Genomic DNA, 56,879 nt, shown 5'->3' on the forward strand with positions numbered 1-56,879 from the left:
CATCAGGGACAAGATCATCGGACACTCCGCAGACCCTGCCGATGAAGATCATTGACTGCCAGCCGACACGCCGATCTCATTCTGAAACGATCAGTAAGGAGGCCCCGGAGAACGATCCCTTCCTGATGGCGAAGATCAACTGGTAAGGGCCCCGGAGGCACCCTTCGCCTGCCACAGGTCGCGGAGCAGGGCGATCTCGGCCATGTGGTGGATGAGTTCCAGGTTGCCGCCCGCGAGCACGGCGACGAACGGCTCGTCGGGGTCGGAGCCGTACGGGTACTGCGAGAAACCGATCGTGTCGAGTTGCTCGTCGGTGACGGTGGCGACACTCTCGCGCCAGCGGTCGATCACCGCCCAGAACCGCTGGAGCGCCACGGCTGCGGAGGGCGTGAAGTCGACGAGCAGCTTGGGCTCGTGCCGCCGTTCGCCGAAGGTCCACTCCCATCCGCCCGCGAAACAGAAGTGCAGGTGCCCCAGGCGCCACGCGATGGTCGTGAACGGTACTCGGTCGGGCTCCGGCGGGCCGGTGTGGGCCAGGACCTGCGCGACCCGTTCGACGCTCACGCTCCAGTCCTCGGCGATCTTGTCGACGGTCATGCCGCCCGCGGCCTGCCGGGCCACCTCCGCGTACTCGCTCGCCGGGATGTCCGGGGCACCCAGGTCGAGCACCCACTCCCCCGGACCGAACGCCCTGGGCGTCGTCGCCTCACACCGCCGACGGACCGACCAGCAACCGGGCACCGGTTCCCACAGGTACTCCTCGTCACCGAGCCCCTCGAGCCGTACCTGGGCCATCTCCCGGGCGTGGTCGAACTGGTCGAGCAGCAAGCCCAGTCGGCCGGTCCGCGCGCCCTCTGTCGCCATGTGTCCGGCTCCCTCCGCGGTCGCGTTCCCTCGCTGCTCACAGGCGAAGCTAACGGCTCACCTCACGGGACGCGACCGATTTCCCGGCCCGCGTCCTCAGCGCTCGGCGCACGGCGCACGGCGCACGGCGCTCAGATGCGGACACCGAACTGGAACGGCATGTTGTTGATGGACTCGTAGCGCACGAGCGTGCCGGTGCGCGGCGCGTGCAGGACCATGCCGTTGCCCGCGTAGAGGCCGACGTGGTGCAGGTCGCCGTAGAACAGGACGAGGTCGCCGGGCGCGAGCTGGCTCATCGACAGGCGCGTGCCCGCGTTGGCCTGCAACTGGGAAGGCCGCGGTATGTGTGCGCCGGCCTGGGCGTAGGCCCAGGAGGTGAGGCCGGAACAGTCGAAGGCATTGGGACCGGACGCGCCGTAGACGTACGGCAGGTTGAGCCTGGTCTTGGCCGCGGCGAGGGCGGCGGCGGCGAGCGAGGAGGCCGGCGGGACGTTGCCCAGGTCGACGCGGTCGTTGGAGCGGTTGGCCCGGTTCTCCGCGGCGGTGAGGGACGCACGCTGGGCGGAGGTCAGCGAGTTGAGGAGCTTCTGCGCCTCGGCCAGCTTCGCCTGGACTTCCTTCTTCTTCTTGCCCAGTTCGGTGCGGGTCTCGTCGAGCTCGTTGAGCTTGCTCGCGGCCTCCGCCTTCTGCTGGTTGAGGGTGCGCTTCTTCTCCGCGATCTGCTGGAGCGCCTCGGCCTGCTTGGTGCTCAGCTGGTCGAGGGTGGACGCCTTGTCGAGGTAGGTGTCCGGGTCGGCGGAGAGGAAGAGCTGCAGCGTCGGGTCGATGCCGCCGCTGCGGTACTGGGCGCTGGCGAGGGTGCCGAGGTCGTCCTGGAGGTCGTTGAGCTCCGACTGCTCGCGGGCCACCTCGTCCTGCAGGTCCTCGACCTGCTTCTGCAGCTTCTGCTGCTTCTCCTTGGCGCCGTTGAACTTCTCGGTCGCCTGCTCGGCCTGCTCGTAGAGACCGTCGACCTTGGCCTTGACGCTCTTGACGGACGGCTTGGCCGGCTCGGCCTGGGCTGCCTGGGCGGACAGGGCGACGGCTGCGGCGGCGGTCGCGGTGAGCACGGTGACACGTGTGCGACCGGCCTGCTTGGGACGACGGTGGGACGCCACTGGCGCGAGCTCCTTCTTCCTCCGGCCGCCTGCCGCACGCGTACGGCACTGGAGAATCGGCGAGGACCTCCGCCGCCATCCCGAATGGATGACCGACCGGGCAGAGGTTCGAGTCACGACACTAATCATTGACTCGAGCCCGAATCAAACCCCTGGAGGGAAAAAGCCGTCCAGCCACTATTTCTTTACCCGCACCATCCTTCGCCACCGATGTGGCACAGGTCACACCCCGAAAAGTTGCCTCAATACCGGGCGCATTTCAGCCACATCCGCATCGACCCTGGATACGCGCCATCAATACCCCTGACGGGATTTCCCACATTCGGGCCGCCGCGAAGTACCGCCTTTCCGGCGGCCGCCGTCGGGCCGTGCAGTTGGGGGCGGTCGCCTCATCCCTGTCCGCGAAGGAGGGGGGATCCACCAAGTGAAGCCCTTGGGAAGCCTGTTGCTGTCAGCAGCGACATCTGCCGCCGTGTTCGTCACCGGGCCTACGGGACGTTCTCCGGCGGCATGGACGTACGGGAGACCTGCGAACTCGTGGCGGGCGAGCATGATGATCCCGACTACAGGGCAGCACACTTCAAGGAGTTCGCCCAGGTCTTTCCCCTGCACAACAAATGCAACGCCTCATACGACCTGGTTCCAGGATGGGTCAACGCGGCCATCCTCGTCCTGGCTCTGGCGACCGTGGTGCTTCTGGGCAAGGCCGTCGCGGGGACCGTCCACCATTTCAGGTACCGTCGACGCGCAACGGCACCCTCTGTCCCTGCCGGCAGCTGACCCTCGCCTTTGCGCACGGGGCTGTGTCAGTGCCCCGCCGCATACTGACGCCCATGCAGATGACGGAACACGCACTCGCTCAGGCATGGCAGCGGACGGTCGCGGGTTCCGACCTGCTCGACGACGCCATGCTCCCGCCGATCGGCACGTCCCCCGACCAGTACGCACGGCGCGCGGGCCATCGCGGCGGCCTCCTCCTCGTCCTGGACGAGGACGGCACGGTGCACGGCTACAACGGCCCCTACCAGGAGGTCTTCGCCACGCGGGACGTGGACCAAGTGCTGTACCACGTCGCCGAGCAAGCGGTCCGTCACCTCGCCGAGCACATCGTGGCCCACTCCCCCGGCCAGGGCGCCGTCGCCAACCTCGTCGCCGGGCAGGCGAAAATGCTGGAGGAGATCAACCCCGCCTGGGCAAGCCGATTCCGCAGCGGCGGCGTGGACGGAACGCAGGCGGCGCGCCCGTGCGGACGCGACCCGCTGGAAGGCCTCGCCTGGATCGCCCGCACCTGGCGGGATCAGGACCCGTACACCAACCTCGTCTTTTTCCGCGGTGACGGCGTCAGCGCCGAGGAGATCGCGCTGCTGTACGGAGCCGACCCGGAACATGTAGCCGCCGGGGCACGTCTGTCAGACCTGCACCGCATCGATGGCCACGACCGCGGCCACTGGGACACCGCCTGGACGTCCTGCTGCTTCGGGCAGGCGGGCGACTGGGCGTTCCTGATGTACCACGAGACGCCGCCCGGCATCCGGGCAGGCGCAGCGGAGCTCTCCCGGCTCGGCGTCACCGAGACGGTGTGCCTGAGCGCCTGCTCCGCGAAGGCCATCTACACCTTCGACTACACGCGCGACGGCGCCCGTGTCGACGACGACTGGGGCGTGCTGGAACTGATCGGGTACCACCGGGGCCAGGCCCCCTACTACCGGGGCGGCCGGCTCGACTTCCTCAACCAGGCCATACGCCGTGCCGAGCTGGACCACCCCGAGCTGACCGACGCGTTCGAACTGTACTTCCACGCCCTGGACGACGCGCTGGGTCTGCGACTTCCCCAACGGGACATCGAGGAGGGAACGGTCCGGGCCGCGCTGTGGGCACCGCGGGCCCCGGGCCGGGGTTGACGGTCCGGCGGGTCCGGCTCCCGGGACACCGGCTCCGCCCGCTCGCCCGCTCGCCCGCCCGCCCGGCGCGTCCGCGCGTGCACCCGGGCGGCGGCGACGCCACCCGGGTGCGGCCGGGTCATTCGCGCGAGAACAGCCCGATGCCTTCGGGAATCGCGCGCTCGGCGCCGCCCGTGGGGTGGTTCCGGACGACCGGCGTGCCCGACAGGGGATCACGGGTCACGAGGGTGGAGGAGCCCCCGCCGTCCAGGTTCACGCCGTCGTCGGCGCCCACGGCCTGGAAGACTCCGGCCAGTTCGGCGACCGTCAGTCCGGCGCCCGCCTCCGCGCTGCCGTCCAGCACCAGGAGGTGGAGCAACCGGCCGTCGTCGCCGATGGCGGCTCCGGTCCTGGTCGCCACGGCCTTGTCGTCCAGGCCGGGCAGCGGCGCGCCGTCGCGCAGGACGGGATAGCCGCCGACCGCGAACTTCAACCGCTTGCCGCTGGTGCTCCGCAGCTTGTCGGAGACGCGGACGCGCTCGCCCGACCGGAGCGTACGGAGCGCCGCCGCCCCGCCTTCGCGGCCGACCAGGACCACCGTGCCGGGCTCGATGGCGCCGGCGCCGATCGTGTCGGACCCCGAGACCACCCGGCCGTCCCGCACCGTCACCTCATAGGCGTCCGTGGTGCAGTCGGCGGCGCGCAGGGTGTCGGTGCCGCACACGGCGCGCCGGCGCGACACGTCTCCCCACCGCGAGTCGAAGGCACCGATCCCGCCTTCGGGGATCGCGTACTGGTTCAGCCCCTCGAGGTCGAACCGCTTGCCCTTCTGGGCACGGACCGTGCCGTCGAGGGTGAGTTCGTCCAGCCGTGCCTTGTGGTTGTAGCCGACGCCGATGACGTCGCGGGTCGACGTCCCGGGCGGCAGACCCGGTCCGAAGCGCTGACCGTTCGGTACGGCCGCCTTGAGCGCCACGCCGTCGGAGACCGCCGGTCCGACCGCGGAGCCGGTCGCCTGGACGCCAGGGTGCTGGGTCTCGTCGATGTTGAAGAAGTCGGCGTTGACACCGGCCACCGCCCCCTGTGCCGCCGCCAGTTGGGACAGCTTGGCGCGGGAGGCGACCTTCCCCGGTGAGAGCAGGCCCACCGAGACATGGTGGTCGCGCAGATCGGCGGTGACCACATGGCCGGTGACCGTGCCGTGCGACGCGGTCACCGAGAAGGACCGGTAGGTGATGCCCGGCGCGATCGTCACGCCGTCCGCCATCCGGACCCGCTCGACGGCGTTCGCCTGGCCGGCCCCTGAGCCGAGCAGCATCGTCGTCGTGATCACCGCCGCCGCGGAAACGGCTGCCCCGCGGACCCGGCCGTTCGTTCTCGTCATCTGATGTCCCGTCGTATGTGCGTGCATGACGCACGAGTACTGGCCGGAGCCATCAGAAGGGGCTTGGGAGACGTGCCGGTGGCAATCTCCTGACGGGTCGACGAATCCTGGCGGGCCGTGGGCACACAAATGCCCTTGAGCTCACGGCCGGTGGCCACGGAGAGTGGGTCCATGGGTTCTCGGCGCTTCGTCTTCCTCGATCCCGACGGCATCAGCGCCGGCGGCTGGCTGTACGCGGTGGTCGAGGCGAGGACCGGGGTCTTCTACCAGCAGCAGTACGGGGGAACGGCCTGTCGGCAGGGGCAGGTCGAGGGCTTCCTTGTGCCGCTGCACGGCCCCGATGAGCTGGCCGCGCTACGTGAGCTGTTCGAGAAGGATTTCCGCGGAACCGGAACCTGGAACCACACCTGGCCGGATGACGAGCGGGGCCGGCTCCGTGGTGCCATCGGCGCCCTCCGCTACTGGGCGTCCGACGGCACCACGGAGGAGCCGCATCCGCTGCGGCTGGACGAGAGCCGGATCCGTGAGGCCGATGAGGCCTGGGTGCCGGTGATCACACCGGACGGCCCCGCGGTGCTGATGTGGTGCAACTCGGACTGAACGCCGCGATCACCTGTGTGCCCTGTGCCGGCTGAACCAGGCCGCAGGGGCGCGGTGTTCTCCGGTCGAGCGAAGCGCCTCTCGGCGACCGTCACGGGTGTCTCCATCCGGTCCGCCCGCCGGCGCTTGGGGTCGCTAATCGGAGTTCTCCCACACGAGGACCCCGGGACCATCCGGTGTCACCACCGGAACCCACGCCTCGTCCACCTCGGAGAGCCGGGATTCGTCGAGCATGAGCGGCGCAGGGAAGACGTCGTCCCGGTTCGCGGAGCCGAAGACGTGGAAGGCGACCGCTGCCCTCAGCCGATCGAGCAGGTCCGCCGGCCAGTCCAGCCCTCTGGCCCCGGTCCCCTGCAGCTCCCCGACGAAGATCTCCTTCAGCTCGTCGTCCAGCCCCCGCCCGAAGACCGGGATCAGGAAACCCTCTTGCTCGTACCGGATGCAGCCGTAGCCCCCACCCTGGTTCTGGTAGACCACGCCGGTGGGTGCCGCCACGATGACGAAGACCCAGCCGTGACCGGAACCTGTGTCAAGAGGGTCAAGGAAGATGTGCCGCTTGCCACCGTCTGCGTCAGTCATGATCAGGAGGATCGCACGGAAGTGCGAGTCGGCTCACGACCGCCCGGGCTCCGGGTGCGTCGCCGGAGACGGACTGGACGCGCCGGACCATCGACGGCCGGCCCGGCAGGCACGCCTACGCGAGGGCCGAGCCGGCCTTCCACTGCTCCCAGGGCATGTTCCAGCCGTTGAGGCCGTTGTCGGGGGCGATCGTGTGGTCGTGGGAGTGCTTGACGACGACCACGTCGCCGATGAGGGAGTTGTTGTAGAACCACGCCGCGTCCTGCCCGGAGTCGCCGCCGCCTTGGACGTCGTTCAGGCCCACGCAGCCGTGGCTCACGTTGGACTTCCCGAAGACGGAGTCGTTCGCCCAGTAGTTGCCGTGGATGAAGGTGCCGGAGGTGGACAGGCGCATCGCGTGCGGGACGTCGGGGATGTCGTACTCCCCCGCGTATCCCACGGTGGCGCCGTCCATGCGGGTGGAGATGAGCTTCTGGGAGATCACCATCTGCCCGTTGTACGTGGTGCTGCCCGGTGCGCCGGAGGTGATCGCGATCGTGCGGACGGTGCTGCCGTCGCGCTCGACGCGCATGGTGTGGGCGGCGGCGTCGACGGTGGAGACCTGACGGCGGCCGACGGTGAAGCGGACCGTCTTGTCCTGGGTCCCGTAGGCGTTCGCGGCGCCCTTCACGCCGTCCAGGCGCAGGCTCAGGGTGACCTCGGTGTGCGCCTTCCAGTACGTCTGGGGGCGCAGGTCCAGGCGCTGGTCGCCGAACCAGTGGCCGACGACCTCCTGGTCGCCGTCGCTGGTGACGCGTATGCCGCGTTCGACGGCCGCCTTGTCGGTGACCGGCTTGTTGAAGGTCAGGGACACGGGCATGCCGACGCCGACGGTCGAGCCGTCCTCGGGGGTGAAGGTGCCGATGAGGCGCTCGTCCTTCGTGAGCGTGGTGAACGACAGGCGCCGGGTCTGCGTCCGTCCGGCTTCGTCCGAGGCGTGGACGACGAGCCGGTACGAGGTGCCGTGGGCCAGGGTGCCGTCCGGGGACCAGCGGCGGTGGTCGGCGGCGACGGTGCCGCGTACCGGATCTCCGCCCGCGGTGGTGAGGGTGACGGACGAGATCTTCCCGCCGGAGACCTCGACGTCGCCCGCGCTGCGGATGGATGCGTGCCGTTCGCCGTCGGTGGCGCCCGTGGTGAGGCGGAAGGCGGCCGACGCGGCCCGCAGCTCGGGCGAGGTGGCCGTGGACGGCGCCGTCCCTTGCGCGGCGGGCGCGGTGGCGGGCTGCTGGCCCGCGCAGGCGGTGAGCACCGACGCCCCGGCGACGGCAAGGGCGATCACGGTGCGGTGGGGAAGGGACGACACGCTTACTCCTGTGGACCGCGGAACTGTCATCGGGCGAGAGAGGCCGCGTCGCCCATGACGACGACGGGGTGGTCGGCGGGGTCGAGGGCCTGCAGCAACTGCTTCATGTGCGTCTTGGAGACGCTGACGCACGCGTGCGTGGGGCCGCCGTGGTCGACGTGGATCCATATGCCGCCGCCACGGTTCGCGCCCATCGGCTGGGCGCCGTTCATCGGCGACGTACCTGGCTGGCGGTTGTAGTTGATGGCGATCACGTAGTCGAAGGAACCGGCGAGCGGTTCGCCCAAGAAGCCGGTATCACTGATGGAGAAGGCTCCGGAACGGTGGTAGGGCAGCTTGGTGCCGGGGTCGGCGAGCCGTCCGCCGGCGTCGGTGAGACCGAACACCCCTATGGGGCTGTGCAGATCGCCGGCGTAGTGCTCGTCGGTCCAGCCCTTGTAGCCGTTGTGCGCGGCCCATTCCGCGCCCGGACGCCAGCCGCCGTCGACACGCTCCCAGAGCACGACCTTCGAGGACGACGACTTCTTGCCGGCTCCCGTGACGAGGACGACCTGCCGGGTGCGGGCCGGGATCTGCGACAGGGTCTTGGGGCCGAGCCCCGGCAGTTGGGCGGGGTACTGCGGCTTCGGAGGCTTCGGCGATCCCGTCGTCCGCGGTGTGGCGGGGGCGCCCGCCGGCTGACCCGTCGCCGGGTCGGGGGCGTCCTGGACGACGGAGGCCGTCTCGGGGGAAGGCGTGGGGTTGGCCTCGGGCAGGTGCTGGTAGGCGGCGATGCCGAGCGAGGAGACGATGACCGCCGCGGTCGCCGATATGTAGGGCCTGTGGAGGCGCATGGGTGCTGGCTTTCTCACGAGGGCGGGAAGTCGGGGGCGGCCCCGTGGCGGGGCGCGCGGTTCCGGCCGGGGACCGGACGGTGTCGGTGGGTGATGCGGCACGCCGGGCGTCAGCGTCCGTGTCATGGGGGCGGCCCTGGGCCGCGAAGGGGGTCTCACACCCGTTCAACCGGGCGGACTCCAGTTCGGGTTGCCCGGATGTCGGGGACCCGGGCCGGGACGCCCGGGAAACGGGACATGCCGGTCATGCCGGCCGTCGCCCGGGGATCCGCCGCGGCGCGTCAGCGGCGGATCCCCGGGTCCGTCAGTCGGTGCTCGCCGGGGGCGGGGCACCTTTGTGCGTACTCCTGGTGGGCCGGGCAGAGCGCGGCCACGGGCTCAGCTGCGGGCTCAGCTGCGGGCGTTCTCCGGCACGGTGATCTGGTGCTCGCCCCAGCTCATCCTGGTCGTCGCGTTGTAGTTCACCGTCGTACCGGCGACGAGCCCGGCTTCCTCGGCCCGGGCGGACGGTTCGGCCAGGACGAGCACGTCACTGAGCATGGCGCCGGTGGACGGGTCCACGATCAGCCGCTCCCGGGTCGTGCCCAGCGGTCCCGGGTAGCTGATGGGGAAGTCGACCCCGACACCCTCGCGTCCCAGGGGATCGGTGACGCGCCCGGTCACCCGGACTCCGGGCAGTTCCGCCATCACCCGGTACGCGGCCGCCCGGACGGCGGGCTTCACGGGCATCGTGATGAGGTTGCCGGCCTGGCGCAGGATCCAGGCGCTGCGCGCCGAGGCGCCGGTGTCGGCGCCGCCGTCCTGCGCGTACAGCCGCTCCAGGTAGCGGCGCAGTTCCGCGCTGGTGGAGGGCAGTGCGCGCAGGTCCTTGTAGGTGACGTTGTGCGGGCCGACGGCGTAGATCTTGTCGTCGACGTTCGTCCGCATGACCATGGGCCGCCGCCCGGTGCCCATCACGGTGACGAGTTTGCCGGTCCCGGTCTTCTTCCCGACCTGGAACTCCACCGTGCCGGGCGAGCCAGCGGCCTGCCAGCGGGCCTTGTCGGCCGCGGTCCGGGGCTCGGTCACGGAGTCCACGCCGGAGACCATCAGGCTCCCGGTTCCGGGCCGCACGCCCACCGACCACTCGTCGGTCGACGCGCTGCGCACGGCGAAGAGGTGACCCTCGTCACCGGCGACGTCCACGTTCTCCGAGCGCGTGGTCGTCTGCCAGTAGGTTCCCTCGGCGACCGAGGTCTCCGCCTGCCGGGCCGCACTGAGCAGTTCGATGTGGCCGTCGACACGGATGTCCGCGCCGGTGCCCGGGATCTCCGTCCCGGCGGAGGACCGCGGCTGGGCGGCCTGCCGGTCCGCCGGCTCCTGCCAGTCGAGCGCGCCCACGGCCACCACGGACGCCGCCACGGCTGCCAGGGCCACCGCTCCCAGCGGCCGGAACCCGCTCCTGCGGCGCGGCGCGAGGAAGCGCGCCGCGGGGCCGTCCGTCGCTCCGGCGACGATGCGTGCGAGGTCCTCCCGCTGCCGCGCGGGGTCCACGAGCCGGGACGGGTCCAGTTCGTCGGGCCGTGCGTCCGCGAGCACCTTCATGACGTCGGGCCGCCCGGACGGCTTGTGGGTGTTCTTCACGCGGGTGCTCCTTGGCGGTGAGTGGGGTACGAGGTCTCTGCGGAGGTCGCGGACGGCGGCTCTGCCACGGGCTCCGCCGGAGGCGCAGCGTCCAGGGCCTTCTCCAGCCGGCGGCGCGCCCGGAAGAGCCGGACGGTCAGCGTCGCGGTGGTGCAGTCCAGGACCTGGGCCGCTTCCTTGGCGCTCAGGCCGTGCCAGGCGATCAGCGTCAGCAGTTCCCGGTCGGCCTCGGGCAGGCTCGCGAGTGCCTGCAGCGCGTCGTGCCGGTCCGTGACCTGCGCCGCAACGTCACCGGTGCCGGTCCGGGCGCCGCTGCTGATGCGCCGTGCCTCCTCGGCGGCCAGGAGGTACTGGTGGGCGTCCCGGCGACGCAGTTCACGCACCAGGTTGCGGGCCACACCCAGGAGCCACGGCAGTGCCGGATGAGGGATGTCGCGCACCCGCCGCCAGGCGACGGTGAACGTCTCGCTGGTGATGTCCTCCCCTACCTGCCGTCCGACCAGGCTGGTGGCGTAGGCAAGGACACGCGGATGGCACTCCTCGTAGACGTCCCTGAAGTGCTGGGCATGTGTCACGCGCCGTCCCCTCATCTCTGCTCTCTCACCATGCAGTGAGCGCCGAGGCGCGTTTCTTACATCCCGGATCGAGAATTTCCGTGGATGTGGTCCACATCACGCCGGGGAGCCGGAGCCTGACACCGCCTGGCCCGGAAGGCGTCGGGACGGCGTGAAGGCGGGGATCCGCCGCCCCCCGATGGCTAGGGGGGCGGCGGATCCCCGCCTTCACGCACCGCCGGTCCCGGCGGTCGCGGCGGTCAGTAGCCCGCGGTCAGGGCGCCGTGAGGAAGCCATGACGAACCCGGTGGTCAGGCCGATGCGCAGCGATGCCGCGCGCAGCAGGAAACTGCTGGTGAGCGCGGCGTCCGAGGCATTCGCCGAGCACGGCACCGAGGTGTCCGTGGCCCAGATCGCGGAGCGGGCGGGGATCGGCAAGGGAACCGTGTTCCGGCACTTCCCCACGAAGGACGATCTTCTGGCGGCGATCGTCTGCGAGAAGATGCACGCCCTCGCCGCGACCGGTGAGCGCCTCGCACAGGCCGAGGACCCGGCGGAGGAGCTGCGCGAATTCATGAGCGCCGCCGTCGAGCTGCAGGTGCAGGACCGCGCCTTCTGCCAGGTCGTCCACGGGGGGGCCGATGATCACGCCGAGGTGCGCGAGAGCCAGGAACGGGTGAGCGCCGTCACCGAGGCCCTGACCGACCGGGCCCGCCGGCACGGTGCCGTCCGCCAGGACGTGACCGGGCAGGACGTCATGCTGCTGATGAGCGGGATCCCCCTGACCGTCTCACGTGTGCACACGACGCAACCGCACCTGTGGCGGCGCTACCTGCGCCTGGTCTTCGACGGCATGCAGGCCGCCGACGGCCCGGCCCTGCCGGGCCCCCCGCCCCACGCCGGGACCCCGGACTGACGCCGCCGGCACACGGACGACGGCCGCCGCCCCGTCGTGGGGCGGCGGCCGTCGGGGCGGGGCAGGTCAGTGGGGTGCGGCCGCCGGTTCCAGGACGAATAGCGGGATCTCCCGGTCGGTGTTCTTCTGGTACTCCGCGTAGTCGGGCCACGCCTCCACCGCGCGCTCCCACCACGCGGCGCGCTCGTCGCCCGTGACCTCACGGGCCGTCATGTCCTGGCGCACAGGGCCGTCCTGCAGTTCCACCCGGGGGTCAGCGACCAGGTTGTGGTACCAGACCGGGTGCTGGGGGGCGCCACCCTTCGAAGCCACGACGGCGTAGCTGCCGTCGTGCTCCACGCGCATGAGCGGTGTCTTGCGGATCCTGCCCGACTTGGCGCCCAGCGTCGTCAGCACGATCACGGGCTTGCCGCGCAGCGTGGTCCCCTCGGTCCCTCCGGAACCCTCGTACAGCTCGACCTGGTCCCGGACCCATTGCTCGGGGCTCGGCTGGTACTCACCGACCAAAGGCACGTCGTTCTCCCATCTCGGCATGCGACATCGACAACCTCAACATCCTCACCCACCCCGCGCCTTCCCGGCGGCAGCCCCGCTTCGCGCCGCCGGTCCCGCCGCCGATCACCCGGATGGCGGCCGCACGCCCGGCTGGAGCGCGAGCCGAGCGGCCGCGTCGGGCGGGCCGGCCGGTTGCGGGAGCACCTCGCCGCACGGGAGCGGATCGCGTGAAGCACCGCCCGCGCAGGCGGCCACTGCCATGTCCAGGCCGTCGAACCCGGTCTCCAGGGGGCCGAGTTCCACGAGGCTGGGGAGACCGATGGTCTTCTGACCGGGACACCGTTCGTCGAGCACGCGGGTGGGCAGCACGTAGAAGGTCCACTGGCCGAGGTCGAGCGGGTCAAGGGTCTGCTTCTCCTTGTGGCGCAGCAGGCAGAAGACGTACACGTCCGACTGACGCAGTGCATCCACCGAAGTGGTGTCCGTCGGAGCGTCCCAGCCGCATGCCGGTGCGATGGAGAACGAGATCCGGGAAAGCCGGGATTGCGCCCACGACTGCAGGTACGCCGCCGATTTGACCTCGACGCGCCATCCCGTGGGCGTGCGGATGTCGACGGAGTCCCATTCGGTGCGGGTACCGTCCGCAGCGCCCAGGGCCGTGGCGACGAGGTACTCGGCCAGGACGCCTCGCAGGGTGTTGTTGGCCAGGTCGGAACACGCCCAGCTCCAGAACTCGCCGAGGGTCGCGACGGATGCGCCGTCGGCCCTGATCGGCTCGCTGCCGCTGCGGCGCCGAATGACCTGCGCGCCGAGCCCGACACGGTCCATGCTCTTCCCGCCGTCCGCCCACTGCCGTAACGGCGACAGAACTACCACAGCCTGCGGTGCTCCACCGGGCGACAGCTCCGCGGACCTCTCTCGGCCGGGTGTTGCGTCCGTTCACACGCCCGCGGCAGGCGAAATCGCTCTGTCATGTTCCGGCCACATCATCCGTAACAGGCCGCCCTGAAGATCGGCGTGCACACCGGCAGATCGAGAGAGGGCGACTCATGACACAGGGGCAGCCGACAGGACTCGACCGCAGGGGATTTCTGCGCGCCGTCGGCATCACCGGCGGCGCCGGGGCGATGTTCGCCACCATGGGCGCGCTGGGGCTCGCGCCGACCGCCGAGGCGGCCGGACGCGGCGCCGACTTCCGCGCGCCGAGCGCGGCCGACTTCCACCTCACCGGACGCAGGGCGGGCAAGGTCGTCGTCTTGGGCGCGGGCCTGGCCGGGCTGACGGCCGCTTACGAACTGGGCAAGGCCGGATACGACTGTACGATCCTGGAGCCGCGCGACCGGCCCGGCGGCCGCAACTACACCGTGCGCGGCGGGGACACCCACACCGACCTCGATGGGCGTACCCAGACCGCCCGGTTCTCCCAGGGCCAGTACCTCAACGCCGGGCCGGCCCGGCTGGCCCAGTGGATGGTCACCCTCGACTACTGCCGGGAACTCGGCGTCCCCATCGAGGTCTTCACCAACGCCAACGCCGACGCGTACATCTACCACGAGTCGGCGGGCATGCCGCCCGGGCAGCCGGTGCGGTACCGCACCGCCAAGGCGGACACCTTCGGGTACGTCAGCGAACTCCTCGCCAAGGCCACCGACCAGGGCGCGCTGGACCAGGATCTGACCGCCCAGGACAAGGAGCGGCTGCTGTCGTTCCTGGAGGGCTTCGGCGAGATCGGCGGACGGTCCGAGGGCTGGGCGTACACCGGCGGCGCCAACCGGGGCTTCACCACCTGGCCCGGCGCCGCCGGCACCCCCGGGAGCCTGCTCGGTGACCTGCCCACGGCCTCCGAGGTCTTCGCCTCGGGTGTCGGGCGGCACTTCGCGTTCGAGTTCGAGTACGACCAGGCGATGCTGATGTTCCAGCCCGTCGGCGGCATGGACCGGATACCCAGGGCCTTCGCCCGCGCCATCGGCGATCGCCGGATCCACTACGGCTGCCAGGCCACGTCGCTGGTGCAGTCGGCCGGCGGCGTCACCGTCGGCTACACCGACCCCACCGGACGGCAGCGGCAGGTCGAGGCGGACTACTGCGTCGCCGCCATGCCGCCCCATCTGCTCGCCAAACTGCCGCACAACCTCGGTCCCGACGTGCAGACGGCGCTCACCACCATCCGCCCCTCGTCCGCCGGCAAGATCGGACTGGAGTACCGCAGCCGCTGGTGGGAGACCGACCACCGCATCTACGGCGGCATCACCGAGACCGACCTGGACCTGTCCCACATCTGGTACCCGTCCTACGGCCACCACGGCAAGCGCGGCGTCATCGTCGGCTACTACAACACCGGGGCCAACGCCGACGCCTATGCCGCGTTGACCCCCGCCGAACGCGAGGCGCGTGCCGTCATGCAGGGCGTGAAGATCCACGGCGAGAAGTACCGGAGCGAGCTGGCGAACTCCTTCTCCATCGCCTGGAAGCGCGTCCGCCACCTCGAAGGCGCCTGGCACAGCATCCCGGGTGGCACCGACGCCGCCGTCTACAGACCCCTGAACGAACCCACCGGACGTGTCCTGTACGCCGGCGACTGGCTGTCCTACATGGACGCCTGGCAGCACGGCGCCATCCTCTCCGCCCGCAAGGCCGTCACCGCGTTGCACAGCCGCGCCCTGAAGGCCTGACCGCCCGTCGCCACGGGCAGAGGCGCTCGGCCGGGGAGACCCGGCCGAGCGCCCGTCCATGCCGCTCGCGGCCCACTTCGTCAGGTAGGCGTCGACGATCGTCTCGGTGACGGTGTTGCCCACGCGGTCGGCCGCCTCCGCCGTGAACGAGACGGTGCCGCCCGCCTTGGGGTGGGCGACCTCCACCCGGCCGTCGCGGACGGCCGTCTTCTCCCAGTGGGCGCCCTCCACGGTGACCGGCACCCGCACCTCGGCCCGCGCCTTGCCCGTGTTGTCCAGGGACAGCGCGGGGGTGAAGCGCACGACCGAGGTGGGGATCTCGGTGATCCCCTCCGCGTACGCGGAGGAGAACCTCACCAGGGCCCGGCGCTCAGCCACCAGCTCCGGCTACCCCCACCGCATGCTCGGGCCCAGCGGGCCGGGGGTGCGTTCTTCGGTCGGCGTTGCGTACAGCACGAGGTTGCGTTCGTAGCGGCGTGCCGCGCGATCGTAGGGACCGGCGCAGGTGATCAAAGCCAGCCGGTGGGGGCCGGCGCGTGTGAAGAGGTCACGTGGCAGACGCTCCTGCTGGTACGTGCGCCGGGCGGTGACCCGGTACAGGCGTACCTTGGCGTCCGCTCCTGTCACGGTGATGGGGCCTCCCACCGGGATGTCGTACAGTGCGGCGAAGGTGCCCAGCCCGTCTTCGCGGCTGTCGACATGACCCGCTATCAAGACCGTGCCGGTCGCCGCGCCCAGCGGGGCCCCCAGTGCCCACCATCCGCCGGTGTGGAGGTCTTCCGGCAGGTCGAGAGCACCGTCGGCCCGGGCGGCGACGGGTACGACGACGGCGTCGAGACCGGCCGGGCCATGGATGCGGGTGGGTGGCGACGCCTCTTGGTCGTCGGAGGCGGGGCGGTGCACGCCGGCGGGCAGGGTGCCCGAGTCGGTGACGCCCAGTTGCGGCGTGGTCCATGTCAGCCAGCCGGCGGCCGCAGCGCCCAGACCGCAAAGTGTCATCACAGCGGCGGCCGACCGGTGGCGTTCCACGGGTTCTAGCTCTTCCCGGCCGTTCGGCGGCGGATGCGCAGGAGCCAGGCCGCTCCACCGGCGGTGAGCAACGCGCCTCCGGCCACGCCGACCATGCCCGCGGTGGTGGCCGAGCCTTGCGCAGCGGCGAACTGGCCCCCGGATCCGGCGTGGACCATGCCGGTGCCCGAAGGGGCGTGGCAGGTGCCGCCGCGGACCATCTCCAGGTGCATGGCCACCACCGGACGGGCGCTGCGGGCGGCTGCCACCACTTCGGCGTTGCTTCCCGCCTTGATCTCCCGGTCGATCAACGCGAGGGTCTCGCGGTGCCCGACGTCCTCGGTGCTGAGCCATGCCGCGTCGTACGCCGGGCTGCCCGCCTTCGCCTGCACCTCGGCCAGCCCCTTGTCCTGCGCGCTGGACGGCGACGCAGGCAGCGTCACCTTCAGCTTGCCCGCGAGCATCTTCACATCCGCGTCGAGCTTGCTGTGGTCTTGGACGAGCACCTCGCCGACCTGCTTCACGCACTCGCTCGTCGCATGGCTCTGTGCGTCGTTCCCAGCCGCGATCTCGGCGAGGTTCCCTTGGTGGACCTTCGCCAGGAACGTCGTGTCCTGGTCGGTCAGCCCCGCAGCGAACGCCTGGGGCGTTGCTATGCCGGACAATGCCGCCGCCGCCACGGCGGCAGCAAGCAGTCGTGTACGCATCGGTACTGCTCCCTTCGAGCCGGTGGGGCTGCCAAGGCGGCACCACACCGGTGGTCAGAACGGGGCGCATGGCACAGCGCCCCCGGACAGATGGCTGCCACCCCGGCGCCCCGCCGTACCGGTGAAGTCCGGTGGCTCACCCGTCGAGCCGATGTGCGCGTGCGCCGCCCGTGAAACGACCGCCCAGCCGCATCGCCGGTGCATCGCCAGGCGGTGATCCGGATGAGTCCGACGGCCGCGGCCGGTCTGCGGGACCACCCGGAGCCCCGGGCGACGGTGTGTCGCCCGGGGCCTCACACGCCCGCGCTACTCGGCGCGCCGCGGCGCCTGGCCCTCGGCCGCCGGCAGCGACCGGATGGCGCGGCCGCTCACCTCACGCGGCACGACGCGGATCCACAGCTCCCGCGTTCCCCCGGCCCAGGGCTCGGCTCCGGGACGCCGGGCGAGGGACTCCACGACGGCGGCGTCGGTGATCCGGTCAGCGATGCCCGCCACCAGGACGCTCCAGCCGACACGGCTGGTCTCGTCGACGTGGTCGGTCTCGAAGGCGAGCTTCGTGCCGGACGCGACCGCTGCCGCGCCGGCCGGATCCGTCCGGTAGACGACCGTTCGCCCGTCCACCAGGAAGTTGACCGGCACCAGCACGGGAGGCTCGTCCCCGGTGTCCGGCTCCGGCGCATGGGCCACCCGGCCGATGCCGTGCGTGCCCAGCCGTTCCCAGCACTCCTGCTCGGACAGCCGCTGCAGCACCGGACGGGCCGCCGGTCCGCCCCGTCCCGGCGGCGCCTCGCGCGAGCCGAGCGCCAGCTCCTCGTACGACACCCCCAGCACGGCGGCCAGCCGCATCAGCGAGGCGGGGTCGAAGCCGGTGCCCAGCTCCTCGACCTGCCGCAGGTACACGATCGACATCCCGGCCCTGGTGGCCAGCTCCTCGCGGGACATGCCCAGCTGCTCCCGCCGCACCGCGACGCGGCCGGCCACGCTCTCACCGTCGAAGGAGCCGCCGCCCGCCGAGCCGGGCCGGTCCGGACCACCCATCACTGCCGCTCACCACCTTCGTCCCGTCTCCTTTCAGCGCAACAGACCCATGGGCAGCCCGCCAGTCCAGGGAGCCGTCCCCCGGCCGGAAACGCCCCGGGGGTCGGTGTGCGGTCAGGCGAGGGCCGGTTCGCGTGTGACCGCGGTGAGCCCTCCGGCCCGCGACAGGAGCTGGACGCAACCGGCGCACAGCAGGCCGGTCGCGGTCAGCGTCAGCCAGACCAGCCACGGCCTGTCGCTGTGGTCGGCGAGGTCCCAGATGGCGCCGGTGGCGAGGTTGCCCAGGGTGATGCCCAGCCCGGAGACGGTGTTGTACCAGCCGTAGTGCGTGGCGACGAGGCGCTCTCCGGAGAGGGTGACGATGGTGTCCATCTCGAAGGGGTAGACCACCGCGCTGCCCACGGCCAGGACCGCGACGGCGGTCACGAGCAGGGCCACCGCGAGGACGGCCTCGAACGTCCCGCCGGACGGGTCGGGGCTCACGGCCAGGGGCGTGAAGGCCAGGCCCATGAGGAGGATCCCGCCGACGATGGCCTGCGGCCCGGACCAGCGGGCACGCACCCAGCGGGTGATGCGGAGCTGGCCGAGGACGGAAACGACCGCCGAGACGATGAACAGGCCGCTGGTGACGGCCTGTCCGCCGGTGCCCAGGAGTGCGTGGGCCTGTAGGGGCAGGGCCAGGTAGACCTGGAAGGACAGCACGTACGAGCCGATCATGGCCAGGGAGAACAGCATGAACGGCCGGTTGCCCAGCACCTGGCGCCAGGAGCCGAGGACACCCGCCGCCGCCCCGGGGCCGGTACCGGTGCCGCGTTCCGGCCGCCGGTCGGGCAGGGCCCGGCACTGCAGGACGGTCAGCACGGCGAAGACGGCCGCGGCCGTCAGGCACACGGCGCGGAAGTCCAGGGCGAGCAGGGCCAGGCCGACCAGGGGGCCGATCAGGACGCCCGCCTGGTAGAAGACATTGAACAGGGCGAAGCCCTCCACCCGCCGCTCCCCGGCCTCCACGGCCAGATAGGCGCGGACCGCCGGGTTGAACAGCGCGCCGGCGAACCCGGCTGCGGCCGAGGCCGCGACCAGCGCGGGCAGGGAGTCGACCAGCCCGAGCAGCGCGAAGCCGAAGGTGCGCAGGGTGCAGCCCATCACGATGGGCGTCTTGTAGCCGAAGCGGTCCGCGATGGTGCCGCCGAGCACGAACATGCCCTGCTGGGAGAAGTTCCGTACGCCCAGGACGAGGCCGACGGCCCAGGCGGCCAGGCCGAGACCGCCGGCCAGGTGGTCGGCGAGGTAGGGCATGAGCATGTAGAAGCCCAGGTTGATGGCGAATTGGTTGGCCATCAGCAGCCGGGCCGGGGTGTCGAAGGAGCGGGCCTGCCGCCACAGCCCCCTCACCGGGCGGCCTCGAAGGACAGGCCGCCGAGTTCGCCCGCCGGCGCGTCGGCCAGCGGGTCCACCACGGTGGTGCAGCGGGTCCAGCGGTCGACCACGGTCTCGCCCGGGTGGGCGATCTCCTGCGGGTCCTCGGCTGGTTCGTGGTGGAGCAGGCCGTGGCCCCGGCAGTAGGCGTCGTCGAAGACGGTGCCGACGTAGCGTTGCGGGCCGTCGGGGAAGATCGTCACGATCCGGGTCTCGGCCGGCAGCGTACGGGCCAGCCAGCGGGAGACCAGGGCGACCGCGCCGACGCTCCAGCCGCCGGTGGCGTAGTGGTCGCGGGCGAGGCGCCGGCAGGCCCACACCGCCTCGCCGGCGGCGACCCAGTGCACCTCGTCGAAGGCCGCGTGGTCGACGTTGCGGGGATGGATGCTGCTGCCCAGGCCGCGCATGAGCCGGGCGGCGGGCGGCTGGCCGAAGATCGTCGATCCCGTGGTGTCGACGCCGACCAGCCGCAGGTTGGGGAAGAACGCGCGCAGCCGGCCGCTGACCCCGGCCGAGTGTCCTCCGGTGCCGACACTGGCGACCAGGACGTCGATGCGGCCGAGCTGGGCGACGAGTTCGTGGGCGAGGGCCGCGTAGGCGGCGACGTTGTCAGGGTTGTGGTACTGGTCCGGGCACCAGGCGGCCGGATCGGCGGCGAGGAGTTCCCGCACCCTGTCGCGGCGGGCCTGCTGCCAGCCGCCGACGGCGTGCGGTTCGGCGACGATGTCGACGGTCGCTCCGTAGGCGGTGAGCAGGGAGACCATGGGCGGTTCCATGCCGGGGTCGGTGACCGCCGTGACCGCGTGTCCGTGGACGGCCCCCGCGAGGGCGAGCCCGAGGCCGAGCGTGCCGCTGGTGGACTCCACGATGCGGGCACCGGGGAGGAGTTCACCGCGGGCGCGGGCCGCCTCGATCATGTACAGCGCGGAGCGGTCCTTGATGCCGCCGGGGTTGAAGCCCTCGAGTTTGGCCCAGAAGCCGCGGCCGTCGGGGACGAAGGGCGATCCGACCCACAGCACGGGCGTGTTGCCGACCAGTCCGGCCGGAGTGCGGCGCGGGGGCGCGGTGGCGGCGAGGAGTGCGGCCGGGGACGCGGGCGTGCCGGGGTGAGGGAGGGTGCTCATACGGGTTTCTCCTGCGGCCGTCGCCGTGGCACGGCCGTTGCTCGTACGGATCCGGGGGCGCGTGCAGCCGTGCCCGCTGCGCGGTGCGCGGTGCGGCGGGCGGGGCTGGGGCCCTGTCAGGTCCGCGATACGCAGAGCAGACTCAGTGTTCCGGGGCCGGAACGGGGGGGTGCGCAGGGCCGTCCGGCGCCTGCGGCCTCGGCCTTCGGGGGGTGGATGGCCGGCGCCGGTACGGCAGGAGCCGCCCCGATGCCGGAAACCGTGGGGGTGTCGGCCAGTCGGGGGCGGGGATCGGGGAGCCGGTCGAGTGCGACTCCGCACAGGGCGTGGTGGTCGGCGGGCGGTCCGTCGCCGCGGGCGACGTCCTGGTCCGGGCGGGTCGCGGCGTCCTGCGGCTGGCACGGGGCCGCCGCGGCGGGACCGGCGGTGAGGGTGTCGCCACCCGTGCGGTCCGGCCCGTGCGCGCAGGCCACCAGGTGGATGCTGGTGAACACGAGCACGCCCAGCAGCAGGAGCACTCCGCGGAAGGAGATGCGCCGACCAGCTCGCCACGTCATGTCACGGATCGTAGTCGATCAGTCGCTCTACGCGGGGAAGGGCCTCGCGCCGCGGAGCCCTTTCATCGGGCCGGCAGGTCGAGCAGCCGGAAGCGGCCGGGCGGGACGGACCAGGTCCGGCCGCCGATGCGGATCCGGAGCGGTGCCCCCGCGGAGGCGGGGACGGCGACGCCGATGCGGCCTCCGTCGACGTGGATCCGCACGCCCCAGTGACCCCGGTAGCGGACCGTGAAGGCGAAGCGCGACAGCTCCGGCAGCGGCGCCGGATCGAGCCACAGGGCGTCCTCACGGGCTTCCAGACCGGTCAGGCCGCGCTGGACGAGGTCGAGGGTGCCGGCCATGGCACCCAGGTGTATGCCTTCCTCGGTGGTGCCGCCCTGGACGTCGGTGACGTCCCCGAGCAGTGCCTCCTGCGCGCAGGACCATGCGTCGGCCGGGTGGGCCCGGGTCAGCACCCAGGCGTGCACCACCCCGCTGAGGGTGGAGCCGTGGCTGGTGCGGCGCAGGTAGTAGTCGACCGTTGACTGCCACGTGCCGTCGTCCAGCCGGTACCCCAGGCGCCCGAACAGGCGGTGCAGTTCGGTGGGTGGGAACAGGTAGCCCAGCATGAGCACGTCGGCCTGCTTGGACGCCCGGTAGCGGTTGACCGAGTCCCCCTCCGCCTCCAGGATCCGGTCCAGCCGGCGGATGTCCCCGTACCGGGCCCGGTAGCCCGCCCAGTCGAGCTCCTCCAGCCCGTCGTAGCCCGTGAACTGGCTGATCACGCCGGCGTGCCAGGGGACGTACAGCTTGCGCGAGACGTCCTCCCAGCGGTCCGTCTCCTCCGGGCCGAGGCACGTCCGCTCGCGGAGTTCGTCGCGGCGCGGCGCGGGGAGGGTCCGCCACAGCTCCAGGGTCCGCTCCAGTACCCAGGCAGCGGTGACGTTGGTGTACGTGTTGTCGTCGACTCCGGGCGTCGCGGAGCCGGGGTAGGCGTCGTGGTACTCGTCGGGTCCGACGACGCCGCGGATGCGGTAGCGGCCGCCGGTGTCGCAGTCGGGGTCCCAGGTGGCGCGGCAGGCCCAGAAGCGGGCGATCTGCAACAGCATCTCGGCGCCCTTGGTGTACAGGAACTCCGTGTCGCCGGTGGCCTGGCCGTACCGCCAGATGTTGTAGGCCACGGCGGAGCCGACGTGGTGCTGGAGCCGGGTGTGGTCCGGCAGCCAGCGTCCCGAGCGCGGGTTGAGGTGGAGGGTCTGGGTCTCCTCGCGTCCGTCGCTGCCGCTCTGCCACGGGTACATCGCTCCCGTGCACCCCACCTGGTCCGCCGCCCGGCACGCCTCCTCCAGACGGCGGTGGCGGTACTCCAGCAGCGCCCGGGACACCTCGGGGAAGTGCAGGTCGAGGTAGGGCAGGACGAACAGCTCGTCCCAGAAGACGTGTCCTCGGTAGGCCTCTCCGTGCAGTCCCCTGGCGGGCACGCCCACGTCCAGCTCGGCGGTGTGCGGGGAGAGGGTCTGCAGGACGTGGAAGGCGTGCAGCCGCAGGATCCGTCCGGCTTCGCCGGGAACGTCCAGGCCGGCGCGGCGCCACAGCCGGGCCCAGGCGGCGGTGTGCGTGGCGAGGAGGCCGGCGAAGTCCGGGGCCCGTTCAACACGGTCGAGGGCGGCGTGCAGCGGGTCGCTGATCGCCGGGTCCCGGGAGGTGTGCAGGGCGACGGTCTTCTCGACGACCGCCGGCCGGTCCGGCGCGACCGGGACGGTCAGCCGGTGGACCACGGTGCGCTCCCCCGGCTCCAGTGTCCGTACGGCCGTCGGAGACGTCGTGGCGCGTGTCCGCGCGGCGAGCGCGATGCGGATGTCGGAGGCGGTGGTACGGCACCGCAGCCAGACCGTGTCCGGTTCGGAGGTTCCGGTGTGCATCCGGGTGAGGTGACGGCCGTTCAGGTCCTGGTAGCGGGCGACACCTGCGTTGCCGACGTCGCCGTCGAGCGCGGACGCGACCTCCAGGTCGGCGGACCAGTGGCCCTCCGCGCGGAAGACGGTGCGCAGTGCGGCGAGGTGCGGGTCGTGCATGTGCACCAGCCGGGTCTGCTCGACGGCGAGGACCCGCCCGCGCGGGTCACGCAGCCGGAACGTCCGCGTCAGGGTGCCGCGTCGGAGGTCGAGGTCCTGCCGGTGCTCCAGCAGTGAGCCGTCGTCGGGGGCGAACCACTCCCCGCCGTCGCCGATCCTGAACCGCAGGGGCAGCCAGTTGGGCAGGTTGACCAGGTCCTCGTTCTGCACCTTCCGCCCGGCGACGGTGGAGTGGAGCCGGTTGTAGCACCCTGCGGCGTAGGTGCCGGGGTAGTGGTGGGGGCCGGCCACGGTCTCCGGGGCGGCGCCGCGGGTGGCGAAGTAGCCGTTGCCCAGGGTGCACAGTGCCTCGCGCAGGCGCTCCTGGGCGGGGTCGTACCCCTCGTACGACCAGGTCCACTCCCCCATCGTCTCCCCTCTCCGGGATCCGGCGGCCGGGACGGTTCGGCAGGGCTTTCCCGTCCAGTCTCCCCTGGATGCACCGCGCCCGCCCGAGGGCGGGACGGCGTCACGCGCGGGTCACACGGGCTGAGGGACGATGGCGACCGGGCACGGGGCGTGGTGGAGCATCGCGTGGTTGACGGGACCCAACTGAAGCCCGAACGGACTGTCGCGGCGGCGGGCGCCGACAACCAGCAGGTCCGCGTCGTCCAGTGTCCCGAGGAGGATCTTGCGGGCATGTCCCTCGCCCGTGTGCCGGCGGTGGCGGACCCCGGGGTGGGCGGCCGCCGCGGCGCGCAGGGCCTGGTCGAGGTGCTCCTCGGCGCGTCGCCGGTGTGCCGTGACGGCCTCGTCCTCGTAGCCGATCCACTGCGCGCCCTCGCCCGGAACCATCCGCCAGGCATGGACCGCCCGCACCCCGCAGTCATGCAACTCGGCCTCGCGGAAGGCGAATTCCACGGCCGCGGCCGAATTCTCGTCCGGGCCCACGCCGAGCACGATCCAGCGCCCGCCGTCGCGGGTTCCGCTTCCGTCGCGGTCACCCCTCACCACGACCACCGGGCACCGCGCACGACCGGCGAGGGTCAGGCCGACGGAGCCCAGCAGCAGGCCCGCCATCTCGCCGCGGCCGCGGTGGCCCACCACGAGTGCGGTGGCACGGGTCCCCTCGCGCAGCAGTCCGTACGTGGTGTCCTCCGCGAGTACCTCTGCCGAGACCTCCAGGCCCGGACGGCGCAGGCGGGCCCGTTCCGCCGCGGACTCGGCGATCTGCCGGGTGAGCTCCTGCTCCTCGGCGGGCTTCCGGGTGGAGGCGAGTGCCCGGCCCTCGTACCGCTCCCACAAGGAGGCATGGACGATCCGCAGCGGCAGGCCGCGCACGGATGCCTCGTCCGCGGCCCAGTCGACCGCTTCCAGGGCGGAGTCCGAGCCGTCGGTTCCCACGACCAGGGGAAGCGCCATGACCTCCACCGCCTCTCGATGCCCGGGTCGTCACCGTGTTGCCGACGACACTGCCGGGCGCGGACCGCTACGCCCATGGGCCGCTCGGCCCGTCCGGAGGGACACCCGGCCGTGGCGGTGGCCCCACCGGCCCATGTCGGGCCCCGGTGGACGCGACCGACAGTGGGACCGGACCGTACGGGACCAACCGCGCAGGGAGGCGGGGACGATGTACCACCGCAACGTCGGCGATCTGATGACCAGGGCGGTCGTATCGGTACGGCCGGACACGTCGTTCAAGGAGATCGCGAGGCTGCTCGCGGAACACGACGTCACCGCCGTCCCCGTCGTGGACGAAGGGGACCGCCCGGTGGGCGTGGTGTCCGAGGCCGACCTGCTGCGCAAGGAGGCGGGGCTGCCGGACCCCACCGGCCTTCTGCCGGCCCGGCACCCGCGCCCGGGCGAGCGTTCCCGCGTCGCCGCCACCACCGCGCAGGGGCTGATGAGCAGTCCGCCGACCGTCGCGCGGCCGGAGTGGTCCGTGGTCGAGGCGGCCCGGGTGATGGAGCGTCGAGGGGTGAAGCGACTGCCCGTAGTCGACGGGACGGGACGGCTGGTCGGGGTGGTCAGCCGCGCCGACCTGCTGCGGGTCTTCCTCCGCAGGGACCGCGCCATCCGTGAGGAGATCACCGGTGACCTGCTGGTGAGGACCCTGGGACTTGCCCCCGCCGCCGTGACCGTCCAGGTGGCCGAGGGGAAGGTCACCCTCGAGGGCGTGGTGGACCGCCGCAGCCTCGTGCCGGTGGTCCTGGAGCTGTGCCGCGGTGTGGACGGCGTCGTCGACGTCGAGGCGAGACTGGGTTACAAGGCCGACGACACCGTCCGGCCGTCACCCGCGCACCGGTGAGCCGTGCCGGCGAAGGACGTGGACGGCCCGGAGTTGGAGGGGCCGACCGACGGACCTCCGACCGACGGACCTCCCTCCGCACGTGGGGATGGGCCTGCGTGAGGGGATGAGGGCCCATCGGCCCCCGGCCGGGACCCGGCAGACCCCTGGAGGTGTCCCGGCCGCCATCCGATCGTGGGGGGTGGGCGGACGAGAGGGGGGAAGGGCGACGGCCGGGACGGTGCAGCGCCGGCCACGGTGACTGCCGCACCGAGGAGGAGACGACGATGAAGCAGCCCAAGGCAGGGCACGTGATGACGGCGGACATCGTCGGCGTCCGTGAGGGCACGCCCTTCAAGGACGTCGTCGCGTTGTTCGCACGGCACCGGATCAGCGGCCTGCCCGTGGTCGACGACGACGACAAGGTCCTCGAGGTCGTCGCCGAAACCGACCTGATGCTGCGGCAGGTGTCCCGGCTGGACGGCACGGGGCGGCGGCTGCCGGCGCTGTCACCCACCGCCCGGAGAAACGCCGCCCGGGCGCGCGCACGGACCGCCGGGCAGCCGATGTCCACTCCGGCGATCACCGTGCGGGCGGGGGAAACCGTCGCGGTCCCCGCGCGTACCATGGCGGAACACCACGTCAACCGGCTGCCGGTGGTCGACGAGGAAGACCGTCTCGTCGGCATCGTGACCCGCGGCGACCTGCTCCAGGTCTTCCTCCGCCCGGACCCCGGCATCCGTGCCGAGATCGTCGACGAGGCCGTCGTCCGCGCGCTGTGGCCGGCGCCGCGCGCGATCGGGGTCAGCGTCCACAACGGAGTGGTCACCCTCGGGGGCCGCGTCGAACGGCGCAGTGAGGTCCCGCCGGCCGAAGCCCTGACCCGCCGCGTCGACGGGGTGGTCGCCGTGGTGAACCGGCTCACCTATCGGCTCGACGACACCTGCGGGCGCCCCGTCGACGCCACGGCCCACGGCGTTGCCGACGACCGGCTGCGCACCGTGTGAGGAGGACGCCATGTTCGTCTACGACCACATGAACGGCTGGGGCTGGGCCCTGATCTCGTTGAGCTGGCTGGTGCTGCTGGTCCTCGTCGGCCTGGCAGCGGCCGTGCTGGTGCGACGCACCGCCGACGGCGGTCGCGGCCGGGCTCCCGAGCGACGTGACCCGGGTCCGTGGGAACTCCTGGCCGAGCGGTACGCCCGCGGCGAGATCGACGACGCCGAGTACCGGCGACGGCTGGAGGTGCTGGAACGAACCGCCGGTCACCGGCAGGATTCGAGGTGACCGAGGGCAGCGTGACCGGACGGGGGAGAGATCCACGCGGTGGTCAGCCGGACCCGGCGGGGAGCGACACCCGGAACTCGGTGTGCCCGGGGCGGCTGGTGACCTCGACGGCGCCGTGGTGGGCGGTGACGATCGCGTGGACGATCGCAAGTCCGAGGCCGGTACTGCCCGTACTGCGCGAACGGGCCTGGTCGGCACGGACGAAGCGGGTGAAGACCTCGGGCTGGAGTTCCGCCGGGATCCCGGGCCCGTCGTCGCTGACGGTGAGCCGTGCGCCGTCCGCGTCCGAGGAGAGGGCGACCGTCACTTCCGTACCGGCCGGGGTGTGCGTGCGGGCGTTGGCCATGAGGTTCCCGAGGGCCTGCTGTAGACGATGGCCGTCTCCGGACACCACGACGGGCTCCTCGGGAAGGTCCAGGAACCAGCGGTGGCCCGGTCCCGCGGCGCGGGCGTCGTCGACGGCGTCGAGGACGAGCCGGGTCAGGTCGACCTCCTCGTGCTCGAGCGGGCGACCCGCATCGAGACGGGCCAGGAGCAGGAGGTCGTCGACGAGGTGCGTCATGCGCTGCGACTCGGACTGGATGCGATCGAGGGCGTGGCGGATCTCGGCGGGGACAGAGCCCCGATGGCGAAGGGCGAGTTCGGCGTGGCCCCTGATGTTCGCGACGGGGGTCCGCAGTTCGTGGCTGGCGTCGGCGGCGAAGTGCCGGAGTCGCTCCTCGCCGGCCTGACGCCGGACCAGGGCGTCCTCCACGTGCCCGAGCATGTGGTTGAGCGCGGCGGCGACCTGGCCGACCTCGGTGCGGGGGTCGGTGTCCGGCAGGGGCCGCGGCATGGCGACCTCGCCGGTGGCCAGGGGCAGGCGTGCGACACCGGACGCGTGCTCGGTGACCTGGTGCAGGGGTCGCAGGCTCACCCGTACCCACAACGTCCCCGCGACTCCGGTGGCGAGGAGGGCCGCGCCGAAGACCACGGCCTCCACGGCTTCGAGGCGGTGCAGCGTCGCTTCGACGGGGTGCAGTGGAAGTCCGGTGAGCAGGACGTCGCCGTCGTCGCCGCGGACCGCCGTGACGCGGTAGGCGCCGAGCGAGGCGATGCGGATGCTGTGCCCCCTCCCGTCGACCGGGACAGCTCCAAGGGCGCGTCGGTCTCCGGCGGAGAGCGCCAGGGGGCGGTCGGCCGCGTCGTCGACCACGGCGGCATGGGTGACGTCGCCGCCCAGCAGTCGGGCGCCGAAGGTCGCGTCGGCCTGCCCCCTGGTGTCGGGGCGGTTGTCCGCGTCGGGCGTCCTCTCGTGCTCCAGACTGGCCGCGAAGCGCCCCCCGGTCGCCGTCAACTGCTCGTCCAGTCGTCCCAGCAGGAATCCCTTGAGCGCGAGGACGGTGGTGACGCCCACGGCCGCGCAGGCCACCGCCAGCAGGACGAGGAGCCCGGCGGTGAGCTGACCCCGCAGGGTGCGGGGAGGGAGTCGTCTCATGGGGCCTCGGACCTCAGGACGTATCCGACGCCGCGGACCGTGTGGATCATCGGGGAACGTCCCGCGTCGATCTTCTTACGGAGATAACTGATGTAGAGCTCGACGACATGGGCCTGGCCGCCGAAGTCGTACGCCCAGACCCGGTCGAGGATCTGGCTCTTGGACAGCACCCGGCGCGGGTTGCGCATGAGGAACCGCAGCAGCTCGAACTCCGTCCGGGACAGCTCGATCAGGGTCCCGGCACGGCGGACCTCCCGGGCCTCCTCGTCCATCGTGAGGTCGCCGACGACCAGCCGGTCCACGTCGGTGGCGGCGGTCATCCCGGCCCTGCGGAGCAGACCGCGCAGCCGCGCGATGACCTCCTCCAGGCTGTACGGCTTGGTCACGTAGTCGTCGCCGCCCGCCGTGATGCCGGCGACGCGGTCCTCGACCGCGTCGCGAGCCGTCAGGAACAGCACGCACACGCGGTCGGCGTCGCGCCGCAGCTCGCGCAGGACGTGCAGGCCGTCGACGTCGGGCAGCATCCAGTCCAGGACGACCGCGTCGGGGCGGAAGTCGCGGGCGGTCGCGAGCGCGGACGCCCCGTCTGCGGCCGTCCGTACCCGGCAGCCCTCTCCGGCCAGGGCGGCGGAGAGCACGTCGGTGACATCGGGCTCGTCGTCGACGACCAGGATGCGCACCGGGCTCCCGTCGGGACGGTGCATGCCGGGGGATGGTGTGCGGCTCTCTTCCATGGTGAGTACAGCATCCCTCGCACACGTCCCCACGGCGGCCCCGGAAACCTCTGCGTTTCCTCTGAGTTCCCGCTGGGCTGCCCGGATCAGAGGAAACGCAGAGGTTCGATGCCGATGCTGGGGGCGCCCGACGACGATCACGCTCCTGGGAGCCTCATGGCCGCCACCTCCACCACCGCCCACGCCGGTCGCGGACTGCGCCACCGGCGGCCGCGCCGCAGCCTCGTCCCGGTGCTCGCGCCGCTCGCGATCTGGGCGGGCGCCGCGGGAGTGCTGGCGTTGTGGTGGTCCGACACCACCTCCGTCGTCGGTCCGGCGGGGTGGCTGACCGGTGCGGGCCGCATCACGGGCCTCCTCGCCGGATACGCCTGCGCGGTCCTGCTCGTGCTGATGGCTCGCGTGCCCCTCCTCGACCACAGTGTCGGAACCGACCGGCTCGCCCGCTGGCACGCCTGGGGCGGACGCTGCACCGTCTCCCTGGCCCTGGCCCACACGCTGCTGATCATCTGGGGTTACGCCGCCGCCTCGCACGCCTCCTTCGTGGGACAGACCACGACACTCGTCCTGGACTATCCGGACCTCCTCAAGGGCACCGCCGGATTCCTGCTGTTCGTCGCCACGGGTGCGGTCTCCGCGCGTGCGGCCCGCCGGAAGATGAGCTACGAGACCTGGCACTACCTGCACTTCGCCACCTACCTCGCGGTCTTCCTCGCCTTCGGGCACCAGCTGTCCAACGGAGCGGACTTCGTCGGGAACCGGGCAGCCCAGACCGCCTGGCACGCCCTCTACCTCGGCGCCGCCGTCCTGGTCGCCTGGTACCGATTCGCCGTCCCGCTCCGGCGCGGCCTCCGCCACGGGCTCACGGTCGTCGCCGTCCACCCGGAGGCACCCGGGATCGTGTCCGTCCACCTCACCGGTGAGCACCTGGACGAGCTGGCGGGTGCGCCGGGACAGTTCCTGCGCTGGCGCTTCCTCACCCGCGGGCTGTGGTGGACCGCCAACCCGTACTCCCTGTCCGCCCCGGCCCACCCTCGGCACCTGCGCATCACCGTGAAGTCCGCGGGCGGCCACAGCGGCGCCCTGGCCCGGCTGACCCCGGGCACCCGCGTGTGGGCGGAAGGCCCCTACGGCGCGTTCACCGCGGACCGTCGCACCGCGTCGAAGGTCCTCCTGCTGGCGGGCGGTGTCGGCATCACCCCGCTGCGGACTCTCTTCGAGACCCTGCCCGGCCCGGTGACCCTCGTCTACCGGGCACGCCGTCCGGAAGACCTCGCCCTGCGCGGCGAACTCGACGCGATAGCGCACAGGCGCGGCGCCACGGTCCACTACGTGGTGGACGACCCCGCTCGCCACCACTCCCCCCTGACCGCGCAGGCACTGTCCGCCCTCGTCCCCGGGCTGGCCGGTCACGACGTCTACCTCTGCGGCCCGCCGCCGATGACGGAAGCCGCGGTGCGGGCCTTGCGCGAGGCGGGAGTGCCCGCCCGCCGCATCCACCACGAGTCGTTCGCGTTCTGAGGAGAACCACCGCATGCGTCGCGCCGTGCTCACCACCACCGGGACCAGTGCCCTCATCGCCGGGATGCTCTTCCTCAAACCCCACCAGCCGTCCGTCGTGGCGGGCGGTCCGGATCCCTCGGCTGCCTCGCCCACGCCCCAACGGTCGGAGCAGGCGTCCCCAGGCGGCCACGGCGCCGCCAACGGCACCTTCACCGGTGCGCCCGTCGACACTCCCTACGGGACGGTGCAGGTGGCGGCCACGCTCGCCGACGGAAGGATCACCGCCGTCCGAGTCCTCCAGGCGCCGGACGAGAACGGCAGGGACCGGCAGATCGCCGCCTACGCCCTGCCCCGCCTGACGCAGGAGGCCCTCGGCGCCCAGAGCGCCCGCATCGACGCCGTGTCCGGGGCGAGCTACACCAGCCAGGGGTACGTCCGGTCCCTGCAGAGCGCTCTGGACCAGGCCCGTGCGTGACCCCGCCCGCGGGCTGCACCACGTCGAACACGTGATGGGCACCGTCTTCTCCTTCGACGTCCGGGACCGGGCCACCTGCGCCGTCCGCGATGCCCTCGACCGTGCCGTCCGCCATCTGCACACCGTGGACGCCGTGTTCTCCACGTACCGTCCCGACAGCGCCGTCAGCAGGCTCGGCCGCGGCGAGATCGGCCTCGCCGACTGTCCGGGCGAGGTGCGCGACGTGCTGGAGCTGTGCGCCCGGGCGAGCCACGAGACGGACGGCTGGTTCAGCATCACGGCCGGCGGCACCCTCGACCCCTCGGGTCTCGTCAAAGGGTGGGCCACCGAGAACGCCTCCCGGATGCTCCACGAGGCCGGGGCACACCACACCTGCGTGAACGGGGGCGGCGACGTCCGCCTCCGGGGCCAGGCGGCCCCGGGCACACCTTGGCGCATCGGCATCGCCGACCCGCTTCTCCCTGGAGCGCCGGCCGCCGTCGTGTCCGCGAGCGGCGACCTGGCCATCGCGACCTCGGGCACCGCGGAACGCGGCGCCCACATCCTCGACCCGCACGGCGGCACCCCCGCCGCCGCCCTGGCGTCCGTCACCGTCATCGGGCCGGCCCTGACGATGACCGACGCCTACGCCACCGCGGCCTTCGCACGTGGCAACGGATCCCGCGCCTGGCTGGAGGCGCTGGACGGGTACGAGGCGCTGGCCATCCTGCCCGACGGCCGCACGTGGCGAACGTCCGGATTCGGCAACCACGTCCCCTGAGCGGCGACCGCGCTGATCCACGCGCCAGATGGCCGGGAGGCGGGGGGCATTGGGCCCGTCCACGGGGCCGGGTGGCCCAATGGCGGCGGTTACCGGCGGGTCCCAGACTGGGTGCGGGAGGTTTTCCGTCCCTCGTCGAAGGAGGCGGCCATGAACGCCAACCTGCAACCGGCGACGGTGAGCGACGTGATGACACGCAAGGTCGTCGCGGTGGCCCTGGGCACGTCCTTCAAGGAGATCGTGCGGACCCTGGAACAGTGGAAGGTCAGCGCGCTGCCCGTGGTGGCCGACGGCACCCGGGTCGTCGGCGTGGTCTCCGAGGCGGATCTGCTGCGCAAGGAGGAACACCGCGAGGACGTCGCCCCGCCGATCGGCGCGGGCCCGGACAAGGCGGCCGCGGTCACCTCCGAGCAGCTGATGACGGCCCCGGCGGTCACCGTGCGCGAGGACGCCCCCCTGGCGCAGGCGGCACGGACGATGGCGCTGCACCACGTGAAACGGCTGCCCGTGGTCGACGCCGACGGAACGCTGCGCGGCGTGGTGAGCCGCGGCGACCTGCTCAAGGTGTTCCTCCGGACGGACGAGTACATCGCCCGTGACGTGCGGGACGTCCTCGCGGGCGAAGTCCTGCCGGGCGCGTGGCAGTTGGTGGACGTCGAAGTCACCGACGGAATCGTGACGGTGAGCGGCCTGCTCGCCGACCGGTCGCTGGTCCCGGTCGTGGCACGGATGGTGCGCTCCGTCGAGGGTGTCGTGGACGTGCGCTTCGACCTCACGCCGAGCCGCGTGTGAGGCCCCTAAGGCGACCGGTCGGCCCCTTCGACGGGCCCGGCCGGCCCAAGCGGACGCCTGGCGCCGCGCAACACCCTGACGGCAGGACACGACTCCGTCCGAAGGAGGGAAGGCCGTGAAGGCGTGGGTTTTCCAGGGGTCCGGGCAGGCCCGCTGGCAGGAGGTGCCGGATCCGCAGGTCAAGGACCCCGGCGACGCGATCGTGCGCGTCGGCGCGGTCACCGTCTGCGGAACCGATCCGCACATCCTCAAGGGTGACGTGCCCGACGTGCGCCCCGGCACCGTCTTGGGTCACGAACCGGTGGGCGAAGTCGTCGAAACCGGTTCCGCCGTCACGACGGTGCGTCCCGGCGACCGGGTGCTGATCTCCTGCATCTGCGGGTGCGGCCGGTGCCGCTTCTGCCGCGAGGGCGCCTACGGGCAGTGCGTCGGCGGCGGAGGCTGGGTACTGGGGCACCTGATCGACGGGACCCAGGCCGAGTACGTGCGCGTGCCGTTCGCCGACGTCTGCCTGCACCCGCTGCCCGCCTCGGTGAGCAGTCAGGACGCGGTGCTGCTCGCCGACATCTTCCCCACGGCCTACGAGGTGGGCGTCCTCAACGGCCGCGTCCGGCCCGGCGACACGGTCGCCGTCGTCGGCAGCGGGCCGATCGGACTGGCCGCGATCGCCACGGCGCGCCTGTACTCCCCCGACCGGATCATCGCTGTCGACCTGGCGGAGACCCGTCTGGACGCGGCCAAGCGCCTGGGCGCGGAGGCGGTCGCCAACGCCGGTGAGCAGCCCGAGCGGCTGGTCCTCGACCTGACCGAGGGACTCGGCGCCGACGTGGTGATCGAGGCGGTGGGTGTTCCCGAGAGCTTCGAACTGTGCGCGCACATCGTCCGGCCGGGCGGCCATCTGGCCAACGTCGGCGTCCACGGCGCGCCGGCCACCCTTCACCTGGAGGACCTGTGGAGGAGGAACGTGACCATCACCACGGGGCTGGTGGACACGTACTCGACCCCGGTGCTGTTGCGCATGATGGCTTCCGGACGCCTTCCGGCCGCTTCCCTCGTCACCCACACGTTCGAACTCGACGACATGGAGGAGGCCTACGGCGTGTTCGGCCGGGCGGCCGACACCGCGGCGCTCAAGGTCGTGCTCGGCGGCCCGCACCACTCGGCGGTGGCGCTCACCGACTGAGCTCTGAGGAAAGGACCGACGGTCATGACGAAGCACTCCCCAGCCACCGCGCCCGGGGACATCGGCCGGCGCATCACGATGCGCCGTGAGGAATTGGGCCTGTCGCGGGAGGAAGTGGGGGCCCGTACGGGCATCGCCCCTGGCTACCTGCGGTACGTGGAGGAGGATTCCACCGCAGCTCCCGGCATCGCGACATTGCGTGGCCTGGCCATGGCGCTGGACACCAGCGTCTCCGCGCTCAGCGGAGGCGAGGCCGATCTGCCGCCGGGCCGCGGGCAGGCCGCAGGCCGCGCCGAACTGGTGGAACTGGGCGGTGAGGAGTGCTGGAGACTGCTGTCCTCTCACGGCGTGGGCAGGCTCGCCCTGTCCATGCCCGAGGGACTCACCGTCGTACCGGTCAACTACAGCGTCGACCAGGGCACGATCGCCTTCCGCACCTCGCCGGCCGCCACCCCCGCGGAGGCCTCCGACACCAAGTGCGCCTTCGAGGTCGACGAGGTGGACGACGCCCTGAGCCAGGGCTGGAGCGTCCTCGTCCGTGGGATGGCGCACACCGTCACCGACCCCGCGGGCGTCCGGCGGCTCAACGAACAGGCGTACACCGGGCCGTGGGCCGGCGGGGACCGCGACCTGTGGGTACGCATCACACCGGCGAACGTGACGGGCCGCCGCATCGTGGTGGGCTGACATGACGACCAAGGGAGGCAGGGCATGACGGGCAGCGGATACGCAGCGGGGCCGCCCCGCGCACCGCACGGGGAGGTCGTCGTGGGGGTCGACGGATCGGACCCTGCCGTGCGCCCTGGACCGGGCGGCCGACGAGGCACACCGGCGGGACGCCGCCCTGCGGATCGTGCTCGGTCTGCCGTGGCCCGATCCGGGCGAGGTCGGATTCGGCCTGGAGGCCGATGGCGAGCGCCCGCCGGGCGAAGCGGCCCGTACGGTCCTGGACTTGGCCGCCAGACGCGTGGAGGACCGGCACCCGGGGCTGTCCGTCGCACTGGAGCAGGCCGCCGAGCCGGCGGCCTCGGCGCTGGTGCGCGTGGGCCGGACCGCGACCCTGACCGTGGTCGGCACCAGAGGCCGTGGCGGTTTCGCCGGCCTGCTCCTGGGCTCCGTCAGCCTGCGGGTGGCCGCCCACACCGCTGGTCCGCTGATGGTCGTCCGCGGCGAGGACGCGGCCGTCCGACGGGGGCTGCTGCACGACAAGGTGCTGCTCGGCCTGGAGGACGAAAGCGACGCCGAGGCCGCCCTGTTCGCGTTCGAGGAGGCCGAACGACGCGCCGCACGGCTGAGGGTCCTCCATGCCTGGACCCACCCGCACATCTCCATGGGAGAGTGGCCCACGTCCCACCGCCAGGACCTGGCCTCCCAGGCACGGCAGCACAGGGAACTGGCCCGGTTCGCCGTGTCAAAGCTGACCGAACGTTTTCCGGATGTCGCCGTGCGGGTGGACTCCGTTCCGGGACACGCCGCCGCCGCGCTTGTGGAGGCGAGCCGCGCGGCGGACGTGGTGGTGGTCGGCGCCCATCGCCGCGAGGACCGCCCGCTCGGCATGCGCCTGGGACCGGTCACCCACGCGGTGCTCCAGCACGCGCACTGCCCCGTCGTCCTGGTCCCCATCGGCTGAGCGCCGGACCCCCTGGTCAGCGGTAGCCCTGACGTGCACCCGCCTTCGGTACCGGGCGGGCCAGGACAAGGGGCCGGTAGGCCCCTGCGGGCGGAGGGTGCCGGGGTGCAGGCTGAGGACGAGGGCCGCCGCCAGGGCCGCCCGGTCGTCCCCCGTCACATCGTGTGGACGGTCCTCAGGACGGAGGTGCCGGTGATGACCACCGCCACGACGAACGGCCTGCTCGACGTACTGCCGGCCCAGGCGCGACAGCGCCTGACGGAACTCGGCCGCGAGGTGTCCTTCCCGGCCGGGACCCGGATCTTCGAGGAGGGGCAACGAGCCGACAGGTTCTGGATCATCCACACCGGATCTGTCGCACTCGACCTCCACGTCCCCGGGCGGCGCCCCGCCGTGCTGGAGGCTCTCGGACACGGCGACCTTCTCGGCTGGTCGTGGCTGTTCCCTCCGTACAGCTGGCATCTGGGCGCCCAGGCGCAGAGCCCGGTGCGGGCGACGGAGTACGACGCCACGATCGTGCGGGCGCTGTGCGAGGCCGACCCTGCCTTCGGCCGGGCCGTGTCCCGCCGGGTGGCGGAGATCGTCGCCCACCGCCTGCTGCAGACCCGCACCCGTCTGCTGGACCTCTACGGTCCCGCCGGCAGCGGAACCGCGCACTGACCGGCTTCCGCCCGCCAGGAGGAGAGGGACCGATGCACGGCAGCCCGCACATCGTCAGCGACGTGATGACCCGTTCCGTCGTCGCCGTCGGCCGGGACGCCTCGTTCAAGGAGATCGTCACGACCATGGAGCGGTGGAAGGTCAGTGCACTCCCCGTGCTGGAGGGCGAGGGTCGGGTAGTCGGCCTGGTGTCCGAGGCCGACCTGCTGCCCAAGGAGGAGTACCGCGACAGCGCTCCCTCCCGCAACGAGCAGATGCGGCGCCTGCCGGATCTGTGCAAGGCCGGCGCCACCACCGCCGACGAGCTGATGAGCGCCCCCGCCGTGTGCGTGCACGCCGACGCCACACTGGCCCAGGCGGCGCGCGCCATGGCGTTCCGGAACGTCAAGCGGCTGCCGGTCATCGACGCCGAGGGCATGCTGTGCGGCATCGTCAGCCGTGGCGACCTGCTGAAGGTCTTCCTGCGTCCGGACGAGGAGATCGCCGAGGAGGTCAACCGCGAGATCGCCGGGTACCTCTTCCCCGGCGAGCCCTCACCGGTACGGGCACGCGTCGAGGAGGGCGTCGTCCACTTCTCCGGCGCGCCGGGAGACCCGTCGCTGGTCCCTGTGGCGTCACGGTTCGCCCGAGCCGTGGAGGGCGTCGTCGACGCCGTGTGGGACTGAAGCACACCGGAAGCACCCCGGGCGTTGGGGGTGATCATGCCCGCCGGTGGCCCCACGAGGGTTCCACTTCGGCCCACTCCCGCTCCCATGCCGCCGCCCGATGACGGTCGATCCGCAGCCGGACGGCCCAGCGTCCTGCCAGGACCAGCCCGCACGCGCCGGTGGCGGCGAAGACACCGAACACCTGGCCCTGCACCTGCGCCTGCACCGGTGTGAGCGGTGGTTCCCTGATCTCGTCGTGCCGGTCCACCCGGACGGGTGTGGTGGACCCCGTCCGGCTGTTCGGCTCCACGCGAGCGCTGCCGACGTGCGCGACACCGTCCGGTACGGTCCACCGCACGGTGGCCCGCACCGTACCGGGGGACCCCGTGTAGGAGTTCTCCACCGCGTCCGCCGCGTCCTCGGTGAGGACTGCCGTCACCTGGCGCATGCCGTCACCTTGGTGCAGCGCGTCGTGCTCCACGGCGACCGCGGAGGCGACCCCCGCGGCGGGACCACCGACGGCCATCAGGACCGCCGCCGCCACTCCCGTCCACGCCTCCGCGACATCCGTTCCGCGTCGCATCGAATTGCGCCGCCACCGCCAGAACATCACCCGACCGCTCATGGCCACGCCCCCTTTCCCTGCGGCGACGGTCGCACGGAGGCGGGGTTGAGGAGCAGGGGCCGAAGAGGCCGCCCGGGTGGGCCGGGCAGGCCGTTCTCACCGGCTGCCGGGTCCGTTCGGCCCTGTCTCAGGAGCCGCCGGTGGGCGACGATCGTAAGGGTCCGACCCGCACGCGGCAGTGCGCGGTCTCTCAGATCCTCGGGACCAAGGACGTGAGCAGCATGGCACCGAATCCGTATCCGGCCGCCCCTGGTGACATGGGGCGCCGTGTGGCGAAGCGGCGTGACGAGTTGGGTCTGACCCGTGAGGAAGTCGCGGCCCGGGCCGGCATGGCCACCAGTTACCTGCGGTTCATCGAGGAGCAGTCCACGGCCGCTCCCGGTCCGGGAACGCTGGGAACGCTCGCGGCCGCCCTGGACACCACGGTCGTGGCGCTCAACGGAGGGGAGGCCGACCTTCCGCCCGGCCGCCTCGGGCGCGCCTCATCGCACGCACGCCTGGTGGAGCTCTCCCCCGAGGAATGCTGGTCGCGCCTGGACGGCCACGGCGTGGGCCGGATCGCAGTGACCGCTCCCGGCCGCGAGGCCATCCTGCCCGTGAACTACAGCGTGGTCGACGGTTCCGTCGTCTTCAGGACCGCCCCCGGTTCCGGGCCGGCCGAGGTCACCGGAACGGAGGTCGTCTTCGAGGTGGACCACGTGGACGAGGCGCTCAGCCAGGGCTGGAGCGTCCTGGTACGGGGCCCGGCCAGGCGCGTCGAGGACCCGGAGGCCGTGCGGCACCTCGCCCGGCGGGCGTACAGCGGCCCGTGGCCGGGCGACGACGACCGCAGCGAGTGGGTGCGGATCGACGCGGCCGCGATCACCGGCCGGCGCATCGACGTCCCCTGACGGGCCCGCCCCGTTCCGATGGGTCCGTTCGGCCCTGGCGCGCCCGGCCCTGGTGGGTGAGGATCACCGGGACACGGGACGTCAGGGCAGCGACACACGGCAGGGGGCCGCCATGACCGGTGCAGAGGAGTTCTCACCGCGGGCGCCGATCAGGGTGTTCCTGGTCGACGACCACGAGGTGGTACGGCGGGGCGTGCACGACCTCCTCGACGCCGAACCCGACATCGAGGTCGTCGGGGAGGCCGGCACGGTCGGCCACGCACTGGCTCGGGGACCAGCCCTGCGGCCGGACGTGGCGATCCTCGACGTGCGTCTCCCGGACGGCGACGGCATCGGTGTCTGCCGGGAGCTGCGCTCGCGCATGCCGGAACTGGCCTGTCTGATGCTGACGTCCTTCGACGACGACGACGCCCTGCTGGACGCGATCATGGCGGGCGCCGCCGGCTACGTGTTGAAGCAGATCAAGGGCTCCGACCTGGTCTCCGCCGTCAGGACCGTGGCCTCGGGCCAGTCGATGCTCGACCCGGCGACCACCGCCCGGTTGATGAGCAGCCTGCGCCACCAGGAAGAACCGGCGAGTCCGCAGGACGAGACCCTCGCCACGCTCACTCCGCGCGAGCGGGAGATCCTGGAACTGATCGGCGAGGGCCTGACGAACCGGCAGATCGGCAAGCGGCTGTTCCTGTCGGAGAAGACGGTCAAGAACCACATCTCCCGGATGCTGGCCAAGCTCGGCGTCGAGCGCCGCATCCAGGCCGCCGTGCTCGCCACCCAGCACCAGACCGGGGGCGGCGGGGACGCCGAGTCACGACGCTGAGATGGTGCCGCGTGGCTCGTGCCTCAGGGACGAGCGGCCCCTCCCCCGCGAGCACGGCGGGGCGGAACCTGGAGCCAGGTTCCGGGCCGGGAGGAGACCACCATGATGCCCACGACCCTCGACGGCGCGACGTTGGAGAAGCTCATTTCCGCCGCCGTCGCCGCGCCGTCCTTCCACAACAGCCAGCCGTGGCGATTCCGCCTGGAGCCGGACACCGCCACGGTCCTGGTCCGTGCCGCGGGTGAGCGCGGGCTGCGTGAGGCCGACCCACTGGGCCGGGCGCTGCACGTGTCCGTCGGTGCGGCGGTGTTCAACCTGCGGGTCGCGGTGGCCCACTTCGGCTGGGAGCCCGTCGTCCGGCTGCTGCCGGTCCCGGCGCAGCCGGACCTGCTGGCTTCGGTACGGCTGGCCGGACCGTCCCGCAGCGGTGGGGAGCACCGTGCGGACCTGTACCAGGCGTTGTGGCGCCGGCACAGCAGCCGCGCTCCCTTCTCGGCGCACCGGCCCCCGGGGCCGGTCCTCGCCGAACTGGCGGACGCCGCCCACTCGGAGGGGGCGAAACTGTACGTGCCGGACGCCGGCGAGACCCAGCGAATACTGCGGCTGACCTCGGAGGCGGAGCAGCGGGGTGTGACCGACCCCGCGCGCCGTACCGAGAGCCGGGGCTGGATCCGCGAAGGTGCTCGGGACGGCCTGACGCCGGTGGCCCTGGGCCCGCGGGACGCCGCAGGGCGGCTGCCGATGCGGGACTTCTCCGCGCTGGGTCCGCAGAATCAGCTGCCGGCCGCGGTATTCGAGCAGCAGCCGCTGATCGCGGTGCTGTCCACCGCCCACGACCGGCGTGCGGACTGGCTGCGGGCCGGCCAGGCGTTGGAGCACGTCCTTCTGGTGGCCACCGCGCACCGGGTGCGGGCGTCGCTGCTGCACCAGGCACTGGAGTGGCCCGACCTGCGTTGGGCGCTGCGCAGCGCGGAAAGCGGGCCGGGACACGTCCAGATGCTCGTCCGGCTCGGGTACGGCCCTCAGGACCCGGCAAGCCCGCGCATGTCGGCGACGGAGGTCATGGAGGGACATCACGCGCCGGCTCCGGGCCGAGCGGCACCTTCCACTCCAGGTGCGTCCCCCCGGACGGCCTCGTCCGGACGGTGAACGACCCGCCGAGCTTCTCGGCCCGCCTGGCGAGATTCGTCAGACCGCTGCGGCGGCCGCCTTCGGGCAGCCCCACCCCGTCGTCGGTCACGGCAAGTGCCAGGATGCCGGAGCCGACCACCAGGGCGACCTCAGCCGAACCGGCGTGTGCGTGCCGTGCCACATTCGAGAGTGCCTCACCCAGCACCGCGACGACCTCGTCGGCCACTGGGGCCGGAACATCGGTGTCGATGAGGCCCTCCATCCGCAGTGCCGGGGTGAACCCGAGCGCGGGCACGGCCTCCTCGACCCCCTTCGCAGTGCGCACCCGCAGACCATGCCGGGTCGAGGTCGTTTCGTGGACACGGAGGCCGAAGATCGTCGAGCGGATGATCTTGATGGTTTCGTCCAGGTCGTCCACTGCGCGCAGCAGGCGCTCGCTCGCCTGGGGGTGGTCGACGAAACGCGCCGCGCTCTGCAGGGTCATGCCGGTGGCGAACAACCGCTGGATGGCCAGGTCGTGCAGGTCCCGGGCGATACGGTCGCGGTCCTCGAGCTGTGCCATCTGCTCTGCGGCACGGCGTCGCTCGGCCAGTTCCATGGCGAGGGCGGCCGATCCGGCGAACGCCAGCAGCAACTCCGTCTCGGTCTCGGTGAACACCGGCTGCCCTTCTGCGCGGGCCAGCAACAGCGCGCCGCGCACCCCCTGCGGGGCGCTCATCGGGACGGCCACCGCAGGGCCGAGCCCGGCGAACCGGGGCGGGCCGGCCGTGATGCGCGGATCGTGCTCCACGTCCGGGCTGGTGATCGGTTCGGTGGCCTCCATGGCGGCGCCCGCGAAGGACCCCTGCCGGGGGAGGGTGAGTCCACGGTGGAGGTCCGCGTCGGTGCCGGTGGCGATCGCCACCTCCACGTCCGTCGTGCCGTCGACCGGCAGCGCGACCACCCCGAGATCCGCGCCGGTGATGCGGCGTGCGCGCTCCACGATCAGCTCCAGGATGCGGGACTCGTCCACCCCCGACAGGAGACTGGCGGTGACCTCCGCGTTCGCCTCCAGCCACCGCTGCTTCGACCGGGCTTCCTGGTAGAGCCGTGCGTTGTCGACGGCGACGCCCGCGGCGACGGCGAGGGTGGACAACACGGTCTCGTCCTCGTCGTCGAACTCCTTGGCGCCGCGCTTCTCCGTCAGGTACAGGTTGCCGAACACTTCGTCACGGACGCGGATCGGCACCCCGAGGAACGAGTGCATCGGCGGGTGGTCGACCGGGAATCCGTACGAGGCCGGATGGTGGGAGAGCTCGCGCAGGCGCAGCGGTTCGGGGTGCCGGATCAGTTCGCCGAGGATGCCGTGGCCCGACGGCAGGGGACCGATCGCCTCGATCTGCTCGTCCGAGACCCCGACGGTCAGGAACTGCGCGAGCTTCGCGTCGTCGCCGATCACGCCCAGCGCCCCGTACTCGGCGTCCACCAGCACCACTGCCGCCTCCACGATCCGCCGCAGCACCTGCGGCAGGTCCAGCTCCCGCCCGACCGACAGCACCGCCTCCAGCAGGCTGTGCACGCGGTCCCGCGTCCCCCGGACCGCGTCGATGCGTGTCTGCAGTTCGTCCAGCAGCTCGTCGAGCCTCAGCCGGGGCAGGCGCTCCGCGCCCTCGCTGCCGTCCATCCCCACGGATCCTCCATCCGGCACAGCAGGCAGGTGACCAGCTTCAAGATAGCCGGATCGGGGCGACTTCGAACGTCCCTCCACCGGCGTTCCGCCGTTGCGACCGGCGCGGTGGCCGGGGGGCGTCGCCCACGGCCCCGGCTCCCGCAGGGGACCTGTCGCGCCCACTCGGTCCTCGACCGACGAGCCGGCCGCCGTCGACGGCTCGGCCGCCTCGCCGCGGGGCCCGGCACGTCAAGCGCGTGGGCGTGCTGCGCCTCCATGATCCGGGGGCGGCCAACACTGAGGCGCTCGGCATCCGTTTCCCGCTGCGCGGCATTCGCGCGCCGGCCCCGCCGCTGACTGCCCATGTCCGCGAACCGTTCAGCGCACACGGGCTGGTGCACCAACTGGTCGCTGCAGAAGGGACGTTCGGCCCCATGCCCACGGGCCTTCGGCCCACGGCGCCGCACCTCCGCCACGCAGGACAGTGAACACGCAACGAAATCCACCAGGTTCACGCTCCGCCCGGATCGGAAGGGATCAGCACCATGGCCATCCAAGGACACCCCCAGCGGCACACGGGGTTCCGCCTCCCCGCACGGCGCAGGACCGGCACAGGCACCGCCCCGTCCGGCGAGGCTGCTGCCGCGTCGGCAACGTCCGCCACGTCCGCGCACGTGTACGTCCTCGCCGGACTGCGCGTCCTGACCGGGTTCGTCTTCCTGTGGGCCTTCCTCGACAAGACCTTCGGTCTCGGCTACGCCACCGGCTCCGGCAAGGGCTGGATCGACGGCGGCTCGCCGACCAAGGGGTTCCTCAGCGGCGTCGCCGCGGGTCCCTTGCAGTCCACCTTCCACGCCTGGGCCGGCGCCGCCTGGGCGGACTGGCTGTTCATGCTGGGCCTGCTGGGCGTCGGCGTCGCGGTCATGAGCGGTGTGGCGCTGCGGATCTCCGCCGTGGCCGGCACCGCGATGATGGCCCTGATGTGGGTCGCCGAGTGGCCTCCGGCCCGGCACCTGGCCGACGGGTCGCCCAGCATGTCGACCAACCCCTTCGCCGACTACCACCTCGTGTACGCGGTCGTGCTGATCGCCCTTGCCGCCGCCTCCGCGGGCACCACCTGGGGCCTGGGCCGCGTCTGGGCCCGGCTGCCCGTCGTCCGCGACCACGCCTGGCTGCGCTGACGCCCGGCGCGACGCCCAGCACCGGCCCGGGGAGCTCGGCTCCCCGGGCCCTGACAGCGTGCGAGAAGGAGCCCGGCGCTCAGGGGCGGATCACGGTGTTCCTCCCGCGCCCGCGAAGGGGATCTGCGCCGAGTCGGCCGCCTGACTGCCGAAGGGGTGCCGCCACAGGCGCTGTGCCTGGAGTCTCGGCAGGACCCCCTCTCCGAACCAGTACGCCTCCTCCAGGTGCGGATAGCCGGAGAGGATGAACTCCTCGATGCCGAGGGCGTGGTACTCCTTGATCCGCTCGGCGACCTCGTCGTGACTGCCGACCAGCGCGGTACCCGCGCCACCGCGGACCAGGCCGATGCCCGCCCACAGGTTGGGGTGGACCACCAGGCGGTCGCGGCTGCCGCCGCGGTGCAGATCGAGCATGCGCCGCTGGCCCTCGGATTCGCTGCGGGACAGTCCGGCCTGGACGGCCGCGACGGTCTGCGGGTCGAATCCGTCCAGGAGCCGGTCGGCCTCGGCCCAGGCCTGCTCGGAGGTGTCGCGCGTGATGACGTGCAACCGGATGCCGAAGCGCAGGGTGCGTCCCTGTCCGGCCGCCAGGCCCCTGATCCAAGCGATCTTCTCCGCGACCTGCGCGGGCGGCTCGCCCCAGGTGAGGTAGACGTCCGCGTGCCGGGCGGCGACCTCGCCGGCCACCGGTGAGGAACCCCCGAAGTACACTTCGGGAACCGGGTCGGGCACCCGGGCGAGCTTCGCGTCCTCGACCTGGAGGTGCTCACCGCGGAGGTCGACGGACTTGCCCTCCCACAGTCCCTTCACGACCTCCAGGAACTCACCGGTGCGGCGGTACCGCGCATCCTTGTCCAGGAAGTCGCCGTACGCCCGCTGCTCATGGCTCTCTCCCCCCGTGACGACGTTGAGGAGCAGCCGTCCGCCGGTCTGGCGCTGGAAGGTGGACGCCATCTGCGCGGCGAGCGTCGGCGAGACGAAGCCGGGCCGGAAGGCCACCAGGAACTTCAGCCGTTCCGTGTGCTGGCTGACCATGGCGGTGGTCAGCCATGCGTCCTCGCACCACGCGCCCGTGGGGGTGAGCGCGCCGGCGAAGCCGAGGTCCTCCGCGGCGCGGGCGATCTGACTCAGGTAGGCGACCGTCGGCGGCCGGTCGCGGCCGGACCGCGTGGCCGGGGTGCCGTGGCCGCCTCCGACGACGTGGCGGCTGTCGCCGTTGGTGGGCAGGAACCAGTGGAAGGTGAGGGACACGTGGGCTCTCCGATCGGGGTGGTCCGTCACAGCAGGCCGTGGCGGGGCGGCCTGGTGCCGTTGAGCACGTACCGGCCGATGTGCTGGACCTTCCAGCGGGACGGGTCGTGCAGGGTGTGGGTGCGGGCGTCGCGCCAGTGACGGTGCAGGCCCAGGGAGTCGAGTGCCGACCGGGTGCCGGAGACCTCGAAGAGGGCGCTGGCGACCTCCACCGCGGTTTCCGCAGCCGTCACCTTGGCCGCGGCCACCGCGATCGAGGCCTCGGCGGCCGAGGTCTCGGTCAGGTCGGCACGCGCCGCGTCCACGGCCTTCGCCGCGGCGGCCAGGAGCGCGTCGGCGGCCCGCACCCGGATGGCCAGTTCCCCGAACCGCTGGATGAGCAAGGGGTCCTCGGCGGCGGCCTCGTGCCCCTCCTCGACGCTCTCGAACCAGGGGCGGCTCTTGGTGCGGACGAACTCCACGGCCTCCGCCAGCGCGCCGGCGGCGATCCCCGCGTCGATGGCGGCGTGCAGCAGCTGGGCCACGGCGCCGTGCAGTTGCGGGCCCCGGAAGGTGAGGTGGTGGGGCACGACCCGTTCGGCGGGAACGAGCACCGACTCCAGGCGTACGGTGCCGCTGGCGGTCGTGCGCTGCCCCATGCCGTCCCAGTCGTCCACGACGGTGAGGCCGGGCGCGTCACGCGGCGCGTACGCCACGTGGAGGTTCCCGTCGTCGGAGCGGGCGAGGACCGGGATCCAGTCGGCGAACAGGGCGCCGGTGGAGTAGTGCTTGACGCCGTCGAGCGCGTACGTGCCGTCCGGCAGCCGGGTGAGCCGGGTCCGGATGTCCTGCACGTGCCGGGTGCCCGCTTCGGACTGGGCGTTGCCGAACCGCTTCCCCCGCAGCACCTCGCGGAAGAAGAACTCCTTCTGCTCGCGGGTGCCCTGCCGGCGCAGCACGTTGACGTACACGAAGTGGCTCTGCGGGATCTGGGCGAGACTGGGATCGGCGGCGGCCAGCAGATGGAAGATGCCGGCGAGCGTCCCGGTGCTGACGTCCGCGCCGCCGAACTCGGCGGGCACGGTCACCGCGAGGAGGCCGGAGGCGGACAGCCGTTCCAGCTCCGGGCGCGGGAGCCTGCGCTGTGCGTCCCGCTCGGCGGCGCCCTTGCGGAAGTCGGCGGCGAGTGCGGCGGCGACGGCGAGCGCCTCGGCGTCGTCGGCGATGGTGGTCGCGGCGCTCATCCGGTGGCCGCCAGGAAGGTGGGGTGGCCGCCGAGCGCACCGGAGAACTGGTCCGTGACCTGACGCAGTGCCTCGGCCGATGCGGAGGCCACGGTCAGCGTGCCGTCGTCGCCCACGGTGATGTCCTTGTCGAGGGTGAACCAGCCCGGCGTGATGTGCGCGGGGTTCATGGAGCTCAGTACGGGGCGCAGGGCGTAGTCGATGGCCAGGACGTGGGCGGTGGTGCCGCCGGTGGCCAGCGGGAGGACGGTCTTGCCCGCGAGCGCGTACTGCGGGAGCAGGTCGAGCAGCGACTTCAGCAGCCCGGAGTAGGCGGCCTTGTAGACGGGGGTGCCGATCACGACGCCGTCCGCCCGGGCGAAGAGGGCCACGGCCTCGACGATCGCCGGATGGCCGAAGTCGGCGTGCAGCAGGGCCTCGGGCGGGAGTGTGCGGACGTCCAGCGGGATCACTTCGTGCCCCTGGGCGGTGAGCCGGTCGTCCAGGTGGCGCAGCAGCCGCGCGGTACGGGACGTTGCGGAGGGGCTTCCGGAGACGGACAGGACGGTGGCCATACCGGGACCTTCCAGGTGTCGGGGCGGGTCAGTGAGCGGTGCGGGTGAGGGCGGGGGCGTCGCCGGCGGGCCGGGCGGCCTCCATCTCGCGGACGAGGGGCAACGGCCCGTTGTCCTCGGCGCGCACGGCCAGTTCGCGGTTGTCGTCGTAGTCCCAGCGCTGTTCGATGCTGCTCGTGACCAGTCCGCCGCTGACGTTCGGCACCCAGTAGGCGAAACGGAGGGGGTCGGTCGCGGGTGGTGCGGGCATGGGGGTCTCCTGGCGAAGGTGCGCACGGATCGGCGCGCGCGAGGGCGGGGAGGAGGTTCGTCGACCGGAATTCAGGCGCGCGGGACGGAGGTTCCCGGGCAGGCGGCGGTCACGGCAGATGGCGGCCGCAGTACGAATTCACGGGGGAGATCGACGTGCGTGCGAGGGTTTCCCTCGGGCGCGTTCAGGCCCGGCGGCGACAGAAGGAGCTGGAGACACGCTCGAGGTCGACGTGGCGTCGCCGCGTGAGGTCCTGTCGCTTCATGTCTTCGATGGAACAGCAGGAAGTCCGGCCGGTCAAGAACGCCCGGACGCGATTCCACATGCTGAGAGACGGTATTCACGAGCTTGTGACAGGGATTCCCTTGAACCCGGCTCGCTGCCGGCGGCACTCTCCTGCCGTGCGCATCGAACAGCTCGAGTACATCGCCGCCGTCACGGTCCGGCTCGCTGCGGCGTGCCGCCGAGCAACTGCACCTGTCCCAGCCGGCGCTCAGCGAGACCGTGCGGAACCTCGAGCGCGAGCTCGGGGTGGACCTGCTGGAACGCAAGCGGTCGGGGGCGAAGATCAGCGACGAGGGCAGGGAGCTGCTGCCCCACATCCTGAGCGTGCTGGACGCGGTCGACCGGCTCCGTGGCGCGGCCGGGGAGCAGCACCGCGTCAGCCGCATGGTGCGGCTCGGCACGGTCAACAGCGCCACCGTCCCGTTGCTCATCCCGATCGTGCGCGAGTTCCGGGCCTCGCACCCGGTCACCCAGGTCGAGGTGGTCGGCGCGCAGCAGGCGGACATCCACCGCGGGCTGCTGGAGGGTGGCTTCGACCTGGGGCTGGTGAACTACCTGCGGGGCGATGACATGCCACCTGGCATCGAGTCCACCGAGCTCCTGCGCGGCCGTCCCGTGGTGTGCATCCGTTCCGACTCGAGACCGGGACGGCCGAGGAGTTGTTCGCCCGCCCCCGCCACCCGTACACCCGCGAACTGCTCGCGGCGATCCCGGGCGGGCCTCGCCCCTCCGCTGCCGCCGGGCCCACCACGCCGTGAGGAGGCACCCATGACCAGCCCCAGGATCACCTCCCTGGCGTTCCTCACTCCGGGGAACTTCGAGGACGACGATCCGTACACCGGTCTGGAGCACACGCTGCAGCTGTTCGAGTACGGCGAACGGCTCGGTTTCGACGGCGCCTGGATCCGTCAGCGCCACCTCGAACACGGGGTGGGCTCGGCCGCGGTGTTCCTCGCCGCGGCCGGGCAGCGCACCCGGCGGGTCGAGCTCGGGACCGCGGTCATCCCGATCGGGTACGAGAGCCCGTTCCGGCTGGCCGAGGACCTGTCGCTGGCCGACGTGCTGTCCCGGGGACGGCTTCAGGCCGGTTTCAGCACCGGCATGCCCCACGCCGAGCTGCTCGGCGACCTGGTGCACGACGGCGACTGGCGCAGCCTGGACCTGTCGTACGGCAGGATCGCCCGGCTCGTCGACAACCTGCGCGGCCACTACCTCGGCGGCCCTGACACGGTGATCCAGTCGCCCGGGAACACCCAGCGGCCGCGGCTGCAACCGCACGACCCCGCGCTGGTGGACCGGATCTGGTACGGCGCCGGCAGCGTGCGTTCGGTCCGCTGGGCCGCCGGGAACGGCCTGAACCTGTTGTCCGGCAACATCGTCAGCAGCGAGGGCACCGACGACTTCACGACGGCCCAGTCGAACCTGCTCTCCGAGTACCGGCGCGCCCTCGACGAGGCCCGGCCGGCGCCGCGCGTGGCCGTGGGGCGTGTGATCGTGCCCTTGGACAGCGCCGACGCGGTCACCCGGGCCCGCTACGAGCGCTACGCGGCCGGCCGGCGCGAGCGCACCCTTGCCCCGCGGGCCTTCGGCCCGAAGCAGGTCCTGTTCGCTCCCGATGTGGTCGGGACCGCAGAGCAGATCCTGGAACGGTTGACGGCGGACCCCGTCCTCGCGTCGGTGACCGAGCTGCGGCTGGAACTGCCGTACGAGTTCCACCGGGAGGAGTACGAGCAGATCCTGCACGACGTACGGCACCTGGTCGCGCCCGAGCTGGGGTGGCGGCCCGCCGAGGACGACCTGCCCGCCGGACGGCCGCTCCCCGCCGGACGGTGACGCTGCGACCCGGCCGGACCGCGTCTCGCACCGTTGCGGGCGCGGGCGTCACCGGACCCGCGCTACTCCTGCGTAGATCCCGCTGTCCTCGGGGGACGGCGCCGGGGACGTTCTGAACCACTCCGGGGCCGTCACCAGGCCGGGGGCGACCAGGTCCAGGCCGTCGAAGAATCGGGCGACTTCCGGGTGCGAACGGAAGCCGAGGCGGATGCCGCCCTTGGCGTACTCGGCGGTGACCTGTTCGGCGAGCTCCGGGAAGAGATCGGACGCGGCGTGGGACAGGACGAGGTAACTGCCCGGCGGCAGCGCGGCCAGCAGGGGGCGCACGATGCCGTGGGCGTCCTGCTCGCCGGGGACGAAGTGCAGCAGGGCGATGAGCGAGAGCGCGACGGGGCGTGTGAAGTCCAGGACGCCCCGCGCGTGCTCGACGATCTCCTCCGGCCGCCGGACGTCGGCCTCAAAAAAGTCCGTGACGCCCTCGGGACGGCCCGCCAGCAGCGCCTGCGCGTGGTGCAGCACGAGGGGGTCGTTGTCCGTGTAGACGACCTTCGCCGCGGGTGTCACGCGCTGGACGATCTGGTGCAGGTTGGGTTCGGTGGGGATGCCCGAGCCGATGTCGAGGAACTGGTCGACGCCCTGCGCGGCGAGCCAGGCGGCGGCCCGTTGCATGAACTGCCGGTTCTGCCGGGCCGCGTCACGCGCCTCGGGCGGCAGCTTCTCGCCGACGGCCTCGTCGACGGGGTAATTGTCCTTGCCGCCCAGCAGCCAGTCGTACACGCGCGCCGGGTGGGCCCTGCTGGTGTCGATCCGCGGTGAGTGGGGGGTGGTGCCGGTCGTCATGACGGACTCCATCGCCGAGGGGGGGTCGGACGTGCTGTCGATCACGGCAGTCTCGCACACCATGTCCCAGGCCAGCATGGGGAGTTGGCTGAGGTCACGGCCGCGTCCCCACGGCTTTGGTGTCACAAATGGCGACATCTTCGGGCGCTCCCGAATTCACGGCAAAACGGTGGGAGCATTCATTCCCGCCCTCGAAACTTTCGGGGAAAGCGGGGCCCCGGCCGCACCGCCGCTCGAGTTCTTTTGTTTCCGGTCGGTAAATTTCGCGGACCCTCCCCGGGCTCTTAACCCGCAGGTCACCGGGGTCTCCTGAGGGCACCTCACCCGGCCGCCATGACCAGGTCCATCCGACCCGAAAACAGAGAACGCTACATTCCGATAGCCTCAGGTTCAAGCTCTTTACACGCCCTCTTCAGTGGTGATCGAATTTGTGCAATCATCCACGCTGGAGGGCAATGTGAGACCCCCTTCTACCCGAAGATATGCGGCGGCCGTGGCTGCTGCCGTTGTCGTCGCTCTCGTCACCCCTGGAGCGGCGAACAGCGTTCCTCCCTCCCCGTCGGCCCCGGCGACACCCGCAACCGCCGAGGCACAACGCACGTCCGCACGGGTCACGTTGGTCACCGGTGACAAGGTGACGGTGACCCAGGGGCCGAAAGGCACCGCGCCCGCGGTGGAGGTCGAGCGCGCGCCGGGGGCCACGGGCTCGGTGCGCGTCGCGACCGAGGGCGGGGACACCTACGTGTTCCCCGACGAGGCGGTGGCGTACATCGCGAAGGGGCTGCTCGACAAGCAACTCTTCAACGTCACGCAGCTGATCGCCCAGGGTTACGACGACGCGCACCTCAGCGCGCTCCCCCTGATCGTCACCCGCACCGAGGGCTCCGCCACCCTCACGTCCCGCTCCTCGGCGCTGCCGGGGGCCGAGACCACGCGCAGCCTTCCCTCGGTCCGCGGCGAGGCGGTCCGCACCCGGCGGTCGAAGACGGCGGCTTTCTGGTCGGCGCTCACCGGCACCGCGCGGGCCGACGCCGAACGGGCCGCGGCCGCACCGCGGTTCACCGCCGGCGTCGACAAGGTGTGGCTCGACGGCAAGGCGAAGGCGACGCTCGCCGACACCACGGCGCAGGTCGGGGCGCCCGCCGCCTGGGCCGCGGGAGGCACGGGAGCCGGGGTGCGGGTGGCCGTCCTCGACACCGGGGTGGACGCCACCCATCCGGACCTGGTGGACCGCGTCGTGGCGTCCCGCAGCTTCGTCCCGGACGGGAACGTCGTCGACCGGAACGGGCACGGCACCCACACGGCGTCCACCGTCGCCGGGACGGGCGCCGCCTCCGGCGGCAAGGAGCAGGGGGTCGCCCCCGGCGCCGACCTGTTGGTGGGCAAGGTCCTGGACGACACCGGATCCGGGACCATTTCGGGGATCATCGCCGGTATGGAGTGGGCGGCGCGGACCGAGCACGCCAAGGTGGTCAGCATGAGCCTGGGCGTCAGCGGCTGGCACACCCAGGACGATCCGCTGAGTCAGGCCGTCAACCGGCTGAGCGCCGAGACGGGTGCGCTCTTCGTCATCGCCGCGGGCAACGACGGGCCCGGCGCCTACAGCGTGGCAGCGCCCGGGACGGCGGACGCCGCGCTCACCGTCGGCGCGGTGGACGCGTCCGACCACGTCGCCGAGTTCTCCAGCGCGGGACCCCGGATGAACGACGACGCCATCAAGCCCGACATGACCGCCCCCGGCGTGGACGTGCTGGCGGCGCGCTCGCAGTACATGGAGTGGGGCGAGGGCTTCTACCGGGTCGACAGCGGCACTTCCATGGCCACGCCCCATGTGGCCGGGGCGGCGGTCCTCCTGGCGCAGAAGCACCCGCGGTGGACGGGCCGGCAGATCAAGGACGCCCTGATGGGCACCACCGTGCCGACCCCCGACTACAGCCCCTACCGGGCGGGCACCGGCCGGCTGAACGTGGCCGCCGCCTACAACCAGGACCAGGTCATCGCGACCGGATCGGTCGACGCGGGGCTGGTGCGGTGGTCGCCCGGTGCGCCGCGGCAGCCGGTCAAGCGGCAGATCACCTACACCAACACCACCGACCGCCCGATCACCTTGCAGCTCTCCGTCGACCGCGGCGACTCCCCGGCGCAGGTGTTCGCGTTGTCCGGCGACCGGGTGACGGTTCCGGCGAACGGCACCGCCACCGCCGAGGTCGTGGTGAATCCGAAGGGCCTCGCGGCGGGCCAGTACGGCGCCCGGGTCACGGCACGCCACGCGGGCGGTGACGTCCACACGGCGGTCGGGGTCTCCGTGGAGTCCGAGAAGTACGACCTCACCATCCGCCTGAAGGACCGCTCGGGCCGGCCCGCGAGCGGCGAGGTCGAGGTCCGGAGCGCGGACGGCGGTTCCACCTACCTGTGGGTTCCCGACGGGTCGCTGACCAGCCGCTGGGCGCCCGGTTCCTACATGGTCGCGTCGCTGGCGGACGTGCAGGGACTCCACGGGCCCCACTCCCTCGGGCTCGCGGTGCTGACGGCACCCGAGATCGAGCTCACCGGCGACCGCTCCGTGGTGCTCGACGCCTCCCGGGCCCGCCAGGTCAAGGTGGCGACACCGCAGCCGACCAGCGTGGTGAGCAGCAGGATCGACCTGTACCGCTCCTTCACCTCCGGCACTCCGACCCCCGGCGACGGGAGCGCCCTGCGCGAGCGGATCTGGCCCTCGGCGACGTACGACAGCCTGTGGGCGCTGCCGACCAAGGACGAGGTGCGCAAGGGAAGCTTCGTCTTCACCACCAGGATCCGTGCCGAGCAGCGGCCCCTGGAGATCACCTACCGTGGCCACCGCCTCGACGACCCGCTCGTGCAGCCCGGTTCCCGGCCACTGCGGGACGGCACCTCGCGCCTGGACGCCGTCTTCGCCGGTACCGGCACGCGGGCCGAGTACGCCGGCGTGTCCGCCCGCGGCAGGGCCGTGGTGGTCCGCGACAGCGACGCCGTGACGCCGGCCGATCAGGCCGCGGCGGCGCGCGCCGCCGGTGCGGCACTGCTGCTGGTGGTCAACGACCGCGAGGGCCGCGGCAGCGACTGGTACGGCGACCCCGACAAGGTGACGACCGGGCAGCTCCCGGTCGCCTCGCTGTCCCTGGACGAAGGGGAGGCGCTGATCAAGGAGGCCACCGCGGCGGGCAGGAAGGGCGTGCGGCTGGCGGTCGAGGCGCATCCCGCGCCGACGTACCTGTACGACCTGGTCGACCAGCACCTCGGTGGGATTCCCGTGGATCCCTCCGCCAGGACGGACGCCCGCAGCCTCGCGCGCGTCGACGTCGACTTCACCCCGCCTCCCGGACGGCAGGTCACCGAGTCGCGGCTGGACTTCCCGTCGTACGACTATCCGCCGTACAACGGGTTCTCGCCCAACGCGCTCCCCGCCGAGGTGGTCGCCCCCGGGCGGCGCACCGACTGGGTCACCGCCGGCGTCACGTGGCAGCAGAACGCGGCGCTGGACGGCTGGGGCGGCTCGTCGACGGACCTGATGACCTACCGGGCGGGCAGTGTGCACAAGGACCGCTGGTTCGGGCCGATCACCCGGCCGCGCATGGTCACCTCCGACCTCCCCTACCGGGGCGAGAACGCGATGAGCGCCTACATCCAGGGGTTCGGCGACGCGGGGTCGGCGCACAGCGGCGGGTCGCGCATGTACCAGGCGATCTCCTTCTACCAGGGCGACCGGCAACTGACCCACATGGAGGGCTTCCCCTGGTTCGGCGTCGGTGACCTGGCGCCCGAGAAGCTCCCGTACCGGCTGGTCGTCGACACCAAGGGCGACACCGGGCTCAGCCCCTACTCCACCGCCACCCGCACCGAGTGGCGCTTCAGCTCCGGTGCCCCTGAGGGTGTGCAGGCCGTCCCGTTGGTGCAGTTGGACTACGGCACGGCACTGGACGCCGAGGGCCGGGCGCAGCGCAGGACGGAACTCTCGGTCTCTCCGGTGGTGCTCGGCAGCTCGGCCGCGGGGGACGCGGTCTCCTCGGTCCGGCTGGAGGTCTCCTACGACGACGGCGCGACCTGGCTGCGCCAGGGACTCAAGCAGAAGAAGGGCACCTGGCAGGCGGCTCTGAACGCGCCGCACCGGGCCGGCTACGTGTCGATCCGCGTCACCGCCGAGCAGCGCAACGGCGGCGGAGTCACCCAGACCGTCACCCGGGCCTTCGGCCTGAAGTGACACCGTGAGGGGCCGGTGCCCGGCACGACATCGTGCCGGGCACCGGCCCTTTCGCATGCCCGCCAGCGATCTTGCGTAGGGCACTCAATAAATTGCATCCCCTTCGAGCGCTCGCCACACCGACGCCGGCTCATCCGGACGCCGTTCGTAGGGTCTAACAGGGTCTATGCCGCCATGGCCCACAGACCCACGCGCGCAAACGATCCGCAAGTGACGCAAGCACGGCTCGGCCTCAACTACCCCTGAATTACAAGCTGTTGACAAACCCGAGACGTACGAGAAACCTAATGACGCAGTTTCCGCAAGAAGTTGACTGGCTGACTCAATTGGCGTGCATGGCCGGCTCTCACGTCGGGACGCTCCCCTTCGGTCCCCGCTTCTCCTGCTCCCCCTGCTCCCCCTGCTCCTCCTGGTTCCTCCTCGCCCGGCTGCCGCGCTCCCCGCCCCCACGGAATAGAGGACCCTATGCATTGGAGACCCCTCGGCCGACGGTCGCTGTCCGCCGCCGTCCTGGCCGGGCTCATGACGGTCGGGCTGTTACCCATCTCCGCCACCGCACAGGCAGCCCCCACGGCCTCGGACGCTGCCGCCGCCGACGTCAACCTCGCCCTCGGCCGCCCTGCCACCGCCGGCGGTTCCCTCGGCGCGTACCCGGCCGGGAACACCACCGACGGCGCCCAGGCCTCCTACTGGGAGGGCCCGGCCGGCTCCTTCCCCCAGTGGGTGCAGGTCGACCTCGGCGCCACCCGTGCCGTCGACCGGATCGTGCTCAAACTGCCCTCCGGCTGGGAGACCCGGACCGAGACGCTCTCCCTGCAGAGCAGCACCGACGGATCCTCGTTCACCACGCTCTCCGCCTCCGCCGGCCGGGTGTTCAACCCGGCCCAGGCCAACACCGTCGCCGTGGACCTGAGCTCGCCCGTCAACGGCCGGTACGTCCGCGTCAACGTCACCGGCAACACCGGCTGGAACGCCGCGCAGCTGTCCGAACTGGAGGTGTACGGAGAGGACGGCGGCAGCACCGACCCGCCGCCCACCGGCACCAACCTGGCGCGCAACAAGCCGGTCGAGGCCACGTCGTCGACGCAGACCTACGTCGCCGCAAACGCCACCGACGACTCCACCTCCACCTACTGGGAGGCGGCCGGCCACCCGGCGGACCTCACCGTGAAGCTCGGCTCCGCCGCGGACGTCACCGCCGTGGTGGTCAAGCTCAACCCGGACCCGGTGTGGGGCGCCAGGACCCAGGGCATCCAGGTGCTGGGCCGCGGGGCGTCCGACACCGGCTTCACCTCGCTGCGCGACCGCGCGGACTACGCCTTCAGCCCGGGAACGGGCAACGCGGTGACCATCCCGGTCAGCGGCCGCTGGGCCGACGTGCGCCTGCGGTTCTTCTCCAACACCGGCGCGCCCGGCGGGCAGGTCGCCGAGTTCCAGGTCGTCGGCACCGCGGCGCCCGCGCCCGACCTCACCGTCACCGGCCTGACCTGGTCACCGGCCGCCCCGTCGGAGCGGGACGCGGTCACCGTGAACGCCGGGGTGCGCAACGCCGGCACCGCGCGCTCGGCCGCGACGACCGTGGACGTCAGCGTGGAGGGCACGGTCGCCGGCAGCGCCGACGTGCCCGCCCTCGACCCGGGTGCGTCCGCCACCGTCGCCGTCTCCACCGGCACCCGCGCGGCCGGCAGCTACGCCGTCTCCGCGGTGGTCGACCCGCGCAACACGGTCGCCGAGCTGGACGACACCAACAACAGCCGGAACGCCGCGGACCGGCTGGTCGTCAGCCAGGCCCCCGGCCCCGACCTCGAGGTGACCTCCATCGCCACGAACCCGGCGAATCCGGCCGTGGGCGCGTCCGTCTCCTTCACCGTCGCCGTGCACAACCGCGGCATCACCGCCGCCGCGGCGGGTTCGGTGACCCGGCTCCAGGCCGGCACCACCACGCTGAACGGCACGACCGGTCAGGTCGCGGCCGGTGCCACGGTCAACGTGGCGATCGGCGGGACCTGGACGGCGACCGCCGGCGGGGCCACGCTCACCGCCACCGCGGACGCCACCGGGGTCGTCACCGAGACCAACGAGAACAACAACGTGCTCACCAAGTCCCTCGTCGTCGGACGCGGCGCCGCCCTGCCGTACACCGAGTACGAGGCCGAGGACGGCCGTTACCAGGGCACCCTGCTCACCGCCGACGCCAAGCGGACCTTCGGGCACACGAACTTCGCCACCGAGTCCTCGGGCCGCAAGTCCGTCCGCCTCGACTCCGGCGGTCAGTACGTCGAGTTCACCTCCACCACGTCCACCAACTCCATCGTGGTGCGCAACTCCATCCCCGACGCCTCCGCCGGCGGCGGAGCCGACGCCACCATCAGCCTGTACGCCGACGGCACGTTCGTGCAGAAGCTGAACCTCTCCTCCAAGCACAGCTGGCTGTACGGCAGCACCGACGACCCGGAGGGGCTGACCAACCGGCCGGGCGGCGACGCGCGGCGGCTGTTCGACGAGGCGCACGCGCTGCTGTCGCGCACGTACCCGCAGGGCACCACGTTCCGTCTGCAGCGCGACGCGGGCGACTCGGCGGCCTACTACGTCATCGACCTGATCGACCTGGAGCAGGTGGCTCCCGCGCTGAGCAAGCCGGCCAACTGCACCTCGATCACCGAGTACGGGGCCGTCCCCGGCGACGGGCTCGACGACACCGACGCCATCCAGCGGGCGGTCACCGCCGACCAGAACGGCCAGATCTCCTGCGTGTGGATCCCGGCCGGGCAGTGGCGGCAGGAGCAGAAGATCCTCACCGACGACCCGCTCAACCGCGGCCAGTACAACCAGGTGGGCATCAAGGACGTCACCATCCGCGGCGCGGGCATGTGGCACTCCCAGCTCTACACCCTGACCCCGCCGCAGAACGCCGGCGGCATCAACCACCCGCACGAGGGCAACTTCGGCTTCGACATCGACGGCAACACCCAGATCTCCGACATCGCCATCTTCGGCTCGGGCACCATCCGCGGCGGCGACGGCAACGCCGAGGGCGGTGTCGGCCTCAACGGGCGCTTCGGCAAGGACACGAAGATCACCAACGTGTGGATCGAGCACGCCAACGTCGGCGTCTGGGTGGGCCGTGACTACTCCAACATCCCCGAGCTGTGGGGCCCCGGCGACGGGCTGGAGTTCACCGGCGTCCGGATCCGCGACACCTACGCCGACGGCATCAACTTCGCCAACGGCACCCGCAACTCCACCGTCTACAACTCCTCGTTCCGCAACACCGGCGACGACGCGCTGGCGGTGTGGGCCAGCAAGTACGTCAAGGACACCTCCGTCGACGTCGGCCACGACAACCACTTCCGCAACAACACCATCCAGCTGCCCTGGCGGGCCAACGGCATCGCGGTCTACGGCGGCTACGGCAACACCATCGAGAACAACATCGTCTCCGACACGATGAACTACCCGGGCATCATGCTCGCCACCGACCACGACCCGATCCCCTTCTCCGGTCAGACCACCATCTCGGGCAACGCCCTGTACCGGACGGGCGGCGCGTTCTGGGGCGAGGCGCAGGAGTTCGGCGCCATCACGCTCTTCGCCCAGGGCACGGACATCCCGGGCGTGACCATCCGGGACACCGAGATCCACGACTCGACCTACGACGGCATCCAGTTCAAGACGGGCGGCGGCTCCATGCCCGGCGTCAAGGTCACCGACGTCCGCATCGACAACTCCGTCAACGGCTCCGGCATCCTCGCGATGAGCGGCGCCCGCGGCAGTGCCACCCTGACCAACGTCACGATCACGAACTCGGCCCAGGGCAACGTACTGATCGAGCCCGGCTCCCAGTTCACCATCACCGGATCGCCGAACGGCGCATCCGCAGCGCGCAGGTCCGTCTGAAACCGGCGGGGTCCCCGG

Annotated in this window: 51 protein-coding genes and 2 pseudogenes; 25 read left to right on the plus strand and 28 right to left on the minus strand. The window is 72.2% G+C overall.

Annotated elements, in window-relative coordinates:
- Window positions 1-135 precede the first annotated feature (135 nt).
- Window positions 136-864 (minus strand): DinB family protein, encoded by a 729-nt coding sequence (locus tag PV410_RS23585; RefSeq protein ID WP_500327432.1) that lies wholly within the window; start codon window positions 862-864, stop codon window positions 136-138.
- A gap of 131 nt (window positions 865-995) precedes the next feature.
- The gene (locus tag PV410_RS23590; protein ID WP_500327434.1) at window positions 996-2,021 is read right to left on the minus strand and encodes a C40 family peptidase; all 1,026 of its coding nucleotides are present in this window, start codon (window positions 2,019-2,021) and stop codon (window positions 996-998) included.
- Between the two features lie 510 nt (window positions 2,022-2,531).
- Here PV410_RS23590 and PV410_RS23595 point away from each other — a divergent pair.
- Window positions 2,532-2,801, plus strand: coding sequence for a hypothetical protein (locus PV410_RS23595; protein ID WP_500327435.1), 270 nt, complete (start codon window positions 2,532-2,534; stop codon window positions 2,799-2,801).
- A 53-nt stretch (window positions 2,802-2,854) separates the two neighbouring features.
- Complete coding sequence (locus tag PV410_RS23600) at window positions 2,855-3,922, plus strand: hypothetical protein (protein ID WP_500327437.1); 1,068 nt, start codon at window positions 2,855-2,857, stop codon at window positions 3,920-3,922.
- Window positions 3,923-4,040: 118 nt separating this feature from the next.
- On the opposite strand, the gene PV410_RS23605 is transcribed toward PV410_RS23600, so the two are convergent.
- On the minus strand, window positions 4,041-5,285 hold the full coding sequence (locus tag PV410_RS23605) for a phosphodiester glycosidase family protein (protein WP_500327438.1): 1,245 nt from the start codon (window positions 5,283-5,285) through the stop codon (window positions 4,041-4,043).
- A gap of 171 nt (window positions 5,286-5,456) precedes the next feature.
- Between PV410_RS23605 and PV410_RS23610 the strand changes: the two genes are divergently transcribed.
- Window positions 5,457-5,885 (plus strand): DUF6210 family protein, encoded by a 429-nt coding sequence (locus PV410_RS23610; RefSeq protein WP_500327439.1) that lies wholly within the window; start codon window positions 5,457-5,459, stop codon window positions 5,883-5,885.
- A 135-nt stretch (window positions 5,886-6,020) separates the two neighbouring features.
- On the opposite strand, the gene PV410_RS23615 is transcribed toward PV410_RS23610, so the two are convergent.
- The 5 genes from PV410_RS23615 to PV410_RS23635 all read right to left on the minus strand — a co-directional run bounded on the left by PV410_RS23615 (window position 6,021) and on the right by PV410_RS23635 (window position 10,840).
- The gene (locus PV410_RS23615) at window positions 6,021-6,464 is read right to left on the minus strand and encodes a DUF6210 family protein (protein ID WP_500327441.1); all 444 of its coding nucleotides are present in this window, start codon (window positions 6,462-6,464) and stop codon (window positions 6,021-6,023) included.
- A 115-nt stretch (window positions 6,465-6,579) separates the two neighbouring features.
- Window positions 6,580-7,809, minus strand: coding sequence for a L,D-transpeptidase (locus PV410_RS23620; protein WP_500327442.1), 1,230 nt, complete (start codon window positions 7,807-7,809; stop codon window positions 6,580-6,582).
- A gap of 26 nt (window positions 7,810-7,835) precedes the next feature.
- The gene (locus PV410_RS23625) at window positions 7,836-8,642 is read right to left on the minus strand and encodes a L,D-transpeptidase family protein (RefSeq protein ID WP_500327443.1); all 807 of its coding nucleotides are present in this window, start codon (window positions 8,640-8,642) and stop codon (window positions 7,836-7,838) included.
- A gap of 390 nt (window positions 8,643-9,032) precedes the next feature.
- Window positions 9,033-10,265, minus strand: coding sequence for a CU044_5270 family protein (locus PV410_RS23630; protein ID WP_500327445.1), 1,233 nt, complete (start codon window positions 10,263-10,265; stop codon window positions 9,033-9,035).
- Complete coding sequence (locus PV410_RS23635) at window positions 10,262-10,840, minus strand: RNA polymerase sigma factor (RefSeq protein WP_500327446.1); 579 nt, start codon at window positions 10,838-10,840, stop codon at window positions 10,262-10,264. Before PV410_RS23635 ends, PV410_RS23630 begins: the two co-directional genes overlap by 4 nt.
- A 274-nt stretch (window positions 10,841-11,114) precedes the next feature.
- Between PV410_RS23635 and PV410_RS23640 the strand changes: the two genes are divergently transcribed.
- A complete protein-coding gene (locus tag PV410_RS23640; protein WP_500327448.1) occupies window positions 11,115-11,735 on the plus strand; it encodes a TetR/AcrR family transcriptional regulator in 621 nt (206 codons plus the stop codon).
- Between the two features lie 66 nt (window positions 11,736-11,801).
- Here the strand turns inward: PV410_RS23640 and PV410_RS23645 are convergent, their stop codons facing one another.
- Together PV410_RS23645 and PV410_RS23650 are read right to left on the minus strand one after the other, a co-directional pair.
- Complete coding sequence (locus PV410_RS23645; protein ID WP_500327450.1) at window positions 11,802-12,248, minus strand: nitroreductase family deazaflavin-dependent oxidoreductase; 447 nt, start codon at window positions 12,246-12,248, stop codon at window positions 11,802-11,804.
- Between the two features lie 105 nt (window positions 12,249-12,353).
- Entirely contained in the window at window positions 12,354-13,058 is a 705-nt protein-coding gene (locus PV410_RS23650; protein ID WP_500327451.1) for a hypothetical protein, read from the minus strand.
- A gap of 221 nt (window positions 13,059-13,279) precedes the next feature.
- Here PV410_RS23650 and PV410_RS23655 point away from each other — a divergent pair, with 221 nt between their 5' ends.
- The gene (locus PV410_RS23655) at window positions 13,280-14,902 is read left to right on the plus strand and encodes a flavin monoamine oxidase family protein (RefSeq protein ID WP_500327452.1); all 1,623 of its coding nucleotides are present in this window, start codon (window positions 13,280-13,282) and stop codon (window positions 14,900-14,902) included.
- Window positions 14,903-15,289: 387 nt separating this feature from the next.
- Here PV410_RS23655 and PV410_RS23660 read toward each other — a convergent pair whose 3' ends face one another.
- The 8 genes from PV410_RS23660 to PV410_RS23695 form a co-directional block, all read right to left on the minus strand.
- Entirely contained in the window at window positions 15,290-15,931 is a 642-nt protein-coding gene (locus PV410_RS23660) for a class F sortase (RefSeq protein WP_500327454.1), read from the minus strand.
- A 5-nt stretch (window positions 15,932-15,936) separates the two neighbouring features.
- Entirely contained in the window at window positions 15,937-16,617 is a 681-nt protein-coding gene (locus tag PV410_RS23665; protein WP_500327456.1) for a DUF4142 domain-containing protein, read from the minus strand.
- 306 nt (window positions 16,618-16,923) lie between these two features.
- Window positions 16,924-17,655 (minus strand): helix-turn-helix domain-containing protein, encoded by a 732-nt coding sequence (locus tag PV410_RS23670; RefSeq protein WP_500327457.1) that lies wholly within the window; start codon window positions 17,653-17,655, stop codon window positions 16,924-16,926.
- A 114-nt stretch (window positions 17,656-17,769) separates the two neighbouring features.
- On the minus strand, window positions 17,770-19,047 hold the full coding sequence (locus PV410_RS23675; protein ID WP_500327459.1) for an MDR family MFS transporter: 1,278 nt from the start codon (window positions 19,045-19,047) through the stop codon (window positions 17,770-17,772).
- Complete coding sequence (locus tag PV410_RS23680) at window positions 19,044-20,195, minus strand: PLP-dependent cysteine synthase family protein (RefSeq protein WP_500327460.1); 1,152 nt, start codon at window positions 20,193-20,195, stop codon at window positions 19,044-19,046. Before PV410_RS23680 ends, PV410_RS23675 begins: the two co-directional genes overlap by 4 nt.
- Before the next feature lie 116 nt (window positions 20,196-20,311).
- Window positions 20,312-20,752, minus strand: coding sequence for a hypothetical protein (locus tag PV410_RS23685; RefSeq protein WP_500327461.1), 441 nt, complete (start codon window positions 20,750-20,752; stop codon window positions 20,312-20,314).
- Window positions 20,753-20,814: 62 nt separating this feature from the next.
- Complete coding sequence (locus tag PV410_RS23690) at window positions 20,815-23,214, minus strand: glycoside hydrolase family 65 protein (protein ID WP_500327463.1); 2,400 nt, start codon at window positions 23,212-23,214, stop codon at window positions 20,815-20,817.
- Window positions 23,215-23,325: 111 nt separating this feature from the next.
- Window positions 23,326-24,207 (minus strand): universal stress protein, encoded by an 882-nt coding sequence (locus PV410_RS23695; RefSeq protein ID WP_500327464.1) that lies wholly within the window; start codon window positions 24,205-24,207, stop codon window positions 23,326-23,328.
- A 208-nt stretch (window positions 24,208-24,415) separates the two neighbouring features.
- Here PV410_RS23695 and PV410_RS23700 point away from each other — a divergent pair, with 208 nt between their 5' ends.
- From PV410_RS23700 to PV410_RS23710, 3 genes are all read left to right on the plus strand, one after another.
- Complete coding sequence (locus tag PV410_RS23700; RefSeq protein WP_500327465.1) at window positions 24,416-25,093, plus strand: CBS domain-containing protein; 678 nt, start codon at window positions 24,416-24,418, stop codon at window positions 25,091-25,093.
- A 266-nt stretch (window positions 25,094-25,359) separates the two neighbouring features.
- Entirely contained in the window at window positions 25,360-26,079 is a 720-nt protein-coding gene (locus PV410_RS23705) for a CBS domain-containing protein (RefSeq protein ID WP_500327467.1), read from the plus strand.
- A gap of 10 nt (window positions 26,080-26,089) precedes the next feature.
- Complete coding sequence (locus PV410_RS23710; RefSeq protein ID WP_500327469.1) at window positions 26,090-26,359, plus strand: SHOCT domain-containing protein; 270 nt, start codon at window positions 26,090-26,092, stop codon at window positions 26,357-26,359.
- Window positions 26,360-26,402: 43 nt separating this feature from the next.
- Here the strand turns inward: PV410_RS23710 and PV410_RS23715 are convergent, their stop codons facing one another.
- Complete coding sequence (locus tag PV410_RS23715) at window positions 26,403-27,836, minus strand: sensor histidine kinase (RefSeq protein ID WP_500327470.1); 1,434 nt, start codon at window positions 27,834-27,836, stop codon at window positions 26,403-26,405.
- Entirely contained in the window at window positions 27,833-28,570 is a 738-nt protein-coding gene (locus tag PV410_RS23720; protein ID WP_500327472.1) for a response regulator transcription factor, read from the minus strand. The genes PV410_RS23715 and PV410_RS23720 overlap by 4 nt, the downstream gene beginning before the upstream one ends.
- Before the next feature lie 156 nt (window positions 28,571-28,726).
- Here PV410_RS23720 and PV410_RS23725 point away from each other — a divergent pair, with 156 nt between their 5' ends.
- The 9 genes from PV410_RS23725 to PV410_RS23765 all read left to right on the plus strand — a co-directional run bounded on the left by PV410_RS23725 (window position 28,727) and on the right by PV410_RS23765 (window position 36,235).
- Window positions 28,727-30,088, plus strand: a complete 1,362-nt coding sequence (locus PV410_RS23725) for a ferredoxin reductase family protein (RefSeq protein WP_500327473.1) — start codon at window positions 28,727-28,729, stop codon at window positions 30,086-30,088.
- 13 nt (window positions 30,089-30,101) lie between these two features.
- Entirely contained in the window at window positions 30,102-30,545 is a 444-nt protein-coding gene (locus PV410_RS23730; protein WP_499508988.1) for an FMN-binding protein, read from the plus strand.
- Window positions 30,546-30,579: 34 nt separating this feature from the next.
- Complete coding sequence (locus tag PV410_RS23735) at window positions 30,580-31,305, plus strand: FAD:protein FMN transferase (protein ID WP_500327691.1); 726 nt, start codon at window positions 30,580-30,582, stop codon at window positions 31,303-31,305.
- 150 nt (window positions 31,306-31,455) lie between these two features.
- Window positions 31,456-32,097 carry a CBS domain-containing protein gene (locus PV410_RS23740; RefSeq protein WP_500327475.1) on the plus strand — a complete coding sequence of 214 codons (642 nt, stop codon included), beginning with the start codon at window positions 31,456-31,458 and terminating at the stop codon, window positions 32,095-32,097.
- A 115-nt stretch (window positions 32,098-32,212) separates the two neighbouring features.
- Window positions 32,213-33,280: a zinc-dependent alcohol dehydrogenase family protein gene (locus tag PV410_RS23745; protein ID WP_500327477.1), complete on the plus strand. Its 1,068-nt coding sequence runs from the start codon at window positions 32,213-32,215 to the stop codon at window positions 33,278-33,280.
- Window positions 33,281-33,304: 24 nt separating this feature from the next.
- On the plus strand, window positions 33,305-33,967 hold the full coding sequence (locus PV410_RS23750; RefSeq protein WP_500327479.1) for a helix-turn-helix domain-containing protein: 663 nt from the start codon (window positions 33,305-33,307) through the stop codon (window positions 33,965-33,967).
- A 166-nt stretch (window positions 33,968-34,133) separates the two neighbouring features.
- Window positions 34,134-34,910 (plus strand): universal stress protein, encoded by a 777-nt coding sequence (locus PV410_RS23755; RefSeq protein ID WP_500327481.1) that lies wholly within the window; start codon window positions 34,134-34,136, stop codon window positions 34,908-34,910.
- Between the two features lie 195 nt (window positions 34,911-35,105).
- A complete protein-coding gene (locus tag PV410_RS23760) occupies window positions 35,106-35,570 on the plus strand; it encodes a Crp/Fnr family transcriptional regulator (RefSeq protein ID WP_500327693.1) in 465 nt (154 codons plus the stop codon).
- Between the two features lie 32 nt (window positions 35,571-35,602).
- A complete protein-coding gene (locus PV410_RS23765; protein ID WP_500327483.1) occupies window positions 35,603-36,235 on the plus strand; it encodes a CBS domain-containing protein in 633 nt (210 codons plus the stop codon).
- Between the two features lie 34 nt (window positions 36,236-36,269).
- Here the strand turns inward: PV410_RS23765 and PV410_RS23770 are convergent, their stop codons facing one another.
- On the minus strand, window positions 36,270-36,842 hold the full coding sequence (locus tag PV410_RS23770; protein WP_500327485.1) for an Rv1733c family protein: 573 nt from the start codon (window positions 36,840-36,842) through the stop codon (window positions 36,270-36,272).
- A gap of 221 nt (window positions 36,843-37,063) precedes the next feature.
- On the opposite strand from PV410_RS23770, the gene PV410_RS23775 reads away from it, so the two are divergent.
- From PV410_RS23775 to PV410_RS23785, 3 genes are all read left to right on the plus strand, one after another.
- Window positions 37,064-37,732, plus strand: a complete 669-nt coding sequence (locus tag PV410_RS23775) for a helix-turn-helix domain-containing protein (protein WP_500327487.1) — start codon at window positions 37,064-37,066, stop codon at window positions 37,730-37,732.
- A 112-nt stretch (window positions 37,733-37,844) separates the two neighbouring features.
- Entirely contained in the window at window positions 37,845-38,549 is a 705-nt protein-coding gene (locus PV410_RS23780) for a response regulator (protein WP_500327489.1), read from the plus strand.
- Window positions 38,550-38,651: 102 nt separating this feature from the next.
- The gene (locus PV410_RS23785) at window positions 38,652-39,698 is read left to right on the plus strand and encodes an Acg family FMN-binding oxidoreductase (RefSeq protein WP_500327491.1); all 1,047 of its coding nucleotides are present in this window, start codon (window positions 38,652-38,654) and stop codon (window positions 39,696-39,698) included.
- On the opposite strand, the gene PV410_RS23790 is transcribed toward PV410_RS23785, so the two are convergent.
- On the minus strand, window positions 39,610-41,343 hold the full coding sequence (locus PV410_RS23790; RefSeq protein WP_500327493.1) for a sensor histidine kinase: 1,734 nt from the start codon (window positions 41,341-41,343) through the stop codon (window positions 39,610-39,612). The genes PV410_RS23785 and PV410_RS23790 overlap by 89 nt on opposite strands.
- Window positions 41,344-41,873: 530 nt before the next feature.
- On the opposite strand from PV410_RS23790, the gene PV410_RS23795 reads away from it, so the two are divergent.
- Window positions 41,874-42,509, plus strand: a complete 636-nt coding sequence (locus PV410_RS23795; RefSeq protein WP_500327495.1) for a hypothetical protein — start codon at window positions 41,874-41,876, stop codon at window positions 42,507-42,509.
- A gap of 90 nt (window positions 42,510-42,599) precedes the next feature.
- On the opposite strand, the gene PV410_RS23800 is transcribed toward PV410_RS23795, so the two are convergent.
- From PV410_RS23800 to PV410_RS23820, 5 genes and pseudogenes are all read right to left on the minus strand, one after another.
- Complete coding sequence (locus tag PV410_RS23800) at window positions 42,600-43,760, minus strand: LLM class flavin-dependent oxidoreductase (protein WP_500327497.1); 1,161 nt, start codon at window positions 43,758-43,760, stop codon at window positions 42,600-42,602.
- 26 nt (window positions 43,761-43,786) lie between these two features.
- Complete coding sequence (locus PV410_RS23805) at window positions 43,787-44,983, minus strand: SfnB family sulfur acquisition oxidoreductase (RefSeq protein ID WP_500327499.1); 1,197 nt, start codon at window positions 44,981-44,983, stop codon at window positions 43,787-43,789.
- Window positions 44,980-45,537: an NADPH-dependent FMN reductase gene (ssuE, locus tag PV410_RS23810; RefSeq protein ID WP_500327500.1), complete on the minus strand. Its 558-nt coding sequence runs from the start codon at window positions 45,535-45,537 to the stop codon at window positions 44,980-44,982. The genes PV410_RS23805 and ssuE overlap by 4 nt, the downstream gene beginning before the upstream one ends.
- Window positions 45,538-45,643: 106 nt before the next feature.
- Window positions 45,644-45,787: pseudogene (locus PV410_RS23815) on the minus strand (dimethylsulfone monooxygenase SfnG); the annotation flags it as partial.
- Window positions 45,788-45,971: 184 nt separating this feature from the next.
- A complete protein-coding gene (locus PV410_RS23820; protein ID WP_500327502.1) occupies window positions 45,972-46,112 on the minus strand; it encodes a putative leader peptide in 141 nt (46 codons plus the stop codon).
- A gap of 76 nt (window positions 46,113-46,188) precedes the next feature.
- Between PV410_RS23820 and PV410_RS23825 the strand changes: the two are divergent.
- Together PV410_RS23825 and PV410_RS23830 are read left to right on the plus strand one after the other, a co-directional pair.
- A pseudogene (locus PV410_RS23825) lies at window positions 46,189-46,711 on the plus strand (LysR family transcriptional regulator); the annotation flags it as partial.
- Window positions 46,691-47,905 carry an LLM class flavin-dependent oxidoreductase gene (locus PV410_RS23830; protein ID WP_500327695.1) on the plus strand — a complete coding sequence of 405 codons (1,215 nt, stop codon included), beginning with the start codon at window positions 46,691-46,693 and terminating at the stop codon, window positions 47,903-47,905. The pseudogene PV410_RS23825 and the gene PV410_RS23830, both read left to right, overlap by 21 nt.
- Window positions 47,906-47,953: 48 nt before the next feature.
- Here the strand turns inward: PV410_RS23830 and PV410_RS23835 are convergent, their stop codons facing one another.
- Window positions 47,954-48,745, minus strand: a complete 792-nt coding sequence (locus PV410_RS23835) for an SAM-dependent methyltransferase (protein ID WP_500327504.1) — start codon at window positions 48,743-48,745, stop codon at window positions 47,954-47,956.
- Between the two features lie 640 nt (window positions 48,746-49,385).
- Here PV410_RS23835 and PV410_RS23840 point away from each other — a divergent pair.
- Window positions 49,386-52,964 carry a S8 family serine peptidase gene (locus PV410_RS23840; RefSeq protein WP_500327505.1) on the plus strand — a complete coding sequence of 1,193 codons (3,579 nt, stop codon included), beginning with the start codon at window positions 49,386-49,388 and terminating at the stop codon, window positions 52,962-52,964.
- Between the two features lie 465 nt (window positions 52,965-53,429).
- A complete protein-coding gene (locus tag PV410_RS23845; RefSeq protein WP_500327507.1) occupies window positions 53,430-56,861 on the plus strand; it encodes a CARDB domain-containing protein in 3,432 nt (1,143 codons plus the stop codon).
- Window positions 56,862-56,879: the final 18 nt, after the last annotated feature.

This window comes from Streptomyces sp. PA03-5A (genome assembly GCF_033792725.1).
Lineage (GTDB): Bacteria > Actinomycetota > Actinomycetes > Streptomycetales > Streptomycetaceae > Actinacidiphila.

Excerpts from the sequence above, each read along its gene's own strand:
- PV410_RS23585 (WP_500327432.1), bottom strand. The coding sequence starts at position 864 with ATGGCGACAGAGGGCGCGCGGACCGGCCGACTGGGCTTGCTGCTCGAC.
- PV410_RS23595 (WP_500327435.1), top strand. The coding sequence starts at position 2,532 with ATGGACGTACGGGAGACCTGCGAACTCGTGGCGGGCGAGCATGATGAT.
- PV410_RS23600 (WP_500327437.1), top strand. The coding sequence starts at position 2,855 with ATGCAGATGACGGAACACGCACTCGCTCAGGCATGGCAGCGGACGGTC.
- PV410_RS23605 (WP_500327438.1), bottom strand. The coding sequence starts at position 5,285 with ATGACGAGAACGAACGGCCGGGTCCGCGGGGCAGCCGTTTCCGCGGCG.
- PV410_RS23610 (WP_500327439.1), top strand. The coding sequence starts at position 5,457 with ATGGGTTCTCGGCGCTTCGTCTTCCTCGATCCCGACGGCATCAGCGCC.
- PV410_RS23615 (WP_500327441.1), bottom strand. The coding sequence starts at position 6,464 with ATGACTGACGCAGACGGTGGCAAGCGGCACATCTTCCTTGACCCTCTT.
- PV410_RS23625 (WP_500327443.1), bottom strand. The coding sequence starts at position 8,642 with ATGCGCCTCCACAGGCCCTACATATCGGCGACCGCGGCGGTCATCGTC.
- PV410_RS23640 (WP_500327448.1), top strand. The coding sequence starts at position 11,115 with ATGACGAACCCGGTGGTCAGGCCGATGCGCAGCGATGCCGCGCGCAGC.
- PV410_RS23650 (WP_500327451.1), bottom strand. The coding sequence starts at position 13,058 with ATGGACCGTGTCGGGCTCGGCGCGCAGGTCATTCGGCGCCGCAGCGGC.
- PV410_RS23655 (WP_500327452.1), top strand. The coding sequence starts at position 13,280 with ATGACACAGGGGCAGCCGACAGGACTCGACCGCAGGGGATTTCTGCGC.
- PV410_RS23665 (WP_500327456.1), bottom strand. The coding sequence starts at position 16,617 with ATGCGTACACGACTGCTTGCTGCCGCCGTGGCGGCGGCGGCATTGTCC.
- PV410_RS23670 (WP_500327457.1), bottom strand. The coding sequence starts at position 17,655 with ATGGGTGGTCCGGACCGGCCCGGCTCGGCGGGCGGCGGCTCCTTCGAC.
- PV410_RS23680 (WP_500327460.1), bottom strand. The coding sequence starts at position 20,195 with ATGAGCACCCTCCCTCACCCCGGCACGCCCGCGTCCCCGGCCGCACTC.
- PV410_RS23685 (WP_500327461.1), bottom strand. The coding sequence starts at position 20,752 with ATGACGTGGCGAGCTGGTCGGCGCATCTCCTTCCGCGGAGTGCTCCTG.
- PV410_RS23690 (WP_500327463.1), bottom strand. The coding sequence starts at position 23,214 with ATGGGGGAGTGGACCTGGTCGTACGAGGGGTACGACCCCGCCCAGGAG.
- PV410_RS23695 (WP_500327464.1), bottom strand. The coding sequence starts at position 24,207 with ATGGCGCTTCCCCTGGTCGTGGGAACCGACGGCTCGGACTCCGCCCTG.
- PV410_RS23700 (WP_500327465.1), top strand. The coding sequence starts at position 24,416 with ATGTACCACCGCAACGTCGGCGATCTGATGACCAGGGCGGTCGTATCG.
- PV410_RS23705 (WP_500327467.1), top strand. The coding sequence starts at position 25,360 with ATGAAGCAGCCCAAGGCAGGGCACGTGATGACGGCGGACATCGTCGGC.
- PV410_RS23710 (WP_500327469.1), top strand. The coding sequence starts at position 26,090 with ATGTTCGTCTACGACCACATGAACGGCTGGGGCTGGGCCCTGATCTCG.
- PV410_RS23715 (WP_500327470.1), bottom strand. The coding sequence starts at position 27,836 with ATGAGACGACTCCCTCCCCGCACCCTGCGGGGTCAGCTCACCGCCGGG.
- PV410_RS23720 (WP_500327472.1), bottom strand. The coding sequence starts at position 28,570 with ATGGAAGAGAGCCGCACACCATCCCCCGGCATGCACCGTCCCGACGGG.
- PV410_RS23725 (WP_500327473.1), top strand. The coding sequence starts at position 28,727 with ATGGCCGCCACCTCCACCACCGCCCACGCCGGTCGCGGACTGCGCCAC.
- PV410_RS23730 (WP_499508988.1), top strand. The coding sequence starts at position 30,102 with ATGCGTCGCGCCGTGCTCACCACCACCGGGACCAGTGCCCTCATCGCC.
- PV410_RS23735 (WP_500327691.1), top strand. The coding sequence starts at position 30,580 with ATGGGCACCGTCTTCTCCTTCGACGTCCGGGACCGGGCCACCTGCGCC.
- PV410_RS23740 (WP_500327475.1), top strand. The coding sequence starts at position 31,456 with ATGAACGCCAACCTGCAACCGGCGACGGTGAGCGACGTGATGACACGC.
- PV410_RS23750 (WP_500327479.1), top strand. The coding sequence starts at position 33,305 with ATGACGAAGCACTCCCCAGCCACCGCGCCCGGGGACATCGGCCGGCGC.
- PV410_RS23760 (WP_500327693.1), top strand. The coding sequence starts at position 35,106 with ATGACCACCGCCACGACGAACGGCCTGCTCGACGTACTGCCGGCCCAG.
- PV410_RS23765 (WP_500327483.1), top strand. The coding sequence starts at position 35,603 with ATGCACGGCAGCCCGCACATCGTCAGCGACGTGATGACCCGTTCCGTC.
- PV410_RS23770 (WP_500327485.1), bottom strand. The coding sequence starts at position 36,842 with ATGAGCGGTCGGGTGATGTTCTGGCGGTGGCGGCGCAATTCGATGCGA.
- PV410_RS23775 (WP_500327487.1), top strand. The coding sequence starts at position 37,064 with ATGGCACCGAATCCGTATCCGGCCGCCCCTGGTGACATGGGGCGCCGT.
- PV410_RS23780 (WP_500327489.1), top strand. The coding sequence starts at position 37,845 with ATGACCGGTGCAGAGGAGTTCTCACCGCGGGCGCCGATCAGGGTGTTC.
- PV410_RS23785 (WP_500327491.1), top strand. The coding sequence starts at position 38,652 with ATGATGCCCACGACCCTCGACGGCGCGACGTTGGAGAAGCTCATTTCC.
- PV410_RS23790 (WP_500327493.1), bottom strand. The coding sequence starts at position 41,343 with ATGGACGGCAGCGAGGGCGCGGAGCGCCTGCCCCGGCTGAGGCTCGAC.
- PV410_RS23795 (WP_500327495.1), top strand. The coding sequence starts at position 41,874 with ATGGCCATCCAAGGACACCCCCAGCGGCACACGGGGTTCCGCCTCCCC.
- PV410_RS23805 (WP_500327499.1), bottom strand. The coding sequence starts at position 44,983 with ATGAGCGCCGCGACCACCATCGCCGACGACGCCGAGGCGCTCGCCGTC.
- ssuE (WP_500327500.1), bottom strand. The coding sequence starts at position 45,537 with ATGGCCACCGTCCTGTCCGTCTCCGGAAGCCCCTCCGCAACGTCCCGT.
- PV410_RS23820 (WP_500327502.1), bottom strand. The coding sequence starts at position 46,112 with ATGTGGAATCGCGTCCGGGCGTTCTTGACCGGCCGGACTTCCTGCTGT.
- PV410_RS23835 (WP_500327504.1), bottom strand. The coding sequence starts at position 48,745 with ATGACGACCGGCACCACCCCCCACTCACCGCGGATCGACACCAGCAGG.
- PV410_RS23845 (WP_500327507.1), top strand. The coding sequence starts at position 53,430 with ATGCATTGGAGACCCCTCGGCCGACGGTCGCTGTCCGCCGCCGTCCTG.